The organism is Stenotrophomonas sp. 3(2025), from assembly GCF_052665395.1.
Window position 1 is genome coordinate 229257 of the sequence record NZ_JBQOIF010000003.1, and the last position, 55044, is coordinate 284300.

Below are 55044 nucleotides of genomic sequence, written 5' to 3' on the forward strand. Positions count from 1 at the left end.
GCTTCTTCAATGACCTGATCGCACCGTTCCGCGGCGTCGAGCGCGACAACATCCTGCGTGCCGACACCTCGCTGGAGAAGCTGGCCACGCTGAAGCCGGCCTTCGACAAGGTATCCGGCCGTGGCACCCTGACCGCAGCCAATTCCACCCCGCTGACCGATGGCGCCGCCGCCGTGCTGCTGGCCAGCGAAGAGTGGGCACGCGCGCATGGCCACGAGCCGCAGGCCTACCTGCGCGACGCACACGTGTCGGCCGTCGATTTCGTGCACGGCGAAGGCCTGTTGATGGCACCGACCGTGGCCGTGCCGGAGATGCTCAAGCGCAACGGCCTGACCCTGCAGGACTTCGATATCTACGAGATCCACGAAGCCTTCGCCGCACAGGTGCTGTGCACCCTGCGTGCGTGGGAGAGCGAGGATTACTGCCGCAACCGCCTCGGCCTGGATGCGCCGATGGGCCGCATCGACCCGGACAAGATCAACCTGCTGGGTTCGTCGCTGGCCACCGGCCACCCGTTCGCCGCCACCGGTGCACGCGTGATCGCCACGGCGGCCAAGCAGCTGGCCGAGCGCGGCGGTGGCCGTGCGCTGGTGTCGATCTGCACCGCCGGCGGCATGGGCGTGGTGGCGATCGTCGAACGTTGAACGCCACGGTAGTGCCGGCCGCTGGCCGGCAGCGTTGGAATTGAAAACGCCGCCCGATGGGCGGCGTTTTCGTTGATTGCATCCTCCGGTGGGTACCGAAATTGCATCCTCAGGTGGGTGCCGACCGTTGGTCGGCACACCTTCAGCCAGGGTCACGGCATCCGCGGGTTGCCGAACGCGTCGCGCTCTTCATTGGCGTCGTACACCGGCGGCAGCGGTGCAATCGACTGCTCCTCGACGGTCGCATGCAGCGGCGGGTCAACCACCGCTGCCGGTGCACGCACCAGCGCCACGCTGTCTTCGCCACGCTGCAGGCGCAGCGCGTTGGCCAGGCACTGCGCGGCCAGCACGTGTTCGCCACGTTGCGCGAAGGCTTCGCCCAGCGCTTCCCACGCAGGGGCACCGGCACCCGCGGCGATGGCTTCATGCAGGAACGCATCGGCCGCGTCCCACTGTTGCTGCGCCAGCGCGATGCGGCCCTGGGCCAGGCGCAGGGCCGCCGAGTCGTCATGCACGTTGCGCCAGCGCTGCAGGTTGGCCTGGCGCGTGGCCAGACGTTCGGCCGGCAGACGGCCATACACGGCCACCAGTTCGTCATCCCAGCGGTGGTCCAGCGCCTGCTCAAGCGCCAGCAGTGCCGGTTCGTCCCAGTCCAGTGCAACTGCACGGGTGGCGTAGGCGGCAACTACGTCCGGGGTCGGTCGCAGCGCCTTCGGCGTGGCTTCCCACTGCGCAGCCAGGGCGTTGACGTCGCCCGCTTCCAGCAGTGCCTGCGCGGCCAGGCGTGCTTCCAGCTCGCTGCTGGCCTCGGCCGGCAGCACCTTGGTCTGACGCAGCGCGCCCAGCTGGCCGTAAGCCTCGTGCGCGCGGCCAGCACGTGCCAGCGCTTCGGTACGCAGCCACAGGCCACGCGGCGGCAGCGGCTGGATCGCTGCCACATCCAATGCGTTGATCGCATCCACCGGCAGATCGTTGGCCAACAGCTGCTCGGCACGCAGCAGTGCCTGCAAGGTCGCATCGCTTTCGCCCAAGCGCTGCAGCAGCGCCTCGGCAGCGGGGGCATCGGCCCGCACCTGCGCGCTGCGCACGGCATTGGCCAGGGCAACCCCACTAACTTCCGGATCCTTGGCGGCGCCATCCAGCAGCTTCTCGGCGCGCTGCCACTGGCCATGCTCATAGGCCAGCAGACCATCGATCAGGCGCACTCGGCCCTGCTTGCGGCGGTAGCGGCCCCAGGCACGGAACGGCGCGGCGATCAGGCTCCACAGCAGCCACAGCACCAGCACGCCGATCACCGACAGCAGCGCTACCTTCGGCAGGTTGCTGTGGTAGTCGTAGCCGCCATAGCGCAGGGTCACTTCGCCGTAGCGGTTCAGGTCATCGGTGCCGAGCCATTGCGCGGCAACGACGCCAATGGCCACTGCCAGCAACAGCACGACCAGTGATTGCAGGGGTTTCATACGGGCTTACCTCCGGTCGGTCTGGGTACGCAGTTGTTGCAGGGTGCTGCCAAGCACGGTGTCATCGGCCTGCAATGGCAGCGAGCGCAGGGCATGGAGTTCAGCACGTTGCGCGCGCAGGTCCGGTGAATCCGGCCAGCGCCGCTGCGCCCAGAGATCGATTCTGTTCAGCGCGGCATCGCGGCCTTTGCCGTCGCCCCGCTCGATCGCTGCACGGGCCAGGGTCAGTTCCAGCTGCAGCGCCGTATCGATGGTGGCGCGCTCGGCCGACGTCAGCGGGCCGTTCAGGCGGCTCGGGGTGATATCCACGAAGGGCGCCAGCGCAGCCTGCCACCACGGTTTTGCGGTGTTGTTGGCCGGCGTCTGCGCGATCTGCGAAGGCAGGCCCTGCAGGGCCTTGCCCAGCGCGTCCAGGCGTTGCAGTGACAGCACGCGCGGGCCAGCGCCCAGCGCATCCAGCGCGTTGCGTTCCTGCACCAGTGCCTGGCGCAGGTTCAGGCCGTCGCTGTCGGGCAGATCGGCCAATGCGGTGGCGGCCAGCGCATACAGTCGGCGTGAGCCTTCCACGTCATCGGCAAAGGCCAGCCGCTGTGCGGCCTGGGTCAGCAGCAGTTCGGCCTCATCGCGCTGCACGGCCTGGCGGCCCTGGTTGGCGCTGTCGGCCAACTTGGCCAGGTTTTCTTCCAGCAGGGCACTGCGTTGCGACAGGCCCAGCACTTCGTCGCGCAGCACCCGGTTGGTGGTGGCCGCATCCTGCAAGCGCTGGCTGGCAGCACGCTGGTCGCGGCGCAGGGCCTCGACCGTAGCCTCCAGCCCCTTCAGCTGCACGGCGGTGGTCTGCGCCTGCGCCAGCTGGTCGCTCTGCTGCTTCTGCCAATAGTGGTAGCCGGCATAGCCGCCCGCGCCCAGCACCGCCAGCACGGCAAGCGGCAGCAGCCAGCGCATGGGGCGATGGGGCGATGGAGCGGGCGGCAGAGTGTCGTTCATCGGGCTTCCTTGTCGGCGGCAATGCCGGAACAGATCCGGCAGGCAGCGTTGTGCACAGCATCACTGTTGCCGACGACACCGGCAAGCCGCTGCCGGGTGCCTGTTCAGGTCGCTGCCGGGCCGGTGAGCGCAGTGTGTGCAGCGGCCATCAACTGAACGCTGGTAGGGCCCTCGCTGCGCACCACCCGGGTCAGCCCCAGGGCCTGCGCCTGTGCGCCCAGCCGGTCGCTGGCCACCAGCGCGATCGCGTTTGCCCGCAGCCGCTGCTGCCAGTGCCCAGGCAGCTGCTGCCAGAAACGCTGCAATGCCTCGCCACTGCTGATGGCCAGCAGCCAAGGCGTCGGAGAACGGGCCAAACGCGCCAGCATGCGCCGTGACAAGCGCAGCGGCAGCCGTCGGTAGACATCAGCGCGGGTGATCTGCGCGCCCGCAGCCTGCAACTCAGCGGCAATCAGGCCCCGGCCTCCCGGTGCGGTCACCAGCCCGATCTGCATGCCCCGCACATCGCCCAGCACCGGCATCGCCAGCAGGCCCTCGCTGTCCATCCGCTGGGGCGCATGGACGTCAGCGACGCCATGGGCCAGCAGGGCACGCGCGGTGCCTTCGCCCACCGTCAGCCACGGGCTGCGCTGCGCCGTCGCCAGCGGTAGCAGGCTGGCCGCTGCGGCCACGGCTGCCGGGCTGGTGAACACCACCCGATCGCTGGTCAGCGCCCGTTGCAGTTGCTGGCGCGCGGCGCTGCCCTGCAGACGCTGCAGCCGCCAGGGCGAAAGCGCGACGGTACGGCCTCCCAGCCCTGCTGCGGCGTGGCGCAGCGCCGCCTGCTGGCCCTGCGGGCGCAGCGAGATCAGGGTCCAGCCAGTGGGTATCGTATGGTTGGCCATTACCGTCATTATGCGGGCCCTTCGTTGTCGTGGTTGCTGCTGATGGCTGTTGATGCCCTGACCTCTTCGCTGGCTGCCCTGCAGGACGTGCTGGACTGCATGCCGGCGGTCCGCGCGATGCAGATCCGCCTGGATGGCTATGCCGACGGCGTGCTGCGCATCACCGCGCCGCTGGTGGCCAACGTAAACGACAAGGGCAATGCGTTCGGTGGCAGCCTGGCCTCGGTGCTGACCCTGTCCGGCTGGGCGCTGGTCAGCCTGCGCCTGCGCCTGGCTGGCCACGACGCCGAGGTCTACGTGGCCGACAGCAACCTGCGCTACCTGGCACCGGTCTATGAAGACCTGCACGCCCATGCCGAAGCGGCCGGAAGCGGCGCCTGGGAGACCTTCCTGGCCACCTTCCGCCAGCGCGGCAAGGCCCGCATCAGCATTGTCGCCACCCAGCCCGGTGCCGACGGCAAGGCCGCGGCTGAATTCAGCGGTCGCTTCGTTGCCTTCGCCAAAGGGTAGGATGGCAGGCTGACGCCCTGCGGAACCCACCGATGCGCCGCCTCATCCAGATCCTCCTGTGTTCCCTGCTGCTGCTCAGCGCCGCCGCCGGCGCCGCTGCCGACGACCTCAGCCGCAAGCAGCGCAAGCTGCTGGAAGAGACCCAGATCGCCTACGGTGCCACCATCCGCTGGGGCAGCATGGACGACGCCATCGCCTATCTGGACCCGCAGCTGCGCAAGTCCAAGCCGCCGACCGAGTTCGAGCTCAACCGCTATGCGCAGCTGCGCGTGTCGTCCTACCGCGAGCGCAGCAGCGCATCGCTGGACGGCGGCCAGGTCGAGCGCCGGGTCGAAATCGGGGTGATCAACCAGAACACCCAGGCCGAGCGCACCGTGGTGGTGACCGAGCGCTGGCGCTGGGATCCGGAAGCCAAGCGCTGGTGGCAGAGTGCGGGCCTGCCGGACCTCTGGCAGGGGCAGTGACGGGGCGCGTCCGGCTTGTGCGACAATCGGCGCCCGCTTAATCGACCCGTGACCTGAGTGAATTACGAAGAGTTGCTGGCCTTCGCAGGCCGAAACCCGATGCTGTCCGCGGCCCTGGTCGGCCTGACCGTGGCCCTCATCGTCACCGAAATCCGCCGCCTGTTCCGGGGCTTCAAGGGCATCAAGCCCGCCGAACTGACCCAGCTGATCAACGCCGGCGGCACGGTGGTGGTTGATCTGTCGCCCAGCGCTGATTTCGAAAAGGGCCACATCGCCGGCAGCCGCAGTGCCCAGGCCAGCGCGTTCGGCCCCGAGCACAAGCTGGTGGCCAACGCCAAGCAGGCCCCGGTGGTGCTGGTGTGCCGCAGCGGCAACGCGTCCGAGACCGCCGCCAAGGCGCTGAAGAAGGCCGGCTTCGAGAAGGTCTTCGTGCTCGACGGCGGCATCCCCGCGTGGCAGCAGGCAGAACTGCCGCTGGTCAAGGGCCGCAACTAATAGCAGGCGGTGGCGGATGTGGCCTTGTTTGCGCCCTCCGCCGCCCCCATCGCAGTAATTCGACCATCGTTTTCATTGCATTCACTGGAGTTACTGGAAATGTCCGAAGAGACCACCAACGGCGCTGTCGCGCCGGTCGATGCCGCCACCGGCCCCGCGTTCACCGTCGAGAAGATCTACGTCAAGGACGTTTCCTTCGAGTCGCCGAATGCCCCGTCGATCTTCAACGACCAGGTGCAGCCGGAACTGCAGCTCAACCTGAACCAGCAGGTCCAGCGTCTGGGCGAGAATGCCTTTGAAGTCGTGCTGGCCGTGACCCTGACCTGCCAGGCCGGCGAGCGCACCGCGTACGTGGCCGAAGTGAAGCAGGCGGGCGTGTTCGGCCTGGTCGGCCTGGACCCGCAGTCGATCGACGTGCTGCTCGGCACCCAGTGCCCGAACATCCTGTTCCCGTACGTGCGCCAGCTGGTCAGCGACCTGATCCAGGCCGGCGGCTTCCCGCCGTTCTTCCTGCAGCCGATCAACTTCGAAGGCCTGTACGCAGAAACCCTGCGCCAGCGCCAGGAGCAGGGCGACGCACCGTCGCTGGCTGACTCCGAGCCGGCCGGCAACGCCTGATCCCGGCCGCGACGTCACGGATGAGCACTACCGCTGACAAGGTTGCCGTACTCGGCGCCGGTTCCTGGGGAACCGCGCTGGCGACGCTGCTCGCCCGCCACGGTCGCCAGACCGTGCTGTGGGGGCGCGATGCTGCCGTGGTCGAGGCCATCGACCAGCGCCACGAGAATCCGCGTTACCTGCCGGGCATTCCGTTGCCGGAATCGCTGCGCGCCACCACCGACCTCGCGTCGGCGGTGGAAGGTGCCGCCTGGATCCTGGTGGTGACCCCGTCGCATGCATTCGGTGAAACCGTGCGCGCGCTGGCACCGCTGCGTCCGGCCGGTGCCGGTGTGGCCTGGGCCACCAAGGGCTTCGAGCCCGGCTCTGGCCGCTTCCTGCATGAAGTAGCGCGCGAAGTGCTGGGCGAGGACGTGCCGCTGGCCGTTGTCACCGGGCCGTCGTTCGCCAAGGAAGTCACCCTGGGCCTGCCGACCGCGATCACCGTGCACGGCGACGTGCCCGAGTTCGCGCAGACGGTGGCCGAGGCGATGCACGGTCCGGCGTTCCGCGCCTACACCGGCGACGACATGGTCGGTGCCGAGCTGGGTGGTGCGATGAAGAACGTGCTGGCCGTGGCCACCGGCGTGGCCGACGGCATGCAGCTGGGCCTGAACGCCCGTGCCGGCCTGATCACCCGTGGCCTCAACGAGATGCTGCGCCTGGCGGCAGCGATCGGCGCCAAGCCGGAAACGCTGATGGGCCTGGCGGGGCTGGGCGACCTGGTGCTGACCTGCACCGGTGACCTGTCGCGCAACCGCCGCCTGGGCCTGGCCCTGGGCCGCGGGCAGACGCTGCAGGACGCCATCCGCGAAATCGGCCAGGTGGTCGAGTCGGTGCAGACCGCAGACGAAGTGATGCGACAGGCGCGCCGTCATGGTATCGACCTGCCCATCTCCGACCGCGTGCGCGCCGTGCTGCATGGCGAGCAGACCCCGGAAGAAGGATTGCGTGCGCTGTTGGCACGCGAACAGAAGCCGGAGTATCCGGATACGCTGTTCAAGTGAATCGAAAACCCCGGCCCAGTGCCGGGGTTTTTTTTTTGTGCGTGCGCGAAACCCATCCACGCATGGCGTGGATCTACTGCGGAACCCGCAGCGCCCATCACCGCGACCGCGGCGGCGTGTTGGTGTTGTCCATGTCCGAAAAAATCATCCACGGCCCACCCGCCACGCGCTTCAACGTCAGCGTGAACTTCCCGGTATCACCCACGTTGCTGCCGTAGGTGTAGGCGCCAATGATGTAACCGGTGGATTCCTCTGCGGCATAGGCCAGCGCACGCAGCCGCAACGGGCTACTTCCCTGGCCGGCATACGCCGCCTCAATCGCCGCGCGCCCGCGCACGGGCGGCTGGTTGCTCTGCAGGATGAAGCCGTCCTCAGCGAACAATCCCGCCAACGCCTTCGCATCACCGGTGCGCCACGCCTGTTCGTAATCGCGCAGCACGCGATCCAGCGCGGCGGGCAGGGGGACATCGGGTAGCGAGATGGGTAAGGGCGCAGCGGGCTGTTGCGCAATCACAGGCGCGGCCAGCAACAGGCCACTGAGAAGCATCGAGGCAAGTAGTGAACGGCGCATGCGTCTGCATCCTGGCAGTGATGGAAGGCGTGATTGCCAGAGTATCCACCTTGGCTGGCGGGTAGAATCACGCGGTCGCCGGCTGGGCGAATGGACACAGGACAGGGAATGACGTCTCGAATGATGGGAATGGCAGGGCTGGTCGCGTTGCTGGCCGCGTGCACGCAGGCACCGGCACCGGAAGCAGGCACCGCAGCTGCACCCGCCGCTACTGCTGCGCCGACGGAAGCCCCAGCCGCCACGGCCACGGTGGTCGAGAACGCGTCTTCCGTCGAAGACGGCGTGGACCCGTCGGTGTGGGACAACGAAGGCGAGCCGGAAGGTGAGACCCCCGGCGCCGAACTCACCTGCGCGGACAATCCGCTGGCGACTTATTTCTTCACCCTGGTCGGCGGCAACACCGTGGACGACTGCGGCCGCAAGGACCCGAAGGTGCTGGCCGCGTTCGACGCCCTGATGAAGAACACTGCAGCGGCCGAATCGCCCGACAAGAACATCCCCTCGCTGCGCGAACGCCTGCTGAGCGGTCCCAGCGGGCCTGGCGAACTGATGGTGCTGCAGGGCGAGCCGTGGTGGCTCTACACCGCCTGTCAGGCGCACCAGTGCTCGACCACCGCGCTGGCGATGTTGTATTCGCCGACGCACTCGAAGATGGTCGGCCGCCTTACCGCCCGCTGCAACGTGTGGTGGCTGGGCGAGCCGAACGCGGAGCAGCGCGCGCTGATCGAGCGCGAGCGGCCGGTGGACGAGGCGATGTTGAAGGAGGAAGGCGATTCCTGCGATTGACCGGCGGTAACGCCGGAAGAATCTCCGGCGTTACGCCTCAGGCCGTATCCGCGCGCTGGCCTGCGCGGTCAGCGCCAGGCACGCCATCATCAAACCCTCCATCACCCGATCACCCACGTATTCGTCGTCCGGTCCGTTCTGGCGGACGCGCTCGGCCGCCAGCAGCATTTCCAGCGCGATGCGCAGGCCCGCCAGTGCGCAGTCCGCATCGGCCAGCGCCATGCGGCGGCCGGGCATCTGATGACGCTCCGGCCACGGCTGGCCGTCGGCGGCTGCGCCTTTTCCAATCCGCGTCAGCGTGGCGATGAAAGCTCTGGGATCGATCGCAGATGCTTGTTCTGATGACGCATCGCCAGCTGCGCGATAGGGATGGGGACGGGGGAATTCCGGTGCAGTCATGGCTGGGGCTCCGTGCAGGACAGACGGTAGCCGCCACACAAAGGTGGCGGGCGGAGACGTGGCTCGAAAACCGGGACAATGAACCGGCAGGCACAAGGCCTCCACGCTCCGCCCGCCGCAGCCGGCAGACGGATTGCCGACCGACGCCACGCGAGGTGGCGTCGGCCGGCAAGCGCAATCACTTCATTGTCGATACGGGTTTTCGAGGCCCGGCCGCTCCAGATGAGGCGGCTCGTCATCTGTACCTGTGCCGACGCGCAGTGCCAATCAGAAGAGTTGCATTCAACGCTTGATGCAAGACGCTTTCGGCATTCTTGCATGCTGTTAAGCCGCCCCAGACGCCGATGGCGCAAGGGCCCTAAGCGATAGAGGAATATGCGACATGGGTCGTGATTGCCGGCGTAGTTGGCTGAGACGTCAGCGAGGCAATAACGACAGAACTCCGCGATGCGGCGATACAGCGTGGTGCTAGTCGAGCTCTATGAGAAAGCGCGTGGCCATGGCAGATGGCACCACAGACGCCCCGACCCGCCTCAGTTCAACCAGCCCATAGGCTTCCATCATCCGAAGGGTACGAGAAAGGCTTGGAACCTTGCGCCCGCAGTGCTCGGACAGTTCGGTGAGCGACCTGGGTTGAAGTTCGCGCAGCAGTCGCAACAGCCGGCGGTTTTCATCGCTCAATACTGCGGCCAGGGAAGACAGGGTGGAGAAGGCTATCGCCCCCTCCGCAACCTGCGGCGGTGCCGATCTGTCCTTTCGTTCTCCGCCGATGACACAACGTCGGAAGGTACTTTGGATTGGCGAACGGCACGTATCGGAATCTGTCATCGGTGCGGGATTGCATTGGGACCGATAGATCATGTCTGGCCGAGCACGCGTTGGATTGAACAAACGGCGCATGGATGGCGCGCCTGCAGGACCGTGTCAGCTTCCGGCGAGGCGTGGGCCAGCGATTCCTGCTGTGCAGCTACCCAAGAATGCCAAGGCCTCTGACGCTTTGGGCTGGGCGCCCACACAACAATCCATGGATCTCCTCGGCTAGTCCGACCTGTTCGTCGAAACTACTAAACGGTGTTGCTGTCAGTGCAGCGAGGATAGGGTGGACTGATCTAGCGATGCCATCTAAAGCCGAACCAAAGCACTCCGCAAGCATAAAAAACTCTCCAGCTCTGGCACACTTGGCAGACAAGTGAAAATCAGCCGATCTCTTCCCCTTGAGCAGAACTGCAGCCAAAGCGAAAGACGATACGCCCTGCTCCACGACGGTCGCATCAGCGACGAACAGCGCCCTTGCCGTCCGACCATTGCCATCGACAAGAGGATGTGCGGTAAGTAACGTGATGTACGTTGCTAACGCCACCGCAACGTGATTGCAACCCTTTGAAGCGAACCGCCCACGTAGCTTGAATATTTCATTCGACGCTGCGCGAGCGCGATTTGCGTCTGGCGGAAGATAATCGCGACTATATTGATTTGGCGTTAGTATTCTGCCAAATCCACTTCTGACCAAACTTGTTCCACCCTCCAACCTTCCTGCGCGTTCGGTCCAAGAATTGATCGTGGAAGCCTGCCGAATGTCTCTAAGCGCATTCTTCAATGCCAGCTCGGTGCTGTAGCGGCCCAGCAGCTGCCGACAGTTCATCTCGTACGCAGCGACACTGTCAGCGCTGCCATGCATCGACAGCGCCACGATCCAAGGGATCGCGGCGCCGCCAAAGGTTCGGCATTCCCTTTCTGAAATCAATTCACCAAGATCGGAAAACGCCGACGCAATCCATGCCGAGCTCGCTGAAAAATTTGGGCGAGCCATCGAGGTAGTCATCATTCAAATACGGGAATCAGGTCTCCCTTGCCCCCAACATGATTCAAATCTCTAAGATTAGACCAAATGTCGGCATTCGGCCTGGGATCTGGCCCGGCAGCACTGCTTCCTTGCAGCTGGGCATTCTCGCCGAGTTGCCTCAAGAGCTCAGTGGTTTGCGCTTGAAGGTTCTTGGAATTGATCCCGGCGTCATAGCCCGGAAAATAGTGGTCGAACATGTCGTCGGCCCTGTGATCTCCCAGGATTTTGGCGACCTCCATTCTGGCCCTGAATGCCAAAATCTGATTTTCATCGGCCACGCCCCCATTCATTTGCATGGCATCCTTGAGCACCGCCAGCGCGGCCTCCTCATATGCATACACAGAACCGTGAGATGCCGCGTTTTTAAGTGCCGCAATCCCACCCATTGAATTACCTTGTGCCAGAAGGCGCTTACCAAGAATTGTCTGAGCGTACGGGTCTGTCAGCGCTCGCTGAAGTTCCGAGTCCGGTATGCTCTTCGCCGCATCTATCTCTGCTTGATCAAGATAATAGTGGCGATCAAGCCAGTCGCGCTCAGCTTGAGATAATGCGGCAAATCTTGTGTCACCTTCCATTAACGCGCTTAGAGGCACCTGCTCAGGCTGGGCGGACTTACGACGCTTAAAGCGTAGGTCCTGTATTTTGCGACCTTCCTTTTGATAGTCGACAGCGTCGTGTGGGATTTGCTCATTCACAATGTGGGCCGGCTGAGAGCCGGTCTGTCTGTATGAATATACCGCGCCCAAGCCGGCGACGATCACAATCGCGACCAAAGCGCCTACAGTTATATTTTTATTCATGACCGCAGCCCCTATAGGCAATTTCGATGAATGCCCTGCGCCCAACTGCGGCACGTTGCCTCTGTCTTGGCCTGATCGAACACTGGGCCGGAAATAAATGCCTGAACCGGACCCCATTGTAAACCTGAAGAATACGCCGCCTGCCCCTCCACTTCGGCCTGGAAGATAGGCCAGCGGTCCGGTGGGATCAGTGCCTTGGCGCTGGCTACCATGTCTTCCCTAAGTCTGGTGTCACACCCCTCTTTGGTCGTCCATACCGTTCCATAGCAGACATCGTGTTTATTGCAGGCATCAGTAAAAACCCCGCCATAACCGGCAGCCTCAATAGGATGACTGGTGGATACCAAAAAATCTGGAACATCAAAGCTGGCGCCCTCCCCGACGCCAAACGCTGGATATGATGTCCGCATACAACCAGGAGCGGTCGCTTATCCTAGCCAGGACCGCCGCAGACCCGCCACGACCCAGCCTGAAAAGGCCGCAATCACCCTCGCATCAACCTACACAACGGTTCCATGGGATGATGCGGTGCCCACCGGACGACCGACCATGCAGAAGCTGACGGACCCCAATCTGCTGGACGATATCGCCGAGATTGGTCGAATCCAGGCCGTGCCGCGAATCCTGGAGACCGTCGCCCACATCACGGGCTCACGATTCACGGCTATTGCCCGCGTGACCCAGACAACCTGGACCGCGTGCGCCACATTCGACACCCTGGGGTTCGGGCTGGTTCCCGGTGGCCAACTGGTGCTTGAGACCACCATCTGTGACGAGATCAGGCAGTCGGCGACGTCAGTTGTATTTGCGCATGCAAGCGAGCACCCGGTCTACTCCCGGCATCACACGCCACGGATCTACGGGCTTGAGAGCTACGCGTCCGTTCCCATCCATCGGCCAGACGGCAGCTTCTTCGGCACGCTCTGCGCGATTGATTCGACACCGGCCAATTTCGACGTAGCCCACGTCCAACGCTCCATGGAGCTGCTGGCCGACCTGGTAGGAAGTTACCTCGACAAGGAAGATCGCCTTGAGCGAGCGGAAACGGCGCTCTCCGACGCGCATCGTGTCGCCGACCTGCGCGACCAGTTCATTGCCGTGCTGGGTCATGACCTGCGCAGTCCGCTGCAGGCCATCAGCATCGCCGCAGATTCGCTGGCAGGTGAGGCGGGCACTGAGCGTCAGCAACGGATGCTCGCGCACATCACTTCCGGCGTTGCCAGAATGGACGGACTGATCAACGACGTGCTTGATTTCGCCAGGGGGCGTCTGGGCGGCGGCATTCCCATCGCGCTGCAGCTGACAGGCACGCTGGAAGAAGACCTGAAGCGGGTTGTGGAGGAGGTGGCAATCGCCACCGGCCGCCAGGACATCAAGGTCCATATAATGGTAGAAGGCGGCGTGGTCTGCGACCCGAGCAGATTGGCGCAGCTCCTGGCCAATCTGCTCACCAATGCAGCGGTACACGGAGAGCGCTCGTCCCCGATTACGCTGACCGTTCACTCCGGGCCGGAAATGCTCGCGCTCGACGTACACAACGAGGGACACATTCCATCAGCGAGGTTGGACGCGATTTTCAGCCCATTCTCACGTGAGAAGAGTGAGCGTCCGCGGCCGGGTCTCGGCCTCGGCATCTACATTGCGTCGGAGATCGCGCGGTCCCATGGCGGCACGTTGGAGGTGGAGTCCAGTGCGGCCGCCGGCACCTTGTTCACGTTCAGGATGCGCAGGCTGGAGCTTCCGTAGCGGTCTGCCGCGACCACGTCCGCAGCCTTCAACCGGGTTTCATTTGCGGGCGTGTCGCTCGTCTTTTTCATCCACGTCCTTCGCAGCCGCGCGACTCTGCGCGAACTCCGGGAACGTTTCTTCGATCGAATCCTTGTCCGGCAGCACGTAGAACACGCCGCCTTTCTCGAACGTGGGATGCACGATCTGCTCGTAGAACCCGGGCGAGACATTGATGCAGCCGTGGGTGACACGGTTGTCGTCCGGCGTGGCCGATGCCAGTCGTTCGCTGCGCTTCTCTTTCGGGGTGCCCGGGGGAAGCGGGTGCATTGAAACGGCGGAATCGTAGTCCACCCACAGCACGCGTCCGGCGTCCTCGGACGGGCCATAGGCGCCAATGAAACGACCCGCCGGGGTGGTGCGGTCGTGGCCGGGAATCGCGCTCAATGCGAGCTTGGCGACGCCGGGTGCCGAGTGATCGCCGATGGCCGAACCAAACAGCGCTGGCGCTGCGCCGCGCAGCTTGCCGTCACCGCCGAAGACCAGGACCTGCGCAGCCGCCTTGTCCATGATCGCGAACGGATAGCCCTGGTTGTCCTTGCTGGCCACGACCCAGCCGGCCAGTTCAATCACCGTATCGGACACTTCCTGGCCCTGCGGAAGTTCATCGGCGGCGGTCGCCGTTTCCGTGGGCGCGTCCTTGGCTTCCTTGGCGTTCCTGGCGCTGGCTGCGCCGGTTCCTGCCAGTGCCAGCGCGATGGCCAGCGTGGCCGATACGGCCCGGCGTGCAGGGAGTGAGTACGTACGAATGGGACGGCTCCTTCGGATGACGACCGAGAGGCTGAAAGACACCAGTGGCCGGTGAAGGCCACTGGTGTCTGGTTCAAGCGTTCATCAAAGTGGGTGGGAGAGCGGTTACCCGCGCGGCTTGCGGCCGGGGACCCTTTCGAGCTGCTGCACGCGGCCTTCGATCTGATCCAGACGCTGGTTGGCCTGCTGTGCAGACTGGTTGGCCGATTCGGCGCTCTGCGCCGCGCCCTGCACCTTCACGTCGAGCTGGTCGAGACGCGAGTTGATCGTTGCAAATTCGTCTTTGTAGGTGGCGCAAGCCCCGAGGCTTACGGTAGCAACGATGGCTACGGTGACGGCACGTGCCGCGTTGATTTGCTGCTTGGTCAGGAACATTCCACTCCCTCCTTCGTCTGGGGAGTCTGGAATATAGCGGCGTTTGTTCCCGCCGCTGCGAAGTGCTTTCAGCTGCAGTTGGAAGACGTGGATGGCCTGTGAAGGTCGCGCAATCAGCAATCCTTAACAAGCGGGAACAAGCGAGCTCTGCTGCATCGGTTGATGTCGTTGTGCCACTTCGATCTCTCCAATTCATCAGCCTGAAGCCGACTCATGCTGTTCTTCTCAATGGGCGCAGATGAGCGGGGCGCACACCATCGACGCACGCACCGCGCTTCCGTGAGTGCAGTCCTCCCGTGCGATCAATGACCGAAGCGGCTTGGCAGGTCGGCGTGCATCCAGCGAACTACTACACGGCGCATCGAGAGTTCCCTGAACAGCAACCTCATTCATGTACCGGTCAGTTCAATATTCAGGGCCGATTTCATCAACAAACGGATAATTCACACCTGTCGAACGCCTCTCCTCCCTCCCCTCCCGAGGGGCGTTCGACGAAACCAAAATAATGAAAGGTGTATCCCGATGATCAAGAATTCGCTGCTTGCCCTGGGTCTGTTGGCCGCGCTGCCGTTCGCCGCATCGGCTGCCGATGGCCTGTCGTACAACTACGTTGAAGGCGGCTACGTGAACACCGATGCCAAGGGCGGCGACGCTGATGGCTGGGGCGTGAAGGGCTCGGTTGCCGTGCATCCGAACTTCCACATCTTCGGTGATTACAGCAAGCAGGAAACCGACACCTTCAAGAACGATGTCGACCAGTGGCGCATCGGTGCCGGCTACAACTATGGCATCGCACCGAACACCGACCTGGTGGCTCGTGTTGCATACCAGAAGTTCGACATGAAGCACGGCCTGGACTTCAACGGCTACTCCACTGAAGTGGGCGTGCGCACCGCGTTCAACCCGTACCTGGAAGGCTATGCGCTGGCCGGTTACGAGGATTACAGCAAGAAGCACGGCATCAACCCGGACGGCGAGTTCTACGGCCGCGTCGGCGCCACCGCCAAGTTCAACCAGAACTGGGGCCTGAGTGGTGAAGTGAAGCTGGCCAAGGCCGGCGACCGCGAGTGGTTCGTGGGCCCGCGCTTCAGCTGGTAACAAACGCCTGTCGTTAGTGCGTGTAACTGGCGTGTGATCTCTCTCCCACACGCCAGCGAAGCCCGGCCTCGTGCCGGGCTTCTCTTTTTCCGGCATCGCTTTGCCACAATGGGGCATGGGCGATCCCTCCACTCCCGCTGGCACCGGCTCGGCCTACCAGGAACACTTGGCGCCTGCGCCGCTGCGTGGCCAGTTCGGCCAGCTCTGGCAGAGCCAGTTGCCTGCTGATGCCAGTGGCAGCATCACCGTGCTGCCCGATGGCTGTGTGGACATTCTCTGGCGTGATGGTGCGCTGTTCGTGGTGGGGCCGGACCGTACCGCCGCACACCCGCAACTGGCCCCCGGTGCACAGGTGCTGGGCGCGCGGTTCCGGCCCGGCCAAGCGTCGGCTGCGCTCGGCATCGACTTGTCCGGCATCGTCGGCCAAGCCGTGCCCCTGATCGAATTCAATGCCCGCTGGGCGACGCAGGCTGCGGCCTGGATCGGTGACGCCGCGCCCGACCAGCGCCTGCAGCGCCTGGCTGACAGCCTGCAGCGGAACATGCCGGCGGCCGTGCTGGACGAACACACACGCCGCGCGCATGCGCTGTTCGCGTACGCTGCCAGAGGCGATGCCAGCATCGACGCACTCGCCGCACAACTGGCCATGAGCCCGCGCACCCTGCGTCGCTTCAGCCAGACGCAGTTCGGTTACGGGGCAAAGTCGCTGGAGCGGATCCTGCGCCTGCAGCGGTTCCTGCGCTGCAGCCAGACCCAACCCGCGCACAGTCTGGCGATGCTGGCCGTGGAGGCCGGCTATGCCGACCAGGCCCACCTCAGCCGCGACGCCCGCGAGCTTGCCGGCCTGACCGCCAGTGCGCTGCGCCAGCAGTGGGGACGTTGATGGCCGTTTCGTTCAAGACCCGGGCCCGACCCTGACCGATGCTGGCCGCTCCAACCACGGAGCCGCACCATGAGCCACGCAGACACCACCGCTGCCGAACGCCGCATCGACAACATCGAATTCAACGTCGCCGACATCGCCCGCAGCAAGCAGTTCTATGGGCAGGTCTTCGGCTGGTCCTTCACCGACTACGGCCCGGCCTATACCGAGTTCGATGACGGCCGCCTCAAAGGTGGATTTGTCGCCGGCCAGGCAGTGACGCCCTCAGGAGGCGCGCTGGTCATCGTGTACTGCGTGGACCTTGCCGACGCGCAGCAGCGCATCCTCGCCGCTGGCGGCGAGATCGTGCAGGCGGTGTTTGCCTTTCCCGGCGGCCGTCGCTTCCATTTCCGCGATCTGGACGGCTACGTGCTGGCGGTGTGGAGCGACGCCAGCTGATCCGTCTGCCTCTACAATCCGCCAATGGAAACGCACATCGATGCCTATGTGAGGCAGGCCGACGGCAACTGCATCAAGGTGATGCTGTTCAATGGCCGCTCGCGGGCCTCGCTGCAGGCGCTGGGCTTCACCGCTGGCGATGAGAACACCCTCACCCTGCCGGTCCCCGACGATGCAGCCAAGGCCGCCGTCTTCCTCCGCCTGCGTGATCTCGGCGTTGCCTTCTCGGCGGGCAGGGAGTGGTGTCCGGCCGACGTGTTCGAGCATCTCCGCGAGGGCGGTGTGCTGGAGGGACCCTACCTGCGGGTTGCGTGGCGCACGCCTCGGCAGTTCACCGTGACCACGGCGTAGCCACAGCATGGACGTGATCGAGATCGATGGAGCGAATCTGCTGCGCGATGCTGCGGACGGCTGGCAGCTGCAGGCGTCCGTGGTCTCGCAGGACGGCACGCGGCTGGCCTGCATCCTTCGTGTCGGGCAGCGCTTTCGCGTCGAGCGGTTCCTGCGCGGACACATGCGGCCGCAGTGGCACGGGGAGTGGTGGGTGCAACAGCCGCAGCACTCGATCACCGACAGCGGGCTGCAGGCACAGGTGCTTGCCGATGAGTGGCTGGCGCCGGCCGGCTGACCTCCGCGAACTGAGAACCGCTCCGTCGCCGGCAAGGTCGTTCCGCTATGATCGCCCGCACATTGCCGCAGGCGATGTGCCCGCCTCAAGCCAGCAGGAACCATCGTGAACGCCCAGCCCGCACCCATCACCGCCCTCAACCACACGCTCGACAACGAGCCGCAGCAGATCACCGCGCCGCTGACCCATTCGGCCGCGTTCCTGGTGCTGACGGTGAAGGACGATGCGGCGTCGCTGGCGAAAGTGCGCGAGGTGCTGGCCAGTACCGATGACCTGATCAAGAACACCGCCATCCGCGAGATCGAGCGCACCTTCACCTGCAACGTGGCCATCGGCCACCGCGTGTGGGCGCCGCTGGTGGGCAGTACGCCGCCGCGCGAGTTGAAGCCGTTCCAGGAAGTGAAGGGTGCGACCCACACGGCGGTCTCCACGCCGGGCGACCTGCTGTACCACGTCCGTGCACGCACGATGGATCTGATCGTGGCCTTCGAGCGCAACCTGATGATGGCCTTCGGCGATGCGGTGGACGCGGTGGATGATGTGGCCGGTTTCCGCTACTTCGACGGCCGCGACCTGCTCGATTTCGTCGACGGCACGGCCAACCCCGAAGGCCTGTCACTGCCGGAGGCGACCATCGTCGGCGACGAGGACCCCGACCATGCCGGTGGCAGCTACGTGGTGGTGCAGAAGTACCTGCACAACCTCGATGCCTGGCGCACGCAGAAGACCGAGGCGCAGGAGGCGATCATCGGCCGCACCAAGCACGACAACATCGAGCTTGACGACGCACCGGCCGACGCGCAGAAGTCGCACAAGACGCTGTGCACCATCGAGGATGCCGACGGCGAGCACGAGATCCTGCGCGACAACATGCCCTTCGCCAATCCGGGGCGTGGCGAGTACGGCACCTACTTCATCGGCTACACGCGCCGGCTGTGGGTGATCGAGAAGATGCTGGAGCGGATGTTCATCGGCAACCCCGCGCCGCTGCATGACCGCATCCTCGATTTCTCCACCGCGACCACCGGCGTCACCTTCTTTGCGCCCTCGCGCAAAGTGCTGGCCGACCTGGGCGACTGATCACGCCGGGTGGGGCAGCCAGGTGGATCCACGCCATGCGTGGATGGATCAACCGGTTGCCCGGAACAGCCACGCATGGCGTGGCTCTACTGCGCCGCCATCTGCCTGTCATCTACGGCGCCGACCATGGCGCGTTGGGATGGACGTGGAGACGTGGGTGATGGCTTCTGCAGGAAACAAGCGCACCTCGCGCCGTGGCTGGCGCCCGTTGGCATGGTTGCTGGGCCTGTTGGCGCTGGGCAGCGCCAGCGTGTCCGCACAGGACGCACCTGCGCATTGGATGGCCTATGCCGCCTCCGTCAGCGGCGAGTTGCAGCAGCGTCTGCAGCAGGAGCAGGATCCGCACGCGCAGCGCCTGCTGGCTTGGCTGCAGGAGCATCCCGAAGCGCCGGCGCCGTTGGTGGTGAGTGTGTGGATCGCCGGCGATGGCGCCATCTCGAAACTGGAATTCGACAGCCTGGGTGATGCACAGGTCGATGCCGATCTGCGTGCGGCGCTGCAGGCCACGCCGTTGCCGGCGGCGCCGCCGAAGGACATGCGACAGCCACTGCGATTGGGGCTGACCCTTACCCAGTAGAGCCACGCCATGCCTGGCTGCCGGGCATCGGTAGACGCCAACCTTGGTTGGCGCTCACCTGCCGAGCAAGGTCGGCATCTACCAACGCAGCCACGCATGGCGTGGCTCTACTGCGCAGGTACTGCCTGCGGCTCGCGCGCGGCGGCGCGCCACGCCCGCAGCCCGAACAGTGCCAGGCCCAGGAAGAACACGTACAACGCAGCAGTCACGTGCAGCGATTTGAACAGATAGGCGCCCACGTAGACCACGTCCACCACGATCCACACCCACCAGCAGGCCGTGTGCCGGCGCGCCTGCCACCATTGCCCGACCAGGCTCAGTGCGGCCAGCATCGCGTCCAGCCACGGCAACGCTGCATCGGTGAAGGTGTGCATGCCGGCGCCAAGCGCCACGCCGCCACACAGGCCGATGGCCAGGTCGCGCAGCAGCGTGCCGCGCGCCAGCGGCACGATGCGGATGCTGCCTTCATCGGCGGCGTGCTGGCGCCAGTTGATCCAGCCGTAGACCAGGAATCCACCAAAGGCGACCTGCAGCAGCGTGTCCGAGTACAGCTTGGCTTCGGCGAACACCGCGCCGTACAGCGCGACCGACAGCAGGCCGACCGGCCACGCGGCCAACCGTCGCTTTGCCATCAGCCACACCCCGAGGATGCTGAAGAGCGCGGCAGTCCACTCGAGCGCGACGCCGCTCACAGCGCGAACGTCACCGACAGGCGCGCCTGTCGCGGCGCACCCGGGAACAGGTAGTAGTCACCGCCGCTGCTGCCGGTGTCGCGCCAGTAGAAGCGGTTGAACAGGTTGTCCACCGACAGGTTCCAGCTGACCGCACGGTCGTGCAGGCGGTGCTGGAAGCGCAGGCCGGCGTCGAACACCGAGTAGTCCGGTGCGCGCACACCGCCGTCGGCGCGGGCCACGTTGGAGGAGGCATAGCGCCAGCCACCGGTCACATCCAGGCCTTCAACGAACGGCAGCGCGTAGGCCAGGTGCACGCTGGCGCGCACCTTGGGCACGTTCACCAGCTGATGGCCTTCATAGGCCGGGGTGCCGGTGTCGCGTGCGCGCGCTTGCAGCACGCTGGCGCTGGCGACGATCTGCAGCGCGTCGGCCAGCTGGCCGTTGGCGGTCAGTTCCAGGCCGGTATGGGTCTGCTGGCCTTCTTCGACGAAGGTGTAGCCGACGTCGCTGCCGTCGGGCTTTGCGTACTGGTAGGGCTGGGAGGTGCGGAACACGGCCGCGCCCAGGGTGAGGGCGTCCACTGGCACGTACTTCACGCCCACTTCCAGCTGCCGCGACTGCATCGATGGCAGGAAGGTATCGGCGTTGGACGTCCAGAACGGTGCTTCCTGGCCCAGCGAAATGCCGCGCACGTAGCTGGCGTAGGCGTTGAGCTGGTCGGTGGCCTTCCACACCAGCGCGGTCTGCGGCAGGAAGCGCGACAGGCGGCTGTGGCGTTGCGGCGTGCCGCGCTTGTCGTAGGCGCGCTCGTCCAGGCGCACGAAGCGGCCGCCGGCCAGCCACTGCCAGTCATCGCCGAAGCTCATCCGGTCCAGCGCGAAGAACGCGGTCTGCCGGCTGTCCAGGCGCCGTGCCGATGCACCCGGCATCTTCGGCGAGGGCTCGAACACCGGCACCTGCACGTCGTGGATGTTGCTGGTACCGACGTACTCGTTGACGCTCGGGCGCTTGTCGATGGTGCGGCGGAAGTAGTCGGCGCCGATGCTCAGCTGGTGGCCGACGCTGCCGGTCTCGAAACTGCCGCGCAGTTCGGCACGGGCCTGCTGGTTGCGGCGGGTGTCATCCGGGCTGCGGTAGTCGTAGATGTCGTAGTCGCCGTTGGGGGCGAAATAGTTGCCCGGCATGCTGCCGTCTGCACACCCTGCGGTGTAGTAGCAGCCGTAGGCGAAGGCGACGTTGTCATCGATCACCGAGCGGCTGTGGCCGAACGAGACGCGCGACTGCCACGCATCGTTGAAGTCATAGGTGTGCAGCGCGGTGATGTTGGTGCTGGCAATGTCCACCGGCCGCTGCCACGGCTGGTAGCCGAGCAGGCGTTCGCGGTCGACGCCGCGCGGCAGGTCGCGCGCGCCCAGCAGCTGGAAGCCGGACACCGAGCGCTGCGCGCTGGTCTGGTAGTTGGCATCCACTTCCAGCTTGCCGTGTTCGCCGATCAGCCAGTCGGTGGCCAGCGAATAGAAGTTGCGGCGACCGTTGGCATGCTCGACGTAGGAATCACTGGCATCCCAGGCCGCGTTCAGGCGCACGCCGAAGCGCGGGGTCAGCCAGTGGCCGACATCCACGGCGGCATAGCGCGAGCCTTCCGAATCGGTGCCCAGGGTGACCGTGCGCACTTCCGCCGGGCGCTTGCCCACGTAGTTGATGATGCCACCGGGTGCCATCACGCCAGCCGCCAGGCCGGCTTCGCCCTTGAGGATCTGCACTTCCTGGATGTTCTCCAGCGCCAGGCGCTGCTCGCCGGCGATGGACATGCCGTTGAAGCGGTAGCCGGTGGCCGCATCCAGCGCGAAGCCGCGGATGGCGATGTTCTGGTAGTAGCCCACCGGCGCATAGGCATCGCCCAGCGAGGCATCATTGCTGGCCAGCTCGGACAGCGAACGCACCTGGCGGCGGTCGAGGTAGTCGCGCTCCAGCACGTTCACCGAGGCGGGGGTGTCCTTCCACGAGCCGCCGCCGAAGGCGTTGACGCGCGAGGTGTCGGTGGCCGGCTTGCCGGCCTGCACGCGCACCGCCGCCAGTTCGGTGGGCGAGGAGGGCGCATCAACGGCGTCGGTGCCTGCCTCGCTGGCGTACAGCGGCAGGGCGGCGCAGAGGGCAAGGGCGAGCAGGGTGGGGCGCAGGCAGCGGTTCATTCGATTCGTCTTCAGACAACAAGGGAGACGAAGCGACGGCGCGCAGGTGCACCGGCCCATGACGGGGGTGTGGCTGCGGCTCAAAGCTCCCTACGCCGGTGCAAACCGGATCAGGTTCCAAGGGACTCTCTCAGCCTGGCAGATCCAGGCACCCCCGCTTCAGGTGACCATTTCACTACAAATGGTACGGATTTGCGAGCTACCGCCCTTCAGCCGGGGTCAGATCCCTTTCCAGCGGAAAGGGATCTGACCCCGGCCGAGCGCATCATCGACGCATGGCGTCGATCTACTGAGCCCCCCGGGTGTTTGGTGGCTCGCGGCTCACGCGGCGGCGTGCAGGGCCGCCAGCAGGGCCTGGCCGGGGGCCGTGGCGAACCACGCCGGATGCCCGAGCATGAACGGCTGCCAGGCCACATCGGCGTTCGCGGTCGATCCGGTGACGCCCTCGAAATACTCCACTTCGGACAGAGCGAAGTCGAAATGCACCATCGGCAGCAGGTCGGCCAGCAGGTGCACGCGCGTGGGCGACAGCGGCAGCTCCTGCCGATAGCCGTCCAGCAGGGCCAGGGCGATGTCGATGCGAGCAGCATCGGTGCCGCGCTCCAGTTGCAGCCAGGCCACCGCGTTGCGTTCGATCGCGGTGGCCAGGTCGAACAGCGCGCTGGTGGGCGAGGCCAGGCCGAAATCGAGCACCGTGGTAATCGTGCCGTCGTCGTTCCACAGCAGGTTGGAAACGTGCCAGTCGTTGTGCGCCCACAGCCGCGGTTCGTCCTGCAGGCGCGCGGCCAGGCCGTGGTGCCACGGCAGCACATCGCGGCGCAGCTGTTCTTCCCAGGGAATGCGCGCCAGGTAGCGGGCCAACCCGGGGCGATTGCCGAGGTCGGCCTTCAGCGCGGCGATCGGGTCATCGGCGCGGATCAGGTCGTCGCGTGCCACCAGCAGATGGGTGCCGCGCTGCGGGGCGTGGTAGCTGGTGGCCGCGCGGTGCAGCGTGGCCAGCATTCTTCCTGCCTGGTGGGCCTGGGCGATGTCGGTCAGTGGTGACCATGACGGCAGCTCGCGATACAGGTCCTTGCCCGCGCCCACCGCATGCAGTTCGTAGGTCCACGGGCCGTGTTCGAGTGCGGTGCGGCCGTCGTTGCTGGCCAGCACCTGCACCACCGGCATGCCGGCAGTTGCCAGATGCGCGATGAAACGGTGTTCTTCTTCCAGGGTTTCAGCGCTGCGCACACTGTGGTGGTGGCGCTTGATGAAGACCGGACCGTGCGTGCCGTCGACGATGGCCGCGGCCGACAACGGACGCGGGCTGTGCCAGCGCAGCGTGCTGTCCGCGCCCAGCTGCGGATAGTGGCCACGCAGCCAGGTGATCTCCTGCGCGTCGATCACCGGCCAGTCGGCGACGACCTCGTCGTTGTTGAGGCCCTGCACGCGATGGGGGGAAGAAGTCATGCCACGGCCGCTGGTGAGTAAAGGAACATCCAAGGCTGCGCATTCAACGCCATGGACGCCACAGACGCAAACGGGCGGGTCATCGACCCGCCCGTCAGGGACGCCACGTGCGGCCTATGGCCGGCGCGCTTACCAGCCGCGATGGCGGCCGCGGTCGTGGTAGTAACGGTTGTCATGGCGCTCGCGCTGCCAGCGACGGTCATCGCGGCGGTCGTAGCCATAACCGCGGTTGTAGCCCCGGTCATAGCGGCGATCGTAGCGACGGTCATAGCGCCCGTCGTAGCGTCGATCATGGCGGTCGGAGGTGGTCAGGTTGCCGATGGCGCCGCCGGCAACCGCGCCGCCGACGGTGGCAGCCGGGTCGCCGTTGGAGATCAGGTGACCCGCCACGCCGCCGACGACGGCACCGACCACGGTGCGCTTGTCCTTCCTCGACATCGCGCTGGCATCACTGACCACGGCCACGCCGGCAAGAAGTGCCAGGGCCATCGCCAGACCACGGAAGCTGAGTGCGGAAGTGCTGAGCATGTTGGGTTCTCCTGTGAGGTGCATGCCACGGTGGGCAGGGAGGGCGCTGGGCGCCCCGGCTGCCGTAGGGACCACGCTGGTGCCCGGACATTGCCGGAACATTGCGCGCGATCCCCGTGCGGCTTGCGCATTCATCTAGCGTCAGGCGGCATGAAGCGAGGCTGAAAGCGCGGCGGCCGCTCAGCTGCCAGAAAGGAAAAGGGCCGCAGTACGCGGCCCTTCCCCTGGCTTCCCCTGCCTGGCCTGGCTCAGTGGCCCATGGCGCGCTGGGCCTGCTTCACCTGCTCCTGCTGGGCGTCCTGCTGCTGCAGGACATTCGGTGCACCGTGCACCGCACCACTGCTGAGTGCCATGCTCTGCTCGCTGGCCGCACGGGTGTCCACCGCCGCGCGGCAGGCAGCCGGGTCACCGGCGGTGCCCTGTACGGCAAACATGCGCTCGCCGTTGGTGCTGGGCACCACCGAATCGATGCGCTGCATGCCGCTGGCCTGTGCTTCCTTGGTCAGCGCAGCGGCGGCGGCCTCCAGTGCATGGCGGTCCTTGAAGGTGCCTGCCGGCAGGCCTTCCATGCCCTTCACGGCCTGGTTGTACATCGGGTTCTGCGGATGGCGCTCGTCATTGAGCAGTGGGCGCTCGCGCGCGTCCTTGATCGCATCCAGCGTCTTCGGGCCGATGATGCCGTCCACTGCCAGACCGTTGTCCTTCTGCAGCTGGCGCACGGCAGCCTCGGTGTTGCGACCGAACTTTCCATCCTCCACCAGCGGCTTGCCGTCGGCACCCACATACCCCAGGTGGCCCAGCTGTTCCTGCGCCCTGCGCACATCCTCGCCGTGCGCACCCTGCTTATGCAGTTCGTTGCTGGCCTGCGGCTTTTCCTGCGGGGACGGCTTCGGTTCGGCGGCGCCCTTGGCCTGCGCCTGCTCGTGCGCCTGGCTGCGGTTTTCCAGCAGATCGCGTGCCTGGTGCAGCGGATCGGAGGCGAACAGCTTCCAGTTCGGGTGGTCCTTTACCTGCTTGAGGTAATCCTCCACCGGCATGGTATGCACGCCCAGCTTGCCGGTGGACTGGCTGATCAGCAGCTTGTCGGTGTTCGGGTCACGCACCACCATCACGATGTGGTCGATGCCTTTCCAGTACTCGTGCTTGGTATTGGCCGTGTCCAGGCCGATCACCATGCCTTCCTTCAGCGCACCCGGCTTGAGGATGTCGTCGCGCTTGAGCAGCACGCCCGAGTCCTTGTAGGCCTGCTCCACGATGCTGCCCGAACCGGCGAAGCCCAGCTTGATCTTGTCGGCATCGGCGAACACCGCGTGGCCGGCCTTCTGGTTGATCTCATCCTGGGTCTTGTTGAGCAGCGTGCCCACCCAGCCCGAGCAGTCGATGTAACCCTGGGCGACGTTCTTGCCGGACACGCCGGGAACCTGCAGGCGATGCCCTTCGATGTTGATCGCGTACTTGACGTGGTCGTACTTCACGCCGGCGTTGTAGGCCGCATCCAGCGAAATGCCGGGTGCGTCGGGCTTGGCGGCAGCAGCCGTGGCGGTAGCGGCGATGGTTGCGGCACCGGCGGCGGCAGCGGCCTGCGCGGCGGGGGCCGCGGTCTGTGCCGGTGCGGCCTGCACCGGTGCCGGACGCGCCTGGGCTTCGGTGATCGGCGCGATGTTCTTTTCCGGGATGCTGATCGCGTCGTACTTGCGGTCGTAGTACTGGGCGAAGGTGCTGGCCAGGTCACGATCATTCATCGTGCGCATCTCGGCGCGCGTATGCCCGGTCAGCGCTTCCACGTCACTGCCGATCTGGCCCATGATGCGCGGGCGCATGTTGATCGGATCGCCGTGGCCGTCGCGCACCACGCCGAACGTGCCGGTGGCGATCGCGGTCTGGATCGAACCGTAGCCGGCCGCACCCTGCTGGTGTGCCAGATACAGGTCAAGGCCGCTCGGCTTGTCATCACCGGACAGGTAGGGATGGCCGGTGCGCTCATGGCGCTTTTCCATGTCCACCAGGTTGCGCTTGAACATCTCCGCTGCCGCTTCGGTGTTGCGGGTCGGGTCGTACTCGTGGCCGGTCAGGCCGTACTGCCTGGCCGACGATGGCAGGAACTGGAACAGGCCCTTGGCATCGGTCTTGTCGTTGTGCGCGCGCTCGTTGAAGCGGCCACCGGTCTCGATGTGGGCAAAGCGCAGGAAGTCCTCGCTGGCGATGCCCTTGCGCTGTGCCACCTGCTCGATGATGTCGAGAACTTCCTTTTTGCTGTAGTCACGTTGTGCCATGACACTTCCTCTGGGGTTGATGGAGCGGCCTTTGCCGCGATACGCCAACCGGACTCATCCGTGAGTCTTCAACATGTCGGTCAACAGGTGCTGCGGGGTGGTGCGTCTTACTTCTCTACGTAGGCCTTGCGGGCGGCGTCGTAGTGGTACTGGCGTGCATCGGCCGCACCCAGCGCACGGGTCTGGCCCGGGCCGGAAATGGTGGTGCCGGTGGCTGTGACGGTGATGGTGGGCAGGTCGCTGCCGGCGACGGCGCTGAAGGCCAGTACGCCCCGGTTGCTGACGCACGGCATCACCTGGCCCTCGTCGCAGGCGGCCGAATTGTCTTCGCCGGTGATCACCGTGCCCGCGCTGGCCCAGACCTGGCCGTCTTCGGACTTCTCGTAGTCCGGGTTGAATACCAGCACGGTGTAGCCTTCGATGCTGGTACCGGTGGCGAAGGTGCTGGTCGGCACCGCCAGCACCAGCTTGCCGGCCGGAGTGCGGTACTCCAGCGGCTTGCGCTTGCTGTCGATGTCCGGCGCGGTGCCATAGGCGCCGACGGTGCCGACCCACGGTTCGGCGCCCTTGAACACCCAGGGGCGATCCGGCTTGTCGCCGGTCAGGGTGAAGGTGGCCTCGGTCAGGGTGACCTGGCTGTCCGGACCGGCTTCGTCTTCGCCGGGCTTGCCGTACTTCTGCGGTGTGTTCCAGGCAAAGCCGGTGTAATAGCGGGTGCCGGCCAGTTCGAAGGCATGGCCGAACCAGAAGGTGGCGACACTGCCATTGGCTACTTCATACGAAACGGCGCCATCGCCGTCGACGTCGTAGATGAAATACAGCACGCTGCCGGCATCGGGGGGCGTGGCGGTGGCCGTGGTGGCGGGTGTGGCGGAGCTCTGCATCGGGGCAACATCCTGTCGTGGCGCGGTGGCGCCCTGTGGTGACGCGGTCGAAGGCGAGGGGGTGCAGGCGCCGGCAAGCAGCGCAACGAGCAGGCCGGCGAACGTCGCACACAGGCGTGGGCGGACACGGGCCAAGCGGGATTCCGGAAGGATCTTCATGCACCTCTCCATGGTTTGCGGGCGTCGGGCAGGAAGGCCAACGCAGAACACGCCCCGCCCTCGAGGAGGGGGAACGTCGTGATGAGCCGGTCGATTCCTTCGACCTCGCATAGGAGAACCCATCGACGCGGATGATGGCACAGTTGCGACGGCGATCACAGGGGGCAGGGAGTCGCCTCCCGCCAGGGAACTACGAACGGTGTCTCAGATCCTGCCGTCGCGCAGGTAGTCGAACAGCTCCGCGTCGCCCTTCAGCCCGAGTTTGAGCATGGCGTCACCCTTCTGGCGGCTGATGGTGCTGACGCTCTTGTGCAGCTGCAGCGATATTTCCTTGACCGTCATGCCGGTGCCGAGCAGCCGCAGCACCTCCACTTCGCGCGGCGACAACGGCTTACCGTCACCCTCGCGCATGCGCCAGCTGCCCGCTTCCTCCACCCGCTCGCGCAGGCTGCGGCTGATGTAGGACTGGCCGCGATAGACCGCCTGGATGGCCTGCGGCAGTTCATCCATCGACGAACTCTTGTCGACCAGGCCGAGCACGCCGCTGTCGAGCACCATGCGCAGGATCGCCAGGTTGTTGGAGACACTGAGCATGAGTACCGGCAGGTCGGGATGGCGGCGGCGGATCATGCCGATCATGGCGAAGCCATCGGCCTGGGGACTGCCGGGCATCGAATAGTCGGTGACCAGCAGGTCACAGGGTTGGGTGGTCAGCAGGGTCATCAGGGCCTGGGCGTTGTCGGCCTCGCCAACGACTCGGCCAACGCCGCTGGACTCGATGACGGCGCGGGTACCGATGCGGACCACGGGGTGATCGTCTGCGATGATGATGCGCAAGGTCATGCTCTAGTATGGCCACTGGCACGCCGGACCGCGACCGTCGCGGTCCCTGGCAGGACTTCCAGGAGATCGTTGCAGATGCGCAGCTGGGCGGCTCGTGGACTGATCCTGTTGACCGCCTTGCTGGCGCTGCCGGCGCTGGCCCAGCCGACGTCCACGCCGGGACCGTTGCCGCTCAGCCCGCCACAGCGCGAGTACCTGGCCGCACATCCTGTTGTCGTTGTTGGACAGTATGACAGTGGCTGGCCTCCTTTTGAGTCGATCCAGGACGGGAAGCAGATGGGGCTCGGCCCGGACTACCTGACGCTTCTGGCCCGGCAGCTGGGCCTGAAGGTGGAAACGCGCCGTTTTGCGGACTGGCCCTCTGTGCTGGATGCGGCATGTCGTGGCGAGATTGACGTGGTGATGAACATCGCCCTCAGCGCCGAGCGTACCCGTTGCATGGTCTACACCGCTGCCTATGCCGAAGCACCATTGGCCCTGGTCGGGCGTCCACAGGACCTGCGTGCCTCGGAGGCACCTGACCTGGACGGGCTGCGCGTGGTCGTCGAACAGGACTTCATGACCGGACCGCAGGTGCGTGCGCGGTTCCCCCGGGCACGACAACTTGTCGCAGACAACACGCTGACGGCCTTGCGTATGGTCAGAGACGACAAAGCCGACATTTTCATCGGCAATGCCTACGTGGCAACGGAACTGATCGCCGCCAACGGGTTGAAGGGTGTGGCGTTGCTGCGGCCCAGCGATCTGCCGCCGGAGCAGTTGCATTTCGGTGTGCCCAACAGCAAACAGCCGTTGTCCGAAGCACTGGATCTGGCGCTTGCCGCTGTCAACGAGACCCAGCGCGACGCCCTCGTGCAGCGCTGGCTGCGGGCGCCGCAATGGTCGGCATCGGCGCAGTTGGCGCTGAGCCAGGCAGAGAAACGGGTGCTGCAGCAGCCATTGAAGATCGGCTTTGCGCCCAACGCGGCTCCCCTGTCGTTCGCCGACAGGAATGGCAAGCCCAGTGGCCTGACCAACGAGTACCTGCAGCGCCTGCTGCAGGCCGGCGCCAACCTGCAGGTGGAAAACAGCCATGACTGGTACGAGGTGCGCGAGAAGGCGCGTCGCGGGGAACTGCAGGCGGTGATCGGCATTCCTGCCGATTCGAGCTATCTCGGGCCGGAATGGGTGTTCAGCCAACCCTTCATCACCGTGCCCAACGTGATCGTCACCCGCACTGACAGCCCGTCGATGCTGGGGCTGTCGGACCTGGACGGCAAGCGCGTGCTGTTGTCCGATCCGGAGCGCATCCGTGGCTACGTGCAGCATCAGGCACCGTCGGCGAAGATCGTCGCCGCGCGCAGCGCCGAGCAGGCCCTGCAACGCCTGGCTGATGGCGAGGCCGATGCCTACGTGGGCAACCTGGCGCTGGTCGACCAGCTGCTGCGCAACCGTTTCCCTGGGCGCCTGCAACTGGCCGCGCCTGCCGGGTTCAACGACCAGCTGGCGCTGGCGGTGGAGCGCCGCCATGCGGCATTGGCCACCACCTTCGACCGCCTGCTGCTGCAGATGGGGCCGCGGCGGCGCGAGGCCCTGCGCGGCGATTGGCTGTCGGTGGAATACCACGATGGGGTGGACTGGCGCACCCTGCTGCGCTGGGGCCTTCCGCTGATGCTGGTGCTGACCACTGCTGTGGCAGTGCATGGGCTGGGGCACTGGCGGTTGCGCCGCGAAGTGGCCGGCCGTCGCGAGCTGGAGCAGCGTCTGGCCGAGGTGACCGACAACCTGCCTGCCATCGTCTACCAGGCCCGCCGCGAAGCGGACGGCACCTTGAGCTTCCCCTTCATTGCCGGCGATGTGCAGTCGATGTTCGGCATCAGCCGGCAGCAGGCGGAGTCGGACGGGCAGGCGCTGCTGGCATGCATCGATGCCGACGACCGCGCAAAGGTGCTGCGTGCGATGGAGCTGGCGGCGCGCAATTTCGCCCCGCTGTCCTTCGAGTTCCGTATCCATCGCGACGGAAGTGCGCCCTGCTGGGTGCGCAGCCAGGCGCACCCGTACTCAACCGAAGCCGGCGCGGTAACCTGGAGTGGTTACTGGGTGGACGTGAGCCAGGCGCGTGCGCAGGCCGACGCGCTGGCCGCGGCGATGGTCGAAGCCGAGCAGGCTGCAGCAGCGAAATCGCGCTTCCTGGCCACCATGAGCCATGAAATCCGCACGCCGATGAGCGGTGTGCTGGGCATGCTGGAAGTGCTGGCGCATTCGCCGCTGGACGCTGAACAGCAACGCATCCTCGGCGTGATCGAAGACTCGGCGCAGATGCTGCGGCAGATCCTGGACGACATCCTCGACTATTCGCGGATGGAAGCGGGTGCGCTGCGCCTGGAGCCGGTGCCGCTGCCGGTGCGGCCACTGCTGGAGGGTGTGCATCGATTGTTGTTGCCGCAGGCCACGGCGCGGGGCCTGGACCTGCAGCTGGACATCGACGAACAGCTGGCACAGGCCCATGAAGTGGATGGCGTGCGCCTGCGCCAGATCGTGTTCAACCTGCTCAGCAATGCCATCAAGTTCACCGTGAAGGGCTCGGTGCGGCTGCAGCTGGAAGTGTTGGGCCCTACTGCCGAGGATGGCAGCCAGCCGCTGCGCCTGAGCGTCACCGACACCGGCATCGGCATCGCGCCGGAGCAGCTGCCGACCCTGTTCGAAGCCTTCACCCAGGCCGGTGCTTACATCCAGCGCGACCATGGGGGCACCGGGCTGGGCCTGAGCATCTGCCGGCGCCTGGTGCAGAAGATGGACGGCGAACTGAAGCTGGAAAGCACGCTGGGCGAAGGGACGCGGGTGGAGGTGCTGCTGTCGCTGGTGGAAGCGCGCAGCGAGGATGTGATCGCGCTGCAGGCCGAGCACCAGCAGATCGCGCTGCTGCCCCCAGATCTGCGCCAGGCCCGGGTGATGATCATTGAAGACCATCCCACCAACCAGGTGATGATGGCCTGGCGCCTGCAGCAGCTGGGCGTGCCGCATGTGCTGGTCGATGACGGGCAGCAGGCACTGGACCGGCTGGCGGAGGAATCCTTCGATCTGGTCATTACCGACTGCCGCATGCCGGTGCTGGATGGATTTGGTTTCACCCGCCTGCTGCGCGAGCGCGAGGGGCGCAACGGCCAGCCGCGGATGCCGGTGCTGGCGCTGACCGCCAGCGTGCTTGACGATGACGCACGCCGCTGCCGCGAAGCCGGCATGGACGACGTGCTGGCCAAGCCGTTGTCGCTGGCGACGCTGCGGCAGGCACTGCTGCGCTGGTTGCCGCGCGCCGAGGGTGCTGAAGATGACCAGGCCGCGGTGGACAGCGACGATGAGCCCGAGGGCGACGAGGGGCTACCCGACCTGGCGACCCTGCAACGGCGCTTCGGTTCGCGCGAGATCGCCCGGCAGCTGCACGACAGCCTGGTGAAGGCCAGCAACGAGGACATCGCGGCCCTGCAGCGCGCGCTGCACGAAGGCGACCGGGTGACGGCCGCGCTGCACCTGCATCGGCAGGCCGGTGCGCTGGGGGCGGTGGGGGCACGCGGCCTGGCCGATCGCGCCAACGCGCTGGTGGAACGGTTGCAGGCCGCGGGCGATGCAGAGGTCGCATCGGCGGTTGCCGACGCCGGGCAGTTCGTGGCGCATCTGCAGCACCAGCTGCAGCGCCTGGCTCACTGAGCCGCGTGCTCCTGCAGGTAAGCGATCACCAGCGCGCGACGCTCGGCGCTCGGGAAGGCGTTGTACATGCGCGTGCCGGGTACCAGATGGGTGGGCGACTGCAGGAAGGTGTCCAGGGTCTGCGCACTCCACACGAAGTCGGCGCGGCGCATGCCCTGCGAGTAGCCGTAGTCGGGCAGGCTGCCCGCACGACGGCCGATCACCCCATGCAGGTTGGGACCGAAGCGGTGGATGCCGCCTGCATTGACGGTATGACAGCCCGCGCACAGTTCGAACGCGCGCTGCATCGCCTGCTGGCGCGCCTGTTCGGGCGTGCTGGGCGCAGCGGGCGGTCGTTGGCACGCACTGGCGACCAGGATCGTGGCAACAGCGGGAAGCAGGCGAAGGGCACGCATGGGCGAGCAGGATAACGGGCGCACGCGCCGTGGGGCTGCGACCGGCCGTCGCAGCCCCATGGCCGGTCACATGCCGGAGTAGTTCGGTCCGCCGCCGCCCTGCGGGGTCACCCAGACGATGTTCTGGGTCGGATCCTTGATGTCGCAGGTCTTGCAGTGCACGCAGTTCTGCGCGTTGATCTGCAGCCGCGCATCGTTGCCGTCGCCGACGAACTCGTACACGCCCGCCGGGCAGTAGCGCGCTTCCGGACCGGCGTACTCGGCCAGGTTCACCTTCACCGGGATGCTCGCATCCTTCAGCGTCAGGTGGCTGGGCTGGTTCTCGTCGTGGTTGGTGCTGCTGAGGAACACCGAGCTGAGGCGGTCGAAGGTCAGCACGCCATCGGGCTTGGGATAGGCAATGCGCGCGTGCTTGGATGCCGGCTCCAGGCAGGCGTGGTCCGGGATGCTGTGGCGCAGGGTCCACGGCGGGTTGCGCACGCCCAGCTTCGGCAGCAGCCACTGCTCGATACCGGTCATCAGCGTGGCCACGGTCTGGCCCTTCTTGAACCACTGCTTGAAGTTCTTGGACAGCTTCAGTTCGTCGTGCAGCCAGCTGGTTTCAAAGGCGGCCGGGTAGGCACTGAGCTCATCGTGCTGGCGATCGGCCACCAGCGCGTCGAAGGCGGCATCGGCGCACAGCATGCCGGTCTTGATCGCGGCGTGGCTGCCCTTGATGCGGCTGACGTTGAGGTAGCCGGCTTCGCAGCCGACCAGTGCACCGCCGGGGAACACGGTCCTGGGCAGCGACATCAGGCCGCCCGCAGTGATCGCACGCGCGCCGTAGCCGATGCGGGTGCCGCCTTCCAGATGCCTGCGGATCGACGGATGGGTCTTGAAGCGCTGGAATTCCTCGAACGGGCTCAGCCAGGGGTTCTTGTAGTCCAGGCCGACCACGTAGCCGATGGCGACCTTGCCGCCGTCGGCGTGGTACAGGAAGGCACCGCCGTAGGTGTCGGTATCCAGCGGCCAGCCGGCGGCGTGCACCACCAGGCCTGGCTCATGCTTGGCCGGGTCGATCTGCCACAGTTCCTTGATGCCGATGCCGTAGGCCTGCGGATCCTTGCCTTCGTCCAGCTTGAAACGGCTGATCAGCTGGCGGCCGAGGTGGCCGCGCGCGCCTTCGGCGAACACCGTGTACTTCGCATGCAGGGCCATGCCGCGCTCGAAGGCCGGACCAATCGTGCCGTCCTTTTCGATGCCCATGTCGCCGGTGGCCACGCCGATCACCGCGCCGTCATCGCCGTACAGCACTTCGGCGGCGGCGAAGCCGGGGAAGATCGCCACTTCCAGCGCCTCGGCCTGCTGCGCCAGCCAGCGGGTGACTTCGCCCAGGCTGATGATGTAGTTGCCTTCGTTGTGGAAGCACTCGGGCAACAGCGCGTGCGGGGTGGTGCGCGCGCCGGTCTCGCTGAGGAACAGGAACTCGTCGCGGGTGACCTTCTGCTTCAGCGGTGCGCCGCGCTCGGCCCAGTCCGGGAACAGTTCGGTCAGCGCGCGCGGGTCCATCACCGCGCCGGACAGCACGTGCGCGCCGGGTTCGGAGCCCTTCTCCAGCACGCATACCGACAGTTCGCGGCCGGCGTCGATCGCACGTTGGCGCAGGCGGATCGCGGTGGCCAGGCCGGCCGGGCCGGCACCGACGACGACCACGTCGAATTCCATGACTTCACGCGGGGGCAGGGCGTTGGCTTCAGCACTCATCGATTGCATGACTCGTGGGTAGTGCCGGCATCGGGGCCACCGGCGGTTGCCTGGGAATCGCGCGTGCAGCCACGGGCGAAACGGTTGTTTGAATGTGTCAGGGTACCGGGACGGGCGTGATCGAGCTAGATCGCCGATGTTCACATCGCAATTGCTGCAATGCAGCGTAATGCGCGTGGTCTGGCAGGTGCCAAGCTTGGTTGGCGTGAGCGGAAACACCAGCGCCGACCAGGGTCGGCCTCTACCCGCACACCAACGCCGCCCGGATGGCCGACAATGGCGGCAGTCCCGACTGCGTGTGAGTGCCATGGCTTTGGATCCGTACGACCTGTTCGATGTCCGTTCCCTGCTCAGCGAGGAAGAGCGCGCGGTACAGGAGAGCGTGGCCCGCTTCACCAACGAGCGCGTGCTGCCGATCATCGGTGATGCCTTCGACCAGGCACGGTTCCCGTCGGAACTGGTGCCGGAGATCGCCGCGCTTGGGCTGCTCGGCGCCACGCTGCCGGCCGAGTACGGCGGCGGCGACCTTGGCGCGGTCAGTTACGGGCTGATCTGCCAGGAGCTGGAGCGCGGCGATTCGGGCCTGCGCAGCTTCGTGTCGGTGCAGAGCTCGCTGTGCATGTACCCGATCTTTGCCTACGGCAGCGAAGAACAGCGGCGGCAATGGCTGCCGGCGATGGCGCGCGGCGAATTGATCGGCTGCTTCGGCCTGACCGAGGCACACGGCGGTTCCGACCCGGCCAGCATGAAGACCCGCGCGGTGCGCGATGGCAGCGACTGGCGCATCAACGGCAGCAAGATGTGGATCACCAGCGGACCGGTGGCCGACCTGGCCATCGTCTGGGCACAGACCGAAGACGGCATCCAGGGCTTCGTGCTGGAGAAGGGCATGCCCGGCTTCACCACGCAGGAGATCAAGCACAAGATGAGCCTGCGCGCGTCGCTGACCGGCGCGCTGTTCTTCGACGACGTGCGCGTGCCCGACAGCCACCGCCTGCCGAACGTGAAGGGGCTGAAGGGGCCGCTGGGCTGCCTGACCCAGGCGCGTTTCGGCATCAGCTGGGGCCCGATCGGCTCGGCCATCGCCTGCCTGGATGAAGCGCTGGGGTATGCCAAGGAGCGCGTGCTGTTCGGCCGTCCGCTGGCTGCCACGCAGAGCGCGCAGATCAAGCTGGCCGACATGGCCCGGCGCATCACCATGGCGCAGCTGCTGGCGTTGCAGCTGGGCCGACTGAAGGAAGCCGGGCAGGTGCAACCGCAGCAGGTCAGCCTGGCCAAGTGGAACAACTGCCGCATGGCCATCGACATCGCCCGCGAGTGTCGCGATCTGCTGGGTGGGGCCGGTATCACCACCGAGCACGTGGCGATCCGCCATGCGCTGAACCTGGAATCGGTGATCACCTATGAAGGCACCGAGACCGTGCACCAGCTGGTGATCGGCCGCGAGCTGACCGGCATCAACGCGTTCTGAGCGGGGCGGGGAACACAGCCATCCACGCATGGCGTGGATCTACTGAGCGGCTGTTGGGTCCGTCTTGAAGCGAGCCGAGGACCGCAGGTCCGGCGGGGGCGAAGAGGCGCGGGTGTCTGAGCGCAGCGAGTTCCGCGCCGTCCCCCGGCGGGCCGAGGAGCGCAGGGTACCGGTGCGCAGCACCGGCTCGCGGATGGCGGCGCGTTTCTTTTGGTTACTTTTCTTTCCGCGCGGAAAGAAAAGTAACGCCCATGAACGCATGCGCCCGCCACAGCAATCAGGCGGAAGAGAGACGCGTGGCGTTACGCCCCGCCGGCAAACCCATGCTGGCGCCACGCCTCGTACATCACCACCGCAACGGTGTTGGACAGGTTGAGGCTACGGTTGTCCGGCCGCATCGGCAGGCGCAGCCGGCGACCATCGGGCAGGGCATCCAGTACGTCCTGCGGCAGGCCACGACTTTCCGGGCCGAACAGGAATGCATCACCGTCGTCGAACGCCACGCTGTCATAGCGGACGCTGGCACGCGTACTCAGGGCGAACAACCGCTTCGGTGCGATCCGCGCCAGCGCAGTGTCCAGGTCCGGATGCACCTGCAGGCGCGAGTACTCGTGGTAGTCCAGGCCGGCGCGCTTGAGCTGCTTGTCTTCCAGTGCGAAGCCGAGCGGCTCGACGAGGTGCAGCTGCGCGCCGGTGTTGGCGCAGAGCCGGATCACATTGCCGGTGTTGGGCGGGATTTCCGGTTGGAACAGGATCACGTGGAACTGGGGCGCGGCATTCATCGGCGCAGTGTACCTGCGACGGCGGCCGCCTTTACGACGCACGCCCCGCGCGGGGCAGGGCGGACGTCGCTTACGGGCGCAGCAGGACCTGGGCGGTTTCGGCAGCGAAGGCCTGCAGCTGGGCGGCGCTCGGACGCACCTGCAGGGCCGGCAGGTTGACGATCACCTGGTTGGCGACGCTGGTGGCGGCCGCTGCCAGGGTGGCGGCGTAGCGCTGGGCTTCCTGCTCGGCAGCCAGGGCGACACGCTGCTCCAGGCTCGGGCGCACTTCAACCGAGGCCAGGGTGGTGATCGGCAGCGCGGCGGCGACCGGGCTGGCGATGAAGCCGTCGCGCTCGGCCAGCTGGTCGACGCTGGGGCGCACTTCGACAGTGGCCAGGGTCGGGATGCCGCTGGCCTGTTCCCAGGCCTGCTGGACCAGCTGGTCGGCGGCCGGGCGGACCTGCACGGTGGACAGGGTCTTGATGGATTCGGAGGCCTGCACCGACGAAACAACCGCGGTGCCGGCGATCAGGGCGATGGCGATGGCAATGGTCTTGGCGTTCATGACGGGGCCTGTTTAGTGTTGGTGAGCAGTGGTGTGGTAGTAAGGTAGAACACCAGTTCTGGGGATGCAAGCAGAATTTTCGATTTCCTGCTGTTGTTCAGTCTTCAGTCAGCTTTTGTCTGAAGCCCTTCCTGGCGCAGGAAGTACAAAGCAATCCCCGTGCCAACTTTTAGTCGTTGATCCATAAGGGTTTTATGGCTCTCCGAAAGTGTCCGCAGGGCGGACACCTGTCCATTCGGGGGGCTGCGGACACTGTCCGGACGTGAATCAGCGCCGTTCGTGACCCGGGAACGGCCAATCACGAAGGCCGAGGGGGCCGATCACCCCCAGTGACTGGTGGCCGATACCGGTGGCTGCACGCCCGCGCTAGGATCGGGATTCACCTTCGTGACCAAGGACCTGGATATGTCGCTCACCCTGCGCCCGCGCGCCGCGCTGCTCGCTGTTGCCCTCAGTACTGCCCTCGGCACGCTCGCGCCGACCTACGCGCTGGCGGCCAAGCCGGCCGCGACCAGCAAGGTCGATATCCCGTTCGAGCAGTTCACCCTGCCCAACGGCCTGCGCGTGGTGGTGCATACCGATCGCAAGGCACCGATCGTTGCGGTCAACATCTGGTACCACGTCGGCAGCAAGGACGAGCCCGCCGGTCGCACCGGCTTCGCGCATCTGTTTGAACACCTGATGTTCCAGAGCAGCGAGAACCACGACGGCGAGTACTTCGAACCCTTCAAGCAGGTGGGTGCGACCGGCCAGAACGGCACCACCAATACCGACCGCACCAACTATTTCGAGAACGTGCCGACCACCGCGCTGGACATGGCCTTGTGGATGGAATCGGACCGCATGGGCCATCTGGTGGGTGCGATCGACCAGGCTGCGCTCGACGAACAGCGTGGCGTGGTGCAGAACGAGAAGCGCCAGGGCGAAAACCAGCCCTATGGCCAGGTGTGGGAACAGCTCAACCGCGCGCTGTATCCGGTGGGCCACCCGTACCACCACAGCGTGATCGGCTCGATGAACGATCTCAACGCCGCCTCGCTGGACGACGTCAAGACCTGGTTCCGCACCTGGTACGGCCCGAACAACGCGGTACTGGTGCTGGCCGGTGACATTGATCTGGCCACCGCCAAGGAAAAAGCCGCCAGGTACTTCGGCAGCATCCCGGCCGGCCCGACCATGGCGCAGCCGAAGGTGGACGTGGCCAAGCGGCCGGCCGACACCCGCGAGGTGATGACCGACAAGGTGCCGCAGGCACGCATCTACCGCGCCTGGAACGTGGCGCAGGTCGGCACCACCGACGTCGACCAGCTGCAGCTGCTGGCCTATGTGCTCGGCGGCGCCAAGTCTTCGCGCCTGAGCCAGCGCCTGCAGCACCAGGACAAGCTGGTGGACAACATCAGCGCCGGCGCCTACGCCTCGCAGCTGGGTTCCAACTTCATGGTGATGGCCACGGTGAAGCAGGGCCAGGATCCGGCCAAGGTCGAAAAGATCATCGATGAGGAAATCGAGCGCCTGCTCAAGGAGGGCCCGACCGCCGAAGAACTGGCACGCGCCAAGACCGGCTCGCGCGCGGCGTTCATCCGCGGCATCGAGCGCATCGGTGGCTTCGGTGGCAAGGCCGATGCGCTGGCCGAGTGCACGGTCTACACCGGCGACCCGGGCTGCTTCCGCACCTCGCTGGCCAACATCGACAAGGCCACCGCTGCCGACCTCAAGCGCCTGGGCGCGCAGTGGCTGGACAAGGGCAGCCACACCCTGGTGGTCGAGCCGGGTGAACGCGTGGCGCTGAAGGAAGATCCCACGCAGGCGCCGAAGCCGTTCACCGTGCCGGCGGTCGACAGCCGGTACAGCACCCTGCCCGAGCAGGTGGACCGCAAGGCAGGCGTGCCGCAGACCCGCGAGTTCCCGCAGCTGAAGTTCCCGGCCCTGCAGCGCGCCACGCTGAAGAACGGCACCCAGGTGGTGCTGGCCGAGCGCCACGAGATTCCGGTGGTGCAGTTCAGCTACCAGTTCCCGGGTGGCTTCACCGCCGACCAGGGCCGCAAGCCGGGCACCGCCAACTTCACCATGAACCTGATGACCGAAGGCGCCGGCAAGCTCGGCTCGCTGGCCTTCGCCGATGCAGCCGATGCGCTGGGTGCCAGCCTGGACGCCGGTGCCGGCCTGGATTCGGTGACCGTCGACATGTCGGCCCTGAAGGAGAACCTGGTGCCATCGCTGGCCCTGTACCGCGATCTGCTGCGCGAGCCGCGCTTCGAGCAGAGCGAGATCGACCGGGTCAAGGCGACCTGGATCGCTGGCATCCAGCAGGAGAAGGTCAACCCGAACGCAGTGGCCATGCGCGTGCTGCCGCCGCTGCTGTACGGCAAGGGCCACCCGTACGCGATCCCGTTCACCGGCAGCGGTGACGAGGCGGCGATCCGCACCCTGGGCCGCGAGGACCTGGTCGACTTCCACCGCGACTGGCTGCGCCCGCAGGACGGCACCCTGATCGTGGTTGGCGATACCACCCTGGCCGAGATCGTGCCGCTGCTGGACAAGCAGCTGGGCGACTGGAAGGCCACCGGTGATGCGCCGACGATCAAGGCCACCACTGCGGTGGCGCTGCCGAAGAGCCCGCGCGTGTTCCTGATCGACCAGCCGGGCGCGGTGCAGGCCAACCTGTTCGCCGGCCAGGTCGTGCCGCCGTCCAGCGACGCCAGCTCGACCCGCTTCGACATCGCCAACGGCGTGATCGGTGGTGACTTCACTTCGCGCCTGAACATGAACCTGCGCGAGGACAAGCACTGGTCCTACGGCGCCCGCACCAGCGCCAGCAACACCGTGGGCCAGCGCCCGTGGATGGCGATGGCACCGGTGCAGATCGACAAGACCGGCCCGGCCATGGCGGAAATGCGCAAGGAGATCGCCGAGTTCGCCAACGGCAGCAAGCCGGCGACCGACGCGGAAGTGGCGCGCATCCGCAACATCCAGACGCTGAGCCTGCCCGGCGCCTACGAGACCGCCAGCGCGGTGGCCTCGACCATCGGCACGATCGTGCAGTTCAAGCGTCCGGACGACTACGTGCTGCGCCGCAAGGCCGAGATCGAAGCGATGACCCCGGCACAGGTGCAGCAGGCGGCTGCGGAGATCAAGCCGCAGGCGCTGACCTGGGTGGTGGTGGGTGACCTCAAGCAGACCGAAGCGGCCGTGCGCGCCTTGAACCTGGGCGAAGTGACCGTGATCGATGCCGAAGGCAACCCGGTCAAGAAGTAAGGGATGTGCCTGCCCGCTCCGGCGGGCAGGCACCTGCCGGTAGCGCCGGGCCGTGCCCGGCGAGCGCGCAGCGCGGCATCTGGACGCCTTCGAAGAACCGCCGGGCATGGCCCGGCGCCACCGCAGCCTTCTTCGGCTATCCCTGATTCAGACGGTTCAGGCACACTCCTGACATTCCCTTCCAGGATCCTGCCCATGCGCGTTCTGCTGCTGTCGTCCCTGTTGCTCACCGTCACCGCCTGCACCTGGGTGCCGATCGAACCGGCCGGCAAGGCGACCCGCGTGCTGCCGGCAGGCCCGGTACCGGCCGGCTGCATCTCCAAGGGCGAAGTGGTGGTGACCGTGAAGAGCAAGGTCGCCTTCTACAACCGCAACCCGCTGCGCGTGCAGGAAGAGCTGGAAACCCTGGCCCGCAACGAGGCCCCGACCACCGGCGCCAATGCCGTGCAGGCTGCTGCGGCCCCTGCCGATGGCAGCCAGCGCTTCGCCGCCTTCCAGTGCCCGCCGCGCTGAATCCTTCACCATACGGCCAAGGCTGAATTCGTAAAGATGCGGTGAAGGCCCGGGGGGTTATAGAATAGCGCCCCCTTTGCCTGAGCCTTGGCGCTAACCTCGATGCTCTTCAAGAATGTCTCGATTGCCGGCCTGGCTCACGTTGATGCGCCGCACACGCTGACGACCAAGGAAATCAACGAACGCCTGCAGCCGACCCTGGATCGCCTTGGTATCCGTACCGACGTCCTCGGCGACATCGCCGGCATCCACGCGCGCCGCCTGTGGGACAACGGTGTCCTGGCGTCCGATGCGGCCACCATGGCTGGCCGCAAGGCGCTGGAAGACGCAGGCATCGATGCGACGCAGGTGGGCCTGTTGGTCAACACCTCGGTCAGCCGTGACTACCTGGAGCCGTCCACCGCTTCCATCGTGTCCGGCAACCTCGGTGTCAGCGACGAGTGCATGACCTTCGACGTCGCCAATGCCTGCCTGGCCTTCATCAACGGCATGGACATCGCTGCGCGCATGCTTGAGCGCGGTGAGATCGACTATGCGCTGGTGGTGGATGGCGAGACCGCCAACCTGGTGTACGAAAAGACCCTGGAGCGGATGACCGCGCCGGACGTCACCGCCGACGACTTCCGCAACGAGCTGGCGGCGCTGACCACCGGTTCCGGTGCAGCCGCGATGGTGATGGCCCGTTCGGAGCTGGTGCCCGACGCGCCGCGCTACAAGGGTGGTGTGACCCGCTCGGCCACCGAGTGGAACCAGCTGTGCCTGGGCAACCTGGACCGCATGGTCACCGACACCCGCATGCTGCTGATCGAGGGCATCAAGCTGGCCCAGAAGACCTTCACCGCCGCCAAGATCGCGCTGGGCTGGGCCGTGGAAGAGCTGGACCAGTTCGTCATCCACCAGGTCAGCCAGCCGCACACCGCGGCGTTCATCAAGAATTTCGGCATCGACCCGAAGAAGGTCATGACCATCTTCGGCGAGCACGGCAACATCGGTCCGGCCTCGGTGCCGATCGTGCTGAGCAAGCTCAAGCAGCTGGGCAAGCTGAAGAAGGGCGACCGCATCGCGCTTCTGGGCATCGGCTCGGGCCTGAACTGCTCGATGGCCGAAGTGGTCTGGTAAAAAGTCACCGTTGACCTGCTGCGCGCCGTCCGCACCTGCCAGCCAACCGCTCGCGACGGACAGCGATGATGTTTCCAAGTGTCCAAGGGCCGGTTCTACCGGCCCTTTCTACAGGTGCGATCCGATGTCCCAGCTTCCCGGTTACCCCACCCACCCGCAGCGTTTCGAGGTCCGCCCCGGCCTGTCGATGAACTATCTCGACGAAGGCCCGCGCGACGGCGAAGTGGTGGTGATGGTGCACGGCAACCCGTCGTGGAGCTATTACTGGCGCACGCTGGTGGCCGGCCTGTCGGACAGGTACCGCTGCATCGTGCCCGACCATATCGGCATGGGCCTGTCGGACAAGCCCGACGACAGCCGCTACGCGTACACGCTGCAGTCGCGGGTGGATGATCTGGATGCGCTGCTGAAGCATCTGGGCATCACCGGCCCGGTGACGCTGGCCGTGCACGACTGGGGCGGCATGATCGGCTTCGGCTGGGCGCTGTCGCACCACGACCAGGTCAAGCGCCTGGTGGTGCTCAACACCGCCGCGTTCCCGATGCCGGCGGCCAAGAAGATGCCGTGGCAGATCGCGCTGGGCCGGCACTGGAAGATCGGCGAGTGGATCATCCGCACCTTCAATGCGTTCTCCTCCGGTGCGTCGTGGCTGGGCGTGGAGCGGAAGATGCCGGCCGATGTGCGCCGCGCTTACGTGTCGCCGTACAACAGCTACGCCAACCGCATCAGCACCATCCGCTTCATGCAGGATATTCCGCTGTCGCCGGCCGACAACGCGTGGTCATTGCTGGAGCGCGCCGGCAAGGCGCTGCCGTCGTTCGCCGATCGTCCGGTCTTCCTCGGCTGGGGCCTGCGTGATTTCGTGTTCGACCACCACTTCCTGAAGGGCTTCCAGGCAGCGTTGCCGAAGGCGCAGGTGCATGCCTTCGAGGATGCCGGCCACTACGTGCTGGAAGACAAGCATGAAGTGCTGGTGCCGGAGATCCGGGCGTTCCTGGACAAGAACCCGATCTGAAGAGTGTGCCGACCAACGGTCGGCACCCACCGGGAGAGTGAACGGGTGGGTGCCGACCGTTGGTCGGCACGCCCGGGGAAGGGATGGGTGGGTGCCGACCGTTGGTCGGCACGCATGTCATGCCGCGATCGGCGCCTGTGGCGAGGGGCTGTTGCCGTTGTCGTCCGGGTGGTCGTCGTCGTTGTCCGCACCGTCGCGCCAGCGCCAGTCGGCCAGGGTCAGCGGATCCAGCCCATAGGCGATGCGGGCCTTGTCGCACTGCGGGCTGGCCTTGCCGTATTCCCACGATGCATCCACCTCGCGGCACACGCTGGGGCGGTTGGGGTGGATCGTGCAGCGCGAATAGACGCCGATCTGCGCGTCCAGCGCCACGCAGCGCACCGGCTTGGAATGGGTGCCGCGCATGCACAGGCGGTGCGGGTCGAGCACCTCGGTGAGCTGGTGTGGCACGCCGCCGGGGGTGACCTCGTCCGATTCCATCCAGTGGAAGGCCACGCGGTACTGGGTGCAGCAGGCGCCGCAGGTCATGCAGGGATGTTGCATGGGCAAGCCGCCTCGGGCGGCATCGGGAAAGGGACGAGGATGCGGATTTTCCACGCTGGCGGCCGCCGCGCAAGAAATTCCGTAAGCGGCGACAATGAACGGATGAACCGATCCTGCAACATCGCCGCGCGGCTGCCCGAGCTGGCGCGTGAACGCCCCGACCAGATCGCCATCCGCTGCCCCGGGCGCCGCGGCGCCGGCAACGGCATGGCCGCCTACGACGTGACCCTGGACTACCGCCAGCTGGACGCCCGCAGCGATGCGATGGCGGCCGGCCTGGCCGGTTACGGCATCGGCCGCGGGGTGCGCACGGTGGTGATGGTGCGGCCGTCGCCGGAGTTCTTCCTGTTGATGTTCGCCCTGTTCAAGCTGGGCGCGGTGCCGGTGCTGGTCGATCCGGGCATCGACAAGCGCGCGCTGAAACAATGCCTGGACGAGGCACGGCCACAGGCCTTCATCGGCATCCCGCTGGCCCACGTGGCGCGGCTGGCGCTGCGCTGGGCGCCTTCGGCGACCCGCCTGGTGACGGTCGGCCGCCGCCTGGGCTGGGGTGGTACCACGCTGGCCGCGCTGGAGCGTGCCGGCGCCAACAGCGGCCCGATGCTGGCCGACACCGATGGCGAAGACACGGCGGCGATCCTGTTCACCAGCGGCTCCACCGGCGTGCCCAAGGGCGTGGTTTACCGCCACCGCCACTTCGTCGGCCAGATCGAGCTGCTGGGCAGCGCCTTCGGAATGGAGGCGGGTGGGGTGGACCTGCCGACCTTCCCGCCGTTTGCGCTGTTCGATCCGGCACTGGGCCTGACCTCGGTGATTCCGGACATGGATCCGACCCGGCCGGCCCAGGCCGACCCGGCGCGCCTGCATGACGCCATCCAGCGTTTTGGCGTGACCCAGCTGTTCGGCTCGCCCGCGCTGATGCGGGTGCTGGCGCGGCACGGGCGGCCGTTGCCGACGGTGACCCGGGTGACCTCGGCCGGTGCGCCGGTGCCGCCGGACGTGGTCGCTACCATCCGCAGCCTGCTGCCGGCCGATGCCCAGTTCTGGACACCGTATGGCGCCACCGAGTGCCTGCCGGTGGCGGTGGTCGAGGGTCGCGAGCTGGAGCGTACGCGCGCGGCCACCGAGGCCGGTGCTGGCACCTGCGTCGGCAGCGTGGTCGCACCGAACGAGGTGCGCATCATCGCCATCGATGATGCGCCGCTGCCGGACTGGTCGCAGGCGCGCGTACTGGCCGTGGACGAGATCGGTGAGATCACCGTGGCCGGACCGACCGCCACCGACAGTTATTTCAACCGTCCGCAGGCGACGGCGGCGGCGAAGATCAGCGAAACCCTGTCCGATGGCAGCGTCCGCATCGTGCATCGCATGGGCGATGTCGGCTACTTCGATGCGCAGGGACGGCTGTGGTTCTGTGGCCGCAAGACCCATCGCGTGGAAACCGCCCACGGACCGCTGTACACCGAACAGGTCGAGCCGGTGTTCAACACCGTACCCGGCGTGGCACGCACGGCGCTGGTGGGTGTCGGCGCGGCCGGTGCGCAGGTGCCGGTGCTGTGCGTGGAGCTGCAGCGTGGCCAGTCCGACAGCCCTGCTCTGCGCGAGGCGCTGCATGCCACGGCCGCTGCGCGTCTGCCCGAGATGAAGCTGGACCACGTGCTGATGCATCCGGCGTTCCCCGTCGATATCCGTCACAACGCCAAGATCGGCCGCGAGAAGCTCGCCGTCTGGGCCCGCGCCGAACTGGAGAAGCGCGCATGAAGATCCTGGTCACCGGTGGTGGTGGTTTCCTTGGCCAGGCGCTGTGCCGTGGCCTGGTCGAACGTGGCCACCAGGTGCTGGCATTCAACCGCAGCCACTACCCGCAACTGCAGGCGCTGGGCGTGGGCCAGATCCGCGGTGACCTGGCCGATCCGCAGGCGGTGCTGCATGCGGTGGCCGGCGTCGATGCGGTGTTCCACAACGGCGCCAAGGCGGGTGCGTGGGGCAGCTATGACAGCTACCACCAGGCCAACGTGGTCGGCACCGACAACGTCATCGCCGCCTGCCGCGCGCATGGCATCGGCAGGCTGGTCTATACCTCCACGCCCAGCGTGACCCACCGCGCAACGCACCCGGTGGAAGGACTGGGTGCGGACGAAGTGCCGTATGGCGAGGATTTCCAGGCGCCGTACGCGGCGACCAAGGCGATTGCCGAACAGCGCGTGCTGGCGGCCAATGACGCGACCCTGGCAACCGTGGCGTTGCGTCCGCGGTTGATCTGGGGCCCGGGCGACCAGCAGCTGGTGCCACGCCTGGCCGATCGTGCACGCGCTGGCCGTTTGCGCCTGGTGGGCGACGGCAACAACAAGGTCGATACCACGTACATCGACAACGCCGCGCTGGCCCATTTCCTCGCCTTCGAGGCGCTGGCACCGGGCGCTGCGTGCGCCGGCAAGGCGTACTTCATTTCCAATGGCGAGCCGCTGCCGATGCGCGAGCTGGTCAACAAGCTGCTGCAGGCGGTGGGCGCTCCAACCGTGGACAAGGCGATCAGCTTCAAGACGGCGTATCGGATCGGCGCGATCTGCGAGCGGCTGTGGCCGCTGCTGCGCCTGCGTGGCGAGCCGCCGCTGACGCGCTTCCTGGCCGAGCAGCTGTGCACGCCGCACTGGTACAGCATGGAGCCGGCGCGCCGCGATTTCGGCTACGTGCCGCAGGTCAGCATCGAAGAAGGGCTGCGACGACTGAAGGCCGCATCATGACGGCGGCATCACCGCGCTGAAGCCTTCATTACGCGCAGAGATCGCCATCACCGGTTGCACACCGGCAGATGCGCAGGATGGACACAACGCCACCCACGGCCGACCACCTGCGAGGAGCACCATGCTGCATTACGCCGTCATCTTCTTTGTCATCGCCATCATCGCCGCCGTGCTCGGTTTCTCCGGCATCGCCGGTGCCGCCAGCAACATCGCCTGGATCCTGTTCGTGGTGTTCCTGGTGCTGGCTGTGATCTCGATGTTCCGCAAGCGCACATGACCGCTTGAACAGTCGCGCCGGCCGCTGGCCGGCAACCTCGATTACCCGGGGTTGCCGACCGGCGGCCGGTACTGCCGAAGCGCGGTCAGCGCACCGCGCTGTGCAATCGGCGATCGGCGTCGTGCCGTTCCATCGCCAGTTCGATCAGGCGCGTGATCAGCGCCGTGTAGTCCACGCCACTGGCGCCCCACAGCTTCGGATACATGCTGATGCGGGTGAAGCCGGGCAGCGTGTTGACCTCGTTGATGACGATCCGGCCATCCGCGGTCAGGAACACATCCACGCGCGCCATGCCGGCGCATTCCAGCACCTGATACGCCTGAAGCGCGATGTCCTGGATACGCGCCTGCGTCGCCGCGTCGATCGCGGCCGGCACCACCACGTCGGCGCCATCTTCGTTGATGTACTTGGTGTCGTAGGCGTAGAACTCGTCGTGCAGCACCACCTCGCCACAGATGCTGGCCTGCGGCCGCTCGTTGCCGAGCACCGCGCATTCGATCTCGCGGCCGACCACGGCCGATTCCACCAGAACCTTGTGGTCGTAGCGCAGCGCAGTCTGCAATGCCTCGGCGAAACCGTCGGCGTCCTTGACCTTGCTCACGCCCACCGATGAGCCCTGGTTGGCCGGCTTCACGAACAGCGGCAGGCCGAGTGCCGCGATCAGGGCATCGACATCGACCGTATCGGCTTCATGGCGGCGGATGCAGACCCACGGCGCCACCTGCAGGCCGGCATCGCGCAGCAGGCGCTTGGTTACATCCTTGTCCATGGCTACCGCCGAACCCAGTACCGGCGAGCCGACGAAGGGCAGGTTGGCCATGCGCAGCAGGCCCTGCAGCGCACCGTCCTCGCCCAGCGGGCCGTGCACGATCGGCAGCACCACATCGATCTGCCCCAGCGCGCTGCCCGCATCGGTCGGCTGCAGCTGAGCCTGCTCGGTGCCGGGCAGAACCGCCAGCGCGGTGCCGGAGGGATGCAGGGCGATGCGCGCCGGATCCTCGGCATTGAGCAGGAAGGTGTCCGGCTGGCTCAGGTGCCACTGTCCCTGCTTGTCGATGCCGATCAACACCGGTTCGAAGCGCTCGCGGTCGAGTGCGTCGAGAATGTTCTTCGCCGACTGCAGCGAAACTTCGTGTTCGGAAGACCTGCCACCGAAGATGATGCCAACCCGTGTCCGTGCCATGGAAATGCGATGTCCTGTGCGTTGCGTGGCTCCATAGCATGAACCTTCATCGGCCTTCCGCGTGAGGCACAGATGAACCAGGAATCCCTTCGCACGCGTCAATTGCGCATGCCCCTGATCTACCGTGTCGACCAAGGTCGACACCTACCAACCGACTGAGGTTGCCGGCCAGCGGCCGGCACTACCGCAAGCACCATGGCTACCGGACACACCCCGCCTCCCCACGGAATGCCCGCTGTTGCGGTTGCTCCGGCTTTTGATGTTGCCGTTGCGTCTGCGGGTGCCGGGCGGCAGCCTGGCCCAAGCCCCCCACCCGCGCAGGTAGAATGCGCACATGGCTCTTTCCCTGCTCAAGTCCCTCAAGCCGGTCGCTGGCCGTGCCCTGCAGATCGCCCTGAACCGCGCACTGGCGCTGGATCCGGATACCCGCCACGCCCTGGCCAGCCTCGACGGTCGCCATATCGACCTGACCCTGGACGCGCCGCCGCTGGCAATGCGCATCAGCGTCGACGGCGACCAGTTGCGTGTCGGCCCGGTGGATGCGCAGGAAGCCGACCTGGCCGTGCGCAGCAGCCTGGCCGGCGTGCTGGCACAGCTGCCGCTGCTGGCGCGTGCCCGCCAGGGCGCTGACAACGGCAAGGGCCGCGTGCGCGTGGCCGGCGATGCCGAGCTGGCGCGGCGCCTGCAGCAGCTGGCCAAGGGCTTCGATCCGGACTGGCAGCAGCCGTTCGTCAGCGTGTTCGGCGACGTGCTGGGCGTGCAGGTGGCCAACACCCTGCGCAGCGCCCTGCAGCATGCCCGCCAGGGCGCGATCGACCTCGCCCACAGCGCCGCTGAATTCATCACCGAGGAATCGCGCGACGTGGTGCCACGTGCCGAGCTGGATGCCTTCCACGATGACGTGGACGTGCTGCGCGACGATGTCGAGCGCCTCGGCGCACGCGTGCAGCGCCTGCGGGGTGCCGCATGAAGGCGCTGCTGCGGGCCAGCCGCATCGGCCGGGTGATCCTGCGTTACCGCCTCGACGACCTGCTGCAGGGCACCCCGGCCGAGCGCTGGCTGCGCCTGGCCAAGCCGTTCGTTCCGCGCGCATCGGCCGCCATCGCGGCACAGTCGCGGGGTGCACGCCTGCGCCTGGCGCTGCAGGACCTGGGGCCGATCTTCGTCAAGTTCGGGCAGATCCTGTCCACCCGCCGCGACCTGGTGCCGCCGGACGTGGCCAATGAGCTGACCCTGCTGCAGGACCGGGTCAAGCCCTTCGACGGCGAGACCGCACGCCGCATCGTCGAGGAAGCGCTGGGCCTGCCGGTCAGCGAAGCCTTCGCCAGTTTCGATACCGAGCCACTGGCCTCGGCGTCGATCGCACAGGTGCACGCGGCCACCCTGGCCGACGGCCGCCAGGTGGTGGTCAAGGTGCTGCGCCCGGGCATCGAAAAGCAGATCGACGCCGACATCGCCCTGCTCAACTCGCTGGCGACGCTGGTCGAGCGCACCCATCCGCGCGCCGACAAGATCCGCCCGCGCGAAGTGGTGGCCGAGGTGGAGAACACCCTGGCGGCCGAGCTGGACCTGCAGCGCGAAGGCGCCAATGCCAGCGTGCTGCGCCGTTTCTGGGAGAACTCCGACGACCTGTACGTACCGGAAGTGATCTGGAGCCATACCGCCGAACGCGCGCTGACCCTGGAGCGGGTATGGGGCATTCCTTCCGACGACATCGCCGCGCTGGACAAGGCCGGCATCGACCGCAAGGCGCTGGCCGCCAAGGGCGTGCGGGTGTTCTACACCCAGGTGTTCCGCGACAACTTCTTCCATGCCGACGCGCACGCCGGCAACATCTGGGTCGACATCGATCCGATGCGCCGCGACAACCCGCGTTTCATCGCGCTGGACTTCGGCATCATGGGCCAGCTCTCGCAGGAAGATCAGTACTACCTGGCCGAGAACTTCATGGCCATCTTCAACCGCGACTACCGCCGCATCGCCGAACTGCACGTGCAGGCGCGCTGGATGCCCGACAACGTGCGCATTGATGATCTGGAAGCGGCGGTGCGTTCGGTGTGCGAGCCGTACTTCACCCGCCCGCTGTCGCAGATCTCGCTGGCCGAAGTGCTGATGAAGCTGTTCCGCGTGGCCCAACGCTACCAGCTGACCCTGCAGCCGCAGTTGATCCTGCTGCAGAAGACCCTGCTCAACATCGAAGGCGTCGGCCGCCAGCTGGACCCGCAGATCGACATCTGGGCCGTGGCCAAGCCGGTGCTGGCGAAGATCCTGCGCGAGCGCTACAGCCCGCGCCGCGTAGTGCGCGAGATCGGCAAGCGCCTGCCGGAAATCATGACCCATGCGCCGGACATGCCGCGCCTGGTGCACGCCTGGCTGACCCAGCAGGTGGAAGGTCGCCATGAACTGGCGATGCGCTCGCGCGATCTGGTTGCGCTGGACGCCAGCGTGCAGCGCCTGCAGAAGCATGCGGTCGGTGCGATCACCGGCGTCGGCCTGCTGGCGATCGCCGCGTTGATGTACGTGCTGCAGCCGCCGGGCTGGTACTGGGGCGACCTGCCGGCGTGGAGCTGGGTGTCCGGTGCGGTCGGAGCGTTCGCATTGGCGCGTGCGTGGTGGCGATGACGGCCACCTGCTGAAGCAGCGACGACAGCGGACCGTCGTCGCCGACCGGCTTACCAGCGGTAGCCCAGCCCCACCTGCGAATGCAGGCTCTGGAAACGATCCAGGCGCGTCTTGTGCCAGGTCTTGCCCAGCCCGACGTCGAGCACCAGGTGCTCTCCCAGCGGCTGGCTGCGGCGCAGGAACACGCGCTTGGCATCGTGCTCGCGCAGCAGCAGCGGGTCGGCCTCGGCGGTGTAGCCCGAGGTGCCGGTGCCCAGCCACAGCTGGGTCGAGCCATGGCCATGGCTGTCCTTCAGGCGAAGTGAGATGGTGCTGCCGTGGCCATCAGGACCATTGGATTGGCGATGGCGCTCATGCTTGACCGATGCCGTCACTCGCGGGAAGTAGTGGGAAGCACCGATCGACCAACCGCTGACGTAACTGCTGCCGTGGTATTCGGCGTACTTGCCGCCCACGCTCAGCACGGTCCTGCTGGCCACCGTCCACAGAATGTCCTGCTTGATCTGGCGGTTGACGAAGACCGGATCGTCGTTGGAAGCCATCAGCGATGTACGGGTGGCGAAGGAGGCCGACCAGTCGTGGTGCAGTGAACCCTGTGCGCGGTTTCCGCTGTAGCGGGCGGTGCCGTAGTCGCGCTCGCCGTGGGCCAGGCCCAGGTGCCAGCGACTGGTGCCCGCGCGACCGGCTACATCCATCGTCTGCACGTCGCGCTTGCCGAAGCCTTCGTTGTATTCGGTGTGGTCCAGCTGCAGGGAAACGCGGTCGACGCCGGCGTGGGCGCTGGCGGCGGCCAGCAGCAGGACGCACGGTAGTGCGCCATGGGTGATGAATCGCATGGTGATTACTCCAGGGGTTGGGAATGCAGGTGTTGCAGCAGGCGATAGCGGCCTGCGGGCAGATTCCGTTCCACGGTGATCCGCGGACCGAACTGGCTGCCCGGCGCGATGATGCGACCGGGCAGGATGATCACGCCGACACCCAGCGCCGCACCTGCGCCGATCCACGCGCCAAGCTTGTCGCGCTGGCTGTTGATGACCTGGCCGTCGACATGCACGTCGATCGAAGCACCGTCGAGGCGGTGGTTGCTGGTGCGCACGAGGGCGCCAAGATAGGCGTCGTCGTCGATGCGGCTGTCGCCGATGAAGCACTGCGGACCGATGCTGACCCGACGGCCGACCACGGTATTCTTGAGCTCGCTGCAGAAGCCGATACGGGTGTCGTCACCGATGCACAGCGGGCCGCGCAGCAGCACGTGGTTGCCGATCAGGCAGTCGCGCCCGATCGACACCGGACCCTGGATATGGGCGCCATCACAGATGCGGCTGCCGGCGCCGACATGCACCGCGCCACGCATCGTGGCCCGTGGTGAGATGTCCGCGCGCGGATCGAGGTCGGGTTGCAGCAGTGCGAGTGCGCCCGCCATTGCCTCCAGGTCATTCCACCACATGCGGATACCTCGTCGGCTTGTCGCGCGCGGGCTCGCGGCCAGTGACCAGTCCCTTCAGTCCATGGACCAGCCAGACCGCATAGGCCAGCAGCACATACAGCACCGAGAACGCTGCGGCCGGCACCAGCCAGGGACGCCGGTGGTGCACGGCACTGACCAGCCCCAGCGCCATCACGATGCAGATCCACACCAGCGGCACCACCGCCACCACCAGGCCAGCCGGGCCGTGCACCCTGGCGGCGCCAAATCCCACCTGCAGCCCAGCGGCGATCCCCACCAGCGCCAGCAGGATCATCGGCAGGATGCTGAAGAGCCCGAAGCGGGTCAGCAGCAACCGCCGATGCAGGCGCATGCACACCGCGTAGCCGACGATCCAGCGCCGCCAGCGGCGCCATTCCTCCACCAACGTGCTGCATTCCTGCGGGTACACCACGCAGCGGATGCTTTGCCGTACCCGGTAACCCTGGGCCACCAGAGACCAGGACATGTCCAGGTCTTCGACGCGGGTGCGGTCGGAAAAACCCACCTTCCGCAGCACGCTGGTGCGGAACAGCCCACAGGAACCGGAGACGATGAACGGCGCTCCGCCCAGCCACTGCTGGAAGCTGCGCTTGATGACGATCATCGGCAGCTTCAGGCTGGCCCGCACGTGTGGAAGAAAGCCGGCGCCCTGCAGGCAGGACGATGGCACGCCACCCACTGCGTCGGCGCCCCGTTCGATTTCCGCCAGCAGGTGCCCCAGGCCGGTACTGCGTGGATCGACGCGGGTGTCAGCATCGGTCAGGAACACCTGGGCGGTGGTCACATGCTGCAGCCCGTGCATCAGCGCTCCGCCCTTGCCGGTGTTGGCCTGGTGCACGGCAAGCAGGCGGCCTGGCCACTGCAGCTGCAGCGTGTCCAGTACCTGCGCGGTGGAATCGGTGGAACCATCGTTCACGCAGATAACCCGTGCGATGTACGGGTTGTGCAGCAGATCGGTGAGCGAACGCTGCAGGCACGGTGCTTCGTTGTAGGCCGGCACGATCGCATCGATGCTGCGCAGCTGCCCGCTGGGCCTGCGCGTTGCGTGGACCAGCAGGCGCACGACGATGAAGGCACACATCGCCAGGAACAGCAGGGTCTTCATCACAGCACCAGCCGATGGGGCAGGAAGCCCTCGCTGGGGCCGATGCCCACCTGTTGGCCGCGGAACTGGGCATGGCAGCGCAGATGGCTTTCCTGCATGTAATGGCGATCACCCTGGCTGGCGTGTTCGCGCAGCGCACGGATCTTCAGTTCCAGCTGCACGCTGATGTCTTCAAACACCTGGGGCGCGAACTGCGGCAGCGTGCTCGGGCTTTCGTAGCACAGGATCTGCGGGACGCTGCGACAGGCGACGATCGAAGCTTCATGGACGGTGCGATGGTCCTGATGATGGTCTTCGCCGCACATCGTGTAGACGCGCTGTGGCCGAATGGCCGCGCACGCCTGCTCCAGCGAACCGATGATGGCGTTGCGGCAGGAGGGAAAACAGGTGTCCGGGAAATCGTGCTGCAGCACCTGCCGGACACCAAGCTGCCGCAGCGCGCGATGTGATTCGTCGCTGCGGTCGGCACCATCGTGGCAGCCGCGGCCACCCCGGCTCAGCACCAGGGCATGGATGCGGGCGCCGGCGAAGGCGAGCTTGGCCAGGCTGCCGCCACAGCCCAGTTCGATGTCATCAGGGTGGGCGCCGATTGCCAGGATGTCGTGGGCCATGGCCATGTCCTTGCGGGAAATCCAGGGGGAGCGCGGCAGAGGTGTTGAACGCACTGCTGCGGGCGCGGACTATCGCAATGGCCAGATGGAACAGGGCCTAGGAACATTACGAAAACCGGCCGAGGCGCGGCGCAGGCCTTGCCGCGCAACAACGTGGCGGGCAGCGGGATTGGCCGCCGTTGATTGGCGAAGGCGTCCGGGCAGGCCGATGACGTCAGTACGTCGATGCGGACGCGCGCCGTGGAAGCAGCGAGAATGGTGCTGGTGCATCGCCATCCGGTGTTTGCCCACAGCGCGGAGAGCGAGCCGATGGACCTGGATGCACTGAAGGATGAACTGGCCCGCTTCGGCGCCCACAACGATGCGAACGAAACCGAGCGCGGCCGGCGCATGCTCAACATCACCGCCGACACCGGTGAACTGCTGTCGGTGCTGGTGCGTTTCGGCAACGCCCGCCGCGTGCTGGAGATCGGTACGTCCAACGGTTATTCCACGCTGTGGCTGGCCGAAGCAGCGGCCGCGATCGATGGCCAGGTGACCACGCTGGAGTTCGCTGCCGACAAGGTGGCGATGGCCCGCGCGAATTTCGCCCGCAGTGGATTGGGCGAGCGCATCAACCTGGTCCACGGTGATGCCGGGCAGTGGCTGGCGCAGGCCGCGCAGGGCTGCATCGACCTGCTGTTCCTGGATTCGGATCGCGGGCAGTACGCGGGCTGGTGGCCGCAGCTGCGTCGGGTACTGCGCCCCGGCGGCCTGCTGGTGGTCGACAACGCCACCACGCATGCCGATGAGATGGCGCCGCTGCGCGCCCTGCTGGCCGCCGACGCGGCGTTCACCACCAGCCTGGTGCCGGTGGGCAATGGCGAACTGCTGGCGCTGCGCAATACCTGACCGGGCGCCATCCCGGTAGCGCGGGTCGCTGGCCTGGTGCGGTAGTGCCGGCCGCTGGCCGGCAACCGCAGCCATCGGGCGACCTCGACGTTGCCGGCCAGCGGCCGGCACTACCCTATTCAGCGTGTCATCCGGATAATCGCGCGGTGAGTACCGAACCTGACACCCTCGCTGCGGTCGAGACTGAAACCGCGCCCCTGCAGCTGCTGCACCTGGATGAACGGCTGGCCGTGGTCAACAAGCCGGCCGGGCTGATGGTCCATGACAGCAAGCTGGCCCGTGGCGAAGATGATTTCCTCGCCGATCGCCTGCGCGAGCAGCTGGGCCGGCCGATCTTCCTGGTCCATCGCCTGGATCGCGCCACCAGCGGCTGCCTGTTGCTGGCCTTCGACCGTGATGCGGCCAGTGCGCTGGGCAAGTCGTTGATGGGCGGCGAGGTGAGCAAGGATTACCTGGCCATCTGCCGCGGCTGGCCGGCCGAGGAGGCCTGGCAGGTCGACCACGATCTGGACGGTGGTCCCGGCAAGCCGGTGAAGAAGCCGGCGGTCACCGACTTCCAGCGCCTGGCTACCGGCGAACTGTCGGTACCGGTGGGCGAGTTCACCAGCTCGCGCTATGCGCTGCTGCGTTGCCAGCCGCTGACCGGGCGCTTCCGGCAGATCCGTCGCCATCTCAAGCACCTGTCACATCACCTGATCGGCGATACCAGCCATGGTGATGGCCGGCACAACCGCAACTTCCGCATGCAGGGTGTGCACCGCATGCTGCTGCACGCCGAGCGCCTGCGCTTTCCGCATCCGGATGGCGGCACGGTGGAGGTGCGCGCGCCGGTCGACGGTGAATTCCAGAAGGCGCTGGATCTTTTCGGTTGGCAGGTGCCGTAGCGGTAGCGCCGGGCCCTGCCCGGCGGCTTCTGCGATGAAACGGCCGCGCTTCGCGCTCGCCGGGCATGG

General features: G+C 66.5%; 55 protein-coding genes and 1 riboswitch (1 of these 56 cut by a window edge). Of the genes, 28 read left to right on the plus strand and 27 right to left on the minus strand.

The window, feature by feature from the left end; genetic code table 11:
• Positions 1-644 carry the 3' portion of an acetyl-CoA C-acetyltransferase gene (locus ACUXVE_RS03895; RefSeq protein WP_222387994.1) on the plus strand. Its footprint begins 652 nt before the window's first position, so only the last 644 of its 1296 coding nucleotides appear in the window; its start codon lies beyond the left edge, outside the window; the stop codon is at positions 642-644.
• Positions 645-796: 152 nt separating this feature from the next.
• Here ACUXVE_RS03895 and ACUXVE_RS03900 read toward each other — a convergent pair whose 3' ends face one another.
• The 3 genes from ACUXVE_RS03900 to ACUXVE_RS03910 all read right to left on the minus strand — a co-directional run bounded on the left by ACUXVE_RS03900 (position 797) and on the right by ACUXVE_RS03910 (position 3984).
• Positions 797-2104 (minus strand): heme biosynthesis HemY N-terminal domain-containing protein, encoded by a 1308-nt coding sequence (locus ACUXVE_RS03900; RefSeq protein ID WP_032978029.1) that lies wholly within the window; start codon positions 2102-2104, stop codon positions 797-799.
• Between the two features lie 6 nt (positions 2105-2110).
• Complete coding sequence (locus ACUXVE_RS03905) at positions 2111-3091, minus strand: uroporphyrinogen-III C-methyltransferase (RefSeq protein WP_059063155.1); 981 nt, start codon at positions 3089-3091, stop codon at positions 2111-2113.
• 104 nt (positions 3092-3195) lie between these two features.
• The gene (locus tag ACUXVE_RS03910; protein WP_025875939.1) at positions 3196-3984 is read right to left on the minus strand and encodes a uroporphyrinogen-III synthase; all 789 of its coding nucleotides are present in this window, start codon (positions 3982-3984) and stop codon (positions 3196-3198) included.
• A gap of 33 nt (positions 3985-4017) precedes the next feature.
• Here ACUXVE_RS03910 and ACUXVE_RS03915 point away from each other — a divergent pair, with 33 nt between their 5' ends.
• The 5 genes from ACUXVE_RS03915 (at position 4018) to ACUXVE_RS03935 (ending at position 7108) form a co-directional block, all read left to right on the plus strand.
• Positions 4018-4485 carry a YiiD C-terminal domain-containing protein gene (locus ACUXVE_RS03915; protein ID WP_032951885.1) on the plus strand — a complete coding sequence of 156 codons (468 nt, stop codon included), beginning with the start codon at positions 4018-4020 and terminating at the stop codon, positions 4483-4485.
• A gap of 32 nt (positions 4486-4517) precedes the next feature.
• Positions 4518-4949 (plus strand): hypothetical protein, encoded by a 432-nt coding sequence (locus ACUXVE_RS03920; protein ID WP_032978037.1) that lies wholly within the window; start codon positions 4518-4520, stop codon positions 4947-4949.
• 57 nt (positions 4950-5006) lie between these two features.
• Positions 5007-5444, plus strand: a complete 438-nt coding sequence (locus ACUXVE_RS03925; RefSeq protein WP_025875933.1) for a rhodanese-like domain-containing protein — start codon at positions 5007-5009, stop codon at positions 5442-5444.
• Positions 5445-5543: 99 nt separating this feature from the next.
• Entirely contained in the window at positions 5544-6062 is a 519-nt protein-coding gene (gene secB, locus ACUXVE_RS03930) for a protein-export chaperone SecB (protein WP_025875931.1), read from the plus strand.
• 20 nt (positions 6063-6082) lie between these two features.
• Complete coding sequence (locus tag ACUXVE_RS03935) at positions 6083-7108, plus strand: NAD(P)H-dependent glycerol-3-phosphate dehydrogenase (RefSeq protein WP_032978039.1); 1026 nt, start codon at positions 6083-6085, stop codon at positions 7106-7108.
• Positions 7109-7205: 97 nt separating this feature from the next.
• On the opposite strand, the gene ACUXVE_RS03940 is transcribed toward ACUXVE_RS03935, so the two are convergent.
• Positions 7206-7679, minus strand: coding sequence for a YybH family protein (locus ACUXVE_RS03940; RefSeq protein ID WP_445513871.1), 474 nt, complete (start codon positions 7677-7679; stop codon positions 7206-7208).
• 108 nt (positions 7680-7787) lie between these two features.
• Here ACUXVE_RS03940 and ACUXVE_RS03945 point away from each other — a divergent pair, with 108 nt between their 5' ends.
• Positions 7788-8465 carry a hypothetical protein gene (locus ACUXVE_RS03945; protein ID WP_445513872.1) on the plus strand — a complete coding sequence of 226 codons (678 nt, stop codon included), beginning with the start codon at positions 7788-7790 and terminating at the stop codon, positions 8463-8465.
• Between the two features lie 30 nt (positions 8466-8495).
• On the opposite strand, the gene ACUXVE_RS03950 is transcribed toward ACUXVE_RS03945, so the two are convergent.
• From ACUXVE_RS03950 to ACUXVE_RS03965, 4 genes are all read right to left on the minus strand, one after another.
• Positions 8496-8864 (minus strand): hypothetical protein, encoded by a 369-nt coding sequence (locus ACUXVE_RS03950; RefSeq protein WP_445513873.1) that lies wholly within the window; start codon positions 8862-8864, stop codon positions 8496-8498.
• 468 nt (positions 8865-9332) lie between these two features.
• Positions 9333-9764 carry an HVO_A0114 family putative DNA-binding protein gene (locus ACUXVE_RS03955; protein ID WP_445513874.1) on the minus strand — a complete coding sequence of 144 codons (432 nt, stop codon included), beginning with the start codon at positions 9762-9764 and terminating at the stop codon, positions 9333-9335.
• Positions 9765-9831: 67 nt separating this feature from the next.
• On the minus strand, positions 9832-10686 hold the full coding sequence (locus ACUXVE_RS03960) for a Fic family protein (protein ID WP_445513875.1): 855 nt from the start codon (positions 10684-10686) through the stop codon (positions 9832-9834).
• Positions 10686-11561 carry a hypothetical protein gene (locus ACUXVE_RS03965; protein WP_445513876.1) on the minus strand — a complete coding sequence of 292 codons (876 nt, stop codon included), beginning with the start codon at positions 11559-11561 and terminating at the stop codon, positions 10686-10688. Before ACUXVE_RS03965 ends, ACUXVE_RS03960 begins: the two co-directional genes overlap by 1 nt.
• Positions 11562-12056: 495 nt before the next feature.
• Here ACUXVE_RS03965 and ACUXVE_RS03970 point away from each other — a divergent pair, with 495 nt between their 5' ends.
• On the plus strand, positions 12057-13253 hold the full coding sequence (locus ACUXVE_RS03970) for a GAF domain-containing sensor histidine kinase (protein ID WP_222387986.1): 1197 nt from the start codon (positions 12057-12059) through the stop codon (positions 13251-13253).
• Positions 13254-13292: 39 nt separating this feature from the next.
• On the opposite strand, the gene ACUXVE_RS03975 is transcribed toward ACUXVE_RS03970, so the two are convergent.
• Both ACUXVE_RS03975 and ACUXVE_RS03980 read right to left on the minus strand, forming a co-directional pair.
• Entirely contained in the window at positions 13293-13991 is a 699-nt protein-coding gene (locus tag ACUXVE_RS03975; protein WP_154881298.1) for a hypothetical protein, read from the minus strand.
• Between the two features lie 156 nt (positions 13992-14147).
• Positions 14148-14417, minus strand: coding sequence for a hypothetical protein (locus ACUXVE_RS03980; RefSeq protein WP_025875897.1), 270 nt, complete (start codon positions 14415-14417; stop codon positions 14148-14150).
• A 525-nt stretch (positions 14418-14942) separates the two neighbouring features.
• Between ACUXVE_RS03980 and ACUXVE_RS03985 the strand changes: the two genes are divergently transcribed.
• From ACUXVE_RS03985 to ACUXVE_RS04015, 7 genes are all read left to right on the plus strand, one after another.
• Positions 14943-15515 carry an OmpO family porin gene (locus ACUXVE_RS03985; RefSeq protein ID WP_025875896.1) on the plus strand — a complete coding sequence of 191 codons (573 nt, stop codon included), beginning with the start codon at positions 14943-14945 and terminating at the stop codon, positions 15513-15515.
• Between the two features lie 115 nt (positions 15516-15630).
• The gene (locus ACUXVE_RS03990) at positions 15631-16398 is read left to right on the plus strand and encodes a helix-turn-helix domain-containing protein (RefSeq protein ID WP_445513877.1); all 768 of its coding nucleotides are present in this window, start codon (positions 15631-15633) and stop codon (positions 16396-16398) included.
• A gap of 69 nt (positions 16399-16467) precedes the next feature.
• Positions 16468-16836 (plus strand): VOC family protein, encoded by a 369-nt coding sequence (locus ACUXVE_RS03995; RefSeq protein ID WP_313444010.1) that lies wholly within the window; start codon positions 16468-16470, stop codon positions 16834-16836.
• A 24-nt stretch (positions 16837-16860) separates the two neighbouring features.
• Positions 16861-17187, plus strand: a complete 327-nt coding sequence (locus ACUXVE_RS04000) for a hypothetical protein (RefSeq protein WP_093820855.1) — start codon at positions 16861-16863, stop codon at positions 17185-17187.
• Positions 17188-17194: 7 nt separating this feature from the next.
• Positions 17195-17464 carry a hypothetical protein gene (locus ACUXVE_RS04005; RefSeq protein WP_093820853.1) on the plus strand — a complete coding sequence of 90 codons (270 nt, stop codon included), beginning with the start codon at positions 17195-17197 and terminating at the stop codon, positions 17462-17464.
• Between the two features lie 105 nt (positions 17465-17569).
• Complete coding sequence (locus ACUXVE_RS04010) at positions 17570-18544, plus strand: Dyp-type peroxidase (RefSeq protein ID WP_445513878.1); 975 nt, start codon at positions 17570-17572, stop codon at positions 18542-18544.
• Between the two features lie 160 nt (positions 18545-18704).
• Complete coding sequence (locus tag ACUXVE_RS04015; RefSeq protein WP_222387981.1) at positions 18705-19121, plus strand: TonB C-terminal domain-containing protein; 417 nt, start codon at positions 18705-18707, stop codon at positions 19119-19121.
• Between the two features lie 107 nt (positions 19122-19228).
• On the opposite strand, the gene pnuC is transcribed toward ACUXVE_RS04015, so the two are convergent.
• The 7 genes from pnuC to ACUXVE_RS04050 form a co-directional block, all read right to left on the minus strand.
• On the minus strand, positions 19229-19813 hold the full coding sequence (pnuC, locus tag ACUXVE_RS04020) for a nicotinamide riboside transporter PnuC (protein ID WP_445513879.1): 585 nt from the start codon (positions 19811-19813) through the stop codon (positions 19229-19231).
• Positions 19810-21987 (minus strand): TonB-dependent siderophore receptor, encoded by a 2178-nt coding sequence (locus ACUXVE_RS04025; RefSeq protein ID WP_445513880.1) that lies wholly within the window; start codon positions 21985-21987, stop codon positions 19810-19812. The genes pnuC and ACUXVE_RS04025 overlap by 4 nt, the downstream gene beginning before the upstream one ends.
• 70 nt (positions 21988-22057) lie before the next feature.
• Positions 22058-22153, minus strand: a riboswitch (TPP riboswitch).
• Between the two features lie 155 nt (positions 22154-22308).
• Positions 22309-23436, minus strand: a complete 1128-nt coding sequence (locus ACUXVE_RS04030) for a phosphotransferase enzyme family protein (protein ID WP_445513881.1) — start codon at positions 23434-23436, stop codon at positions 22309-22311.
• Between the two features lie 129 nt (positions 23437-23565).
• Positions 23566-23964 (minus strand): glycine zipper 2TM domain-containing protein, encoded by a 399-nt coding sequence (locus ACUXVE_RS04035; RefSeq protein WP_025875877.1) that lies wholly within the window; start codon positions 23962-23964, stop codon positions 23566-23568.
• A gap of 248 nt (positions 23965-24212) precedes the next feature.
• Entirely contained in the window at positions 24213-26237 is a 2025-nt protein-coding gene (locus ACUXVE_RS04040; RefSeq protein WP_445513882.1) for an XVIPCD domain-containing protein, read from the minus strand.
• A 107-nt stretch (positions 26238-26344) separates the two neighbouring features.
• Positions 26345-27280 carry a hypothetical protein gene (locus tag ACUXVE_RS04045; protein ID WP_261311838.1) on the minus strand — a complete coding sequence of 312 codons (936 nt, stop codon included), beginning with the start codon at positions 27278-27280 and terminating at the stop codon, positions 26345-26347.
• Between the two features lie 204 nt (positions 27281-27484).
• On the minus strand, positions 27485-28123 hold the full coding sequence (locus ACUXVE_RS04050; RefSeq protein ID WP_025875871.1) for a response regulator transcription factor: 639 nt from the start codon (positions 28121-28123) through the stop codon (positions 27485-27487).
• Positions 28124-28198: 75 nt separating this feature from the next.
• Between ACUXVE_RS04050 and ACUXVE_RS04055 the strand changes: the two genes are divergently transcribed.
• Positions 28199-31807: an ATP-binding protein gene (locus tag ACUXVE_RS04055; RefSeq protein WP_445513883.1), complete on the plus strand. Its 3609-nt coding sequence runs from the start codon at positions 28199-28201 to the stop codon at positions 31805-31807.
• Here the strand turns inward: ACUXVE_RS04055 and ACUXVE_RS04060 are convergent.
• On the minus strand, positions 31801-32202 hold the full coding sequence (locus tag ACUXVE_RS04060; RefSeq protein WP_033832730.1) for a c-type cytochrome: 402 nt from the start codon (positions 32200-32202) through the stop codon (positions 31801-31803). The two genes, ACUXVE_RS04055 and ACUXVE_RS04060, sit on opposite strands and share 7 nt — an antisense overlap.
• A 66-nt stretch (positions 32203-32268) precedes the next feature.
• Positions 32269-33945 (minus strand): electron transfer flavoprotein-ubiquinone oxidoreductase, encoded by a 1677-nt coding sequence (locus ACUXVE_RS04065; RefSeq protein ID WP_222387975.1) that lies wholly within the window; start codon positions 33943-33945, stop codon positions 32269-32271.
• A gap of 307 nt (positions 33946-34252) precedes the next feature.
• Here ACUXVE_RS04065 and ACUXVE_RS04070 point away from each other — a divergent pair, with 307 nt between their 5' ends.
• Positions 34253-35416 (plus strand): acyl-CoA dehydrogenase family protein, encoded by a 1164-nt coding sequence (locus ACUXVE_RS04070; protein WP_093820839.1) that lies wholly within the window; start codon positions 34253-34255, stop codon positions 35414-35416.
• Between the two features lie 302 nt (positions 35417-35718).
• On the opposite strand, the gene ACUXVE_RS04075 is transcribed toward ACUXVE_RS04070, so the two are convergent.
• Positions 35719-36198 carry a tRNA (cytidine(34)-2'-O)-methyltransferase gene (locus tag ACUXVE_RS04075; RefSeq protein ID WP_032978095.1) on the minus strand — a complete coding sequence of 160 codons (480 nt, stop codon included), beginning with the start codon at positions 36196-36198 and terminating at the stop codon, positions 35719-35721.
• Positions 36199-36268: 70 nt separating this feature from the next.
• Entirely contained in the window at positions 36269-36745 is a 477-nt protein-coding gene (locus ACUXVE_RS04080; protein WP_025875859.1) for a hypothetical protein, read from the minus strand.
• A gap of 405 nt (positions 36746-37150) precedes the next feature.
• On the opposite strand from ACUXVE_RS04080, the gene ACUXVE_RS04085 reads away from it, so the two are divergent.
• The 4 genes from ACUXVE_RS04085 (at position 37151) to ACUXVE_RS04100 (ending at position 42647) form a co-directional block, all read left to right on the plus strand.
• On the plus strand, positions 37151-40000 hold the full coding sequence (locus tag ACUXVE_RS04085; RefSeq protein WP_222391054.1) for a M16 family metallopeptidase: 2850 nt from the start codon (positions 37151-37153) through the stop codon (positions 39998-40000).
• 195 nt (positions 40001-40195) lie between these two features.
• Entirely contained in the window at positions 40196-40513 is a 318-nt protein-coding gene (locus tag ACUXVE_RS04090) for a DUF4156 domain-containing protein (protein WP_445513884.1), read from the plus strand.
• A 102-nt stretch (positions 40514-40615) separates the two neighbouring features.
• Positions 40616-41632 (plus strand): 3-oxoacyl-ACP synthase III, encoded by a 1017-nt coding sequence (locus ACUXVE_RS04095; protein WP_093820830.1) that lies wholly within the window; start codon positions 40616-40618, stop codon positions 41630-41632.
• A 124-nt stretch (positions 41633-41756) separates the two neighbouring features.
• Positions 41757-42647, plus strand: a complete 891-nt coding sequence (locus ACUXVE_RS04100; RefSeq protein ID WP_445513885.1) for an alpha/beta fold hydrolase — start codon at positions 41757-41759, stop codon at positions 42645-42647.
• Between the two features lie 117 nt (positions 42648-42764).
• Here the strand turns inward: ACUXVE_RS04100 and ACUXVE_RS04105 are convergent, their stop codons facing one another.
• Positions 42765-43190, minus strand: a complete 426-nt coding sequence (locus ACUXVE_RS04105) for a YkgJ family cysteine cluster protein (protein ID WP_025875849.1) — start codon at positions 43188-43190, stop codon at positions 42765-42767.
• Positions 43191-43292: 102 nt separating this feature from the next.
• Between ACUXVE_RS04105 and oleC the strand changes: the two genes are divergently transcribed.
• The 3 genes from oleC (at position 43293) to ACUXVE_RS04120 (ending at position 46211) form a co-directional block, all read left to right on the plus strand.
• The gene (oleC, locus tag ACUXVE_RS04110; protein ID WP_445513886.1) at positions 43293-44951 is read left to right on the plus strand and encodes an olefin beta-lactone synthetase; all 1659 of its coding nucleotides are present in this window, start codon (positions 43293-43295) and stop codon (positions 44949-44951) included.
• Positions 44948-45934: a 2-alkyl-3-oxoalkanoate reductase gene (gene oleD, locus ACUXVE_RS04115; protein ID WP_025875844.1), complete on the plus strand. Its 987-nt coding sequence runs from the start codon at positions 44948-44950 to the stop codon at positions 45932-45934. Before oleC ends, oleD begins: the two co-directional genes overlap by 4 nt.
• A gap of 121 nt (positions 45935-46055) precedes the next feature.
• Entirely contained in the window at positions 46056-46211 is a 156-nt protein-coding gene (locus ACUXVE_RS04120) for a DUF1328 domain-containing protein (protein WP_025875842.1), read from the plus strand.
• Positions 46212-46296: 85 nt separating this feature from the next.
• Here the strand turns inward: ACUXVE_RS04120 and ddlA are convergent, their stop codons facing one another.
• Complete coding sequence (gene ddlA / locus ACUXVE_RS04125; protein ID WP_445513887.1) at positions 46297-47394, minus strand: D-alanine--D-alanine ligase; 1098 nt, start codon at positions 47392-47394, stop codon at positions 46297-46299.
• A gap of 334 nt (positions 47395-47728) precedes the next feature.
• Here ddlA and ACUXVE_RS04130 point away from each other — a divergent pair, with 334 nt between their 5' ends.
• Together ACUXVE_RS04130 and ubiB are read left to right on the plus strand one after the other, a co-directional pair.
• Positions 47729-48364 (plus strand): ubiquinone biosynthesis accessory factor UbiJ, encoded by a 636-nt coding sequence (locus tag ACUXVE_RS04130; RefSeq protein WP_025875838.1) that lies wholly within the window; start codon positions 47729-47731, stop codon positions 48362-48364.
• Complete coding sequence (ubiB, locus tag ACUXVE_RS04135) at positions 48361-50016, plus strand: ubiquinone biosynthesis regulatory protein kinase UbiB (RefSeq protein ID WP_222387970.1); 1656 nt, start codon at positions 48361-48363, stop codon at positions 50014-50016. The genes ACUXVE_RS04130 and ubiB overlap by 4 nt, the downstream gene beginning before the upstream one ends.
• 50 nt (positions 50017-50066) lie before the next feature.
• Here ubiB and ACUXVE_RS04140 read toward each other — a convergent pair whose 3' ends face one another.
• The 4 genes from ACUXVE_RS04140 to ACUXVE_RS04155 are packed head-to-tail and all read right to left on the minus strand — an operon-like array spanning position 50067 to position 53200.
• Positions 50067-50852 (minus strand): YaiO family outer membrane beta-barrel protein, encoded by a 786-nt coding sequence (locus ACUXVE_RS04140; RefSeq protein ID WP_222387969.1) that lies wholly within the window; start codon positions 50850-50852, stop codon positions 50067-50069.
• A 5-nt stretch (positions 50853-50857) separates the two neighbouring features.
• On the minus strand, positions 50858-51463 hold the full coding sequence (locus tag ACUXVE_RS04145; protein ID WP_222387968.1) for an acetyltransferase: 606 nt from the start codon (positions 51461-51463) through the stop codon (positions 50858-50860).
• Positions 51450-52589, minus strand: coding sequence for a glycosyltransferase (locus ACUXVE_RS04150; protein ID WP_445513888.1), 1140 nt, complete (start codon positions 52587-52589; stop codon positions 51450-51452). The genes ACUXVE_RS04145 and ACUXVE_RS04150 overlap by 14 nt, the downstream gene beginning before the upstream one ends.
• Positions 52589-53200, minus strand: a complete 612-nt coding sequence (locus ACUXVE_RS04155; protein ID WP_093820905.1) for a PIG-L deacetylase family protein — start codon at positions 53198-53200, stop codon at positions 52589-52591. Before ACUXVE_RS04155 ends, ACUXVE_RS04150 begins: the two co-directional genes overlap by 1 nt.
• A 309-nt stretch (positions 53201-53509) precedes the next feature.
• Between ACUXVE_RS04155 and ACUXVE_RS04160 the strand changes: the two genes are divergently transcribed.
• Complete coding sequence (locus ACUXVE_RS04160; RefSeq protein ID WP_222391052.1) at positions 53510-54091, plus strand: O-methyltransferase; 582 nt, start codon at positions 53510-53512, stop codon at positions 54089-54091.
• Between the two features lie 146 nt (positions 54092-54237).
• Positions 54238-54975: a pseudouridine synthase gene (locus ACUXVE_RS04165; protein WP_445513889.1), complete on the plus strand. Its 738-nt coding sequence runs from the start codon at positions 54238-54240 to the stop codon at positions 54973-54975.
• The last annotated feature ends 69 nt before the right edge of the window (positions 54976-55044 follow it).

Excerpts from the sequence above, each read along its gene's own strand:
- ACUXVE_RS04005 (WP_093820853.1), top strand. The coding sequence starts at position 17,195 with ATGGACGTGATCGAGATCGATGGAGCGAATCTGCTGCGCGATGCTGCG.
- ACUXVE_RS03995 (WP_313444010.1), top strand. The coding sequence starts at position 16,468 with ATGAGCCACGCAGACACCACCGCTGCCGAACGCCGCATCGACAACATC.
- ACUXVE_RS04080 (WP_025875859.1), bottom strand. The coding sequence starts at position 36,745 with ATGAACGCCAAGACCATTGCCATCGCCATCGCCCTGATCGCCGGCACC.
- ACUXVE_RS04095 (WP_093820830.1), top strand. The coding sequence starts at position 40,616 with ATGCTCTTCAAGAATGTCTCGATTGCCGGCCTGGCTCACGTTGATGCG.
- ACUXVE_RS03900 (WP_032978029.1), bottom strand. The coding sequence starts at position 2,104 with ATGAAACCCCTGCAATCACTGGTCGTGCTGTTGCTGGCAGTGGCCATT.
- ACUXVE_RS04100 (WP_445513885.1), top strand. The coding sequence starts at position 41,757 with ATGTCCCAGCTTCCCGGTTACCCCACCCACCCGCAGCGTTTCGAGGTC.
- ACUXVE_RS04055 (WP_445513883.1), top strand. The coding sequence starts at position 28,199 with ATGCGCAGCTGGGCGGCTCGTGGACTGATCCTGTTGACCGCCTTGCTG.
- ACUXVE_RS04050 (WP_025875871.1), bottom strand. The coding sequence starts at position 28,123 with ATGACCTTGCGCATCATCATCGCAGACGATCACCCCGTGGTCCGCATC.
- ACUXVE_RS03935 (WP_032978039.1), top strand. The coding sequence starts at position 6,083 with ATGAGCACTACCGCTGACAAGGTTGCCGTACTCGGCGCCGGTTCCTGG.
- ACUXVE_RS04160 (WP_222391052.1), top strand. The coding sequence starts at position 53,510 with ATGGACCTGGATGCACTGAAGGATGAACTGGCCCGCTTCGGCGCCCAC.
- ACUXVE_RS03950 (WP_445513873.1), bottom strand. The coding sequence starts at position 8,864 with ATGACTGCACCGGAATTCCCCCGTCCCCATCCCTATCGCGCAGCTGGC.
- ACUXVE_RS04015 (WP_222387981.1), top strand. The coding sequence starts at position 18,705 with ATGGCTTCTGCAGGAAACAAGCGCACCTCGCGCCGTGGCTGGCGCCCG.
- ACUXVE_RS03960 (WP_445513875.1), bottom strand. The coding sequence starts at position 10,686 with ATGACTACCTCGATGGCTCGCCCAAATTTTTCAGCGAGCTCGGCATGG.
- oleC (WP_445513886.1), top strand. The coding sequence starts at position 43,293 with ATGAACCGATCCTGCAACATCGCCGCGCGGCTGCCCGAGCTGGCGCGT.
- ACUXVE_RS03915 (WP_032951885.1), top strand. The coding sequence starts at position 4,018 with ATGGCTGTTGATGCCCTGACCTCTTCGCTGGCTGCCCTGCAGGACGTG.
- ACUXVE_RS03905 (WP_059063155.1), bottom strand. The coding sequence starts at position 3,091 with ATGAACGACACTCTGCCGCCCGCTCCATCGCCCCATCGCCCCATGCGC.
- ACUXVE_RS04155 (WP_093820905.1), bottom strand. The coding sequence starts at position 53,200 with ATGGCCCACGACATCCTGGCAATCGGCGCCCACCCTGATGACATCGAA.
- ACUXVE_RS04030 (WP_445513881.1), bottom strand. The coding sequence starts at position 23,436 with ATGACTTCTTCCCCCCATCGCGTGCAGGGCCTCAACAACGACGAGGTC.
- ACUXVE_RS03955 (WP_445513874.1), bottom strand. The coding sequence starts at position 9,764 with ATGCGCCGTTTGTTCAATCCAACGCGTGCTCGGCCAGACATGATCTAT.
- ACUXVE_RS03970 (WP_222387986.1), top strand. The coding sequence starts at position 12,057 with ATGCAGAAGCTGACGGACCCCAATCTGCTGGACGATATCGCCGAGATT.
- secB (WP_025875931.1), top strand. The coding sequence starts at position 5,544 with ATGTCCGAAGAGACCACCAACGGCGCTGTCGCGCCGGTCGATGCCGCC.
- ACUXVE_RS04140 (WP_222387969.1), bottom strand. The coding sequence starts at position 50,852 with ATGCGATTCATCACCCATGGCGCACTACCGTGCGTCCTGCTGCTGGCC.
- ACUXVE_RS04120 (WP_025875842.1), top strand. The coding sequence starts at position 46,056 with ATGCTGCATTACGCCGTCATCTTCTTTGTCATCGCCATCATCGCCGCC.
- ubiB (WP_222387970.1), top strand. The coding sequence starts at position 48,361 with ATGAAGGCGCTGCTGCGGGCCAGCCGCATCGGCCGGGTGATCCTGCGT.
- ACUXVE_RS03940 (WP_445513871.1), bottom strand. The coding sequence starts at position 7,679 with ATGCGCCGTTCACTACTTGCCTCGATGCTTCTCAGTGGCCTGTTGCTG.
- ACUXVE_RS03980 (WP_025875897.1), bottom strand. The coding sequence starts at position 14,417 with ATGTTCCTGACCAAGCAGCAAATCAACGCGGCACGTGCCGTCACCGTA.
- ddlA (WP_445513887.1), bottom strand. The coding sequence starts at position 47,394 with ATGGCACGGACACGGGTTGGCATCATCTTCGGTGGCAGGTCTTCCGAA.
- oleD (WP_025875844.1), top strand. The coding sequence starts at position 44,948 with ATGAAGATCCTGGTCACCGGTGGTGGTGGTTTCCTTGGCCAGGCGCTG.
- ACUXVE_RS04150 (WP_445513888.1), bottom strand. The coding sequence starts at position 52,589 with ATGAAGACCCTGCTGTTCCTGGCGATGTGTGCCTTCATCGTCGTGCGC.
- ACUXVE_RS04060 (WP_033832730.1), bottom strand. The coding sequence starts at position 32,202 with ATGCGTGCCCTTCGCCTGCTTCCCGCTGTTGCCACGATCCTGGTCGCC.
- ACUXVE_RS04065 (WP_222387975.1), bottom strand. The coding sequence starts at position 33,945 with ATGAGTGCTGAAGCCAACGCCCTGCCCCCGCGTGAAGTCATGGAATTC.
- ACUXVE_RS04025 (WP_445513880.1), bottom strand. The coding sequence starts at position 21,987 with ATGAACCGCTGCCTGCGCCCCACCCTGCTCGCCCTTGCCCTCTGCGCC.
- ACUXVE_RS04090 (WP_445513884.1), top strand. The coding sequence starts at position 40,196 with ATGCGCGTTCTGCTGCTGTCGTCCCTGTTGCTCACCGTCACCGCCTGC.
- ACUXVE_RS04075 (WP_032978095.1), bottom strand. The coding sequence starts at position 36,198 with ATGAATGCCGCGCCCCAGTTCCACGTGATCCTGTTCCAACCGGAAATC.
- ACUXVE_RS03910 (WP_025875939.1), bottom strand. The coding sequence starts at position 3,984 with ATGACGGTAATGGCCAACCATACGATACCCACTGGCTGGACCCTGATC.
- ACUXVE_RS04000 (WP_093820855.1), top strand. The coding sequence starts at position 16,861 with ATGGAAACGCACATCGATGCCTATGTGAGGCAGGCCGACGGCAACTGC.
- ACUXVE_RS04085 (WP_222391054.1), top strand. The coding sequence starts at position 37,151 with ATGTCGCTCACCCTGCGCCCGCGCGCCGCGCTGCTCGCTGTTGCCCTC.
- ACUXVE_RS04130 (WP_025875838.1), top strand. The coding sequence starts at position 47,729 with ATGGCTCTTTCCCTGCTCAAGTCCCTCAAGCCGGTCGCTGGCCGTGCC.
- ACUXVE_RS04145 (WP_222387968.1), bottom strand. The coding sequence starts at position 51,463 with ATGTGGTGGAATGACCTGGAGGCAATGGCGGGCGCACTCGCACTGCTG.
- ACUXVE_RS04105 (WP_025875849.1), bottom strand. The coding sequence starts at position 43,190 with ATGCAACATCCCTGCATGACCTGCGGCGCCTGCTGCACCCAGTACCGC.
- ACUXVE_RS04070 (WP_093820839.1), top strand. The coding sequence starts at position 34,253 with ATGGCTTTGGATCCGTACGACCTGTTCGATGTCCGTTCCCTGCTCAGC.
- ACUXVE_RS04040 (WP_445513882.1), bottom strand. The coding sequence starts at position 26,237 with ATGGCACAACGTGACTACAGCAAAAAGGAAGTTCTCGACATCATCGAG.
- ACUXVE_RS03990 (WP_445513877.1), top strand. The coding sequence starts at position 15,631 with ATGGGCGATCCCTCCACTCCCGCTGGCACCGGCTCGGCCTACCAGGAA.
- ACUXVE_RS04045 (WP_261311838.1), bottom strand. The coding sequence starts at position 27,280 with ATGAAGATCCTTCCGGAATCCCGCTTGGCCCGTGTCCGCCCACGCCTG.
- ACUXVE_RS04035 (WP_025875877.1), bottom strand. The coding sequence starts at position 23,964 with ATGCTCAGCACTTCCGCACTCAGCTTCCGTGGTCTGGCGATGGCCCTG.
- ACUXVE_RS03945 (WP_445513872.1), top strand. The coding sequence starts at position 7,788 with ATGACGTCTCGAATGATGGGAATGGCAGGGCTGGTCGCGTTGCTGGCC.
- ACUXVE_RS03920 (WP_032978037.1), top strand. The coding sequence starts at position 4,518 with ATGCGCCGCCTCATCCAGATCCTCCTGTGTTCCCTGCTGCTGCTCAGC.